The following is a 56783-nucleotide window of genomic DNA, read 5'->3' as shown; positions in this document are numbered from 1 at the left end:
CGGACGTTCGCGCACGGGCCGCCTGCTTCCGCCGAAGGGCGGCATGGTCGCGATGACGGTGCGTGCCTTCGTGCGCCAGCCCACGCGCCCGGTGCTGTTCCAGCCGATCTACATCGGCTACGAGAAGCTGATGGAAGGCAACAGCTACCTCGACGAGCTGTCCGGCAAGCCGAAGGAAAAGGAATCGATCTGGCAGCTGCTGATGGGCATCCCGAAGGTGCTGCGCAGCAACTACGGCCAGGTGGTGGTGAATTTCGGCGAACCGATCCGCCTGGGCGACGTGCTGGCCGAGCACGCGCCGGACTGGGACGGCCAGCCGGTCGGCGACGAGGAAAAGCCCGCGTGGCTGTCCAACACCGTCGACGCGCTCGCGCAGCGCATCCAGGTGAACGTCAACCGCGCCGCCGACGTCAACCCGATCAACCTGCTCGCGCTGGCGCTGCTGTCCACGCCCAAGCACGCGATGGGCGAAGGCGACCTGCGCGCGCAGATCCAGCTCAGCAAGACGCTGCTGGCCGAGCTGCCCTACTCCGACCGCGTCACCGTGACGCCGCATCCGGTCGAGGAAATCATCGCGCACGGCGAGGAAATCAACGTCCTGTCGCGCATCAAGCATCCGCTGGGCGACGTGCTGGGCGTCAGCGGCGACAACGCCGTGCTGCTGAGCTATTTCCGCAACAACGTGCTGCACCTGTTCACGGCGGCGTCGTGGATCGCATGCTGTTTCCAGAACAACCGCCGCATGAGCATCAACGGCGTGCAGCGCCTGGGCCGCAGCGTGTACCCGTTCCTGCAGGCCGAGCTGTTCCTGCCGTGGACGGAGGAGGAATTCGCCGACCGCCTGAACCGCACGATCGACGTGTTCGTGCGCGAAGGCCTGCTGGAGAAGATCAGCGACGATGAAGGCGGCATCCTCGCGCGCAACGCGGGCCAGACCGACGAGGTCTTCCGCCTGCGTGCGATCGGCCACTCGCTGCAGCAGGCGTTCGAGCGCTACTACATCGCCATTTCGGTGCTGGTGAAGAACGGCCCGGGCACGCTGACCGCCGCGGAACTGGAAAGCCTGTGCCAGCTCGCTGCACAGCGCCTGTCGCTGCTCTACGCGCCGGCCGCGCCGGAGTTCTTCGACAAAACGCTGTTCCGCGGCTTCATCCAGAAGCTGCGCGAGATGCGCCTGGTGTGGCCGGACGAGAACAGCAAGCTCGCCTTCGACAGCCGCCTGGACACGTGGGCGAAGGACGCCAAGTTCATCCTCGGCCGCGAACTGCGCCACACGATCGAGAAGATCAGCCCGGAGAGCGCGAAGCCGGCTGCGGTGCCTGCCGATCCGGCGTAGAGGCAGCTGCAGTTGCCGTTGCAGCCCGGGTAAGCGAAGCGCACCCGGGACGGAAGGGCCACGGCGCTTACCCGGGCTACAAAAGCGGCGTGTTACGCCGGCTCGTCCGGAATCAGCGCGCTTTCCAGCCGCGCGATGCAATCCTTCAGCCACAGCTTGCGCTTCTTCAGGCGCTTGACCGTCAGTTCGTCGGCGTCGGGCGTCCGCGCGAGCCGTTCGATCGCCGCGTCGAGGTCGCGGTGTTCCAGGCGCAATTCGGCCAGCTGGTGCGCGAGCACGGCGGGATCGTCGCTGTCGGTCATGCCCGAAGCTTAACGCGCCCCCGCGCCGGACGTCACCGCGCCCGCGCCGGTAGAATGGACGGTCCATGAGTACCGTCCTGCCCCTGCTGGAACCCCAGCCGCTTGCTCAGCGCGCGCAGCGTCGCGCGCACGAGAACAACAAACTCGCCAAACGCCTGCGACACCAGGTCGGCCGCGCGATCGCCGACTTCGGCATGATCGAGGACGGCGACAAGGTGATGGTGTGCCTGTCCGGCGGCAAGGACAGCTACACCATGCTCGACATCCTGCTGCAGCTGAAGCAGAAGGCGCCGGTGAAGTTCGACCTGGTCGCGGTGAACCTGGACCAGAAACAACCGGATTTCCCCGAGCACGTGCTGCCGCAGTACCTGGAATCCATCGGCGTTGCGTACCACATCATCGAGCAGGACACGTACTCGGTGGTCACGCGCGTGGTGCCCGAAGGCAAGACGATGTGCTCGCTGTGTTCGCGCCTGCGACGCGGCGCGCTGTATACGTACGCGGAAGAAAACGGCTTCACCAAGATCGCGCTGGGCCATCATCGCGACGACCTGGTCGCCACCTTCTTCCTGAACCTGTTCTTCCACGCCAAGCTCGCCGGCATGCCGCCCAAGCTGCTCAGCGACGACGGCAAGCACGTGGTGATCCGCCCGCTCGCCTACGTGCGCGAGGACGACATCAGCCAATACGCGCAGGCGAAGGGCTTCCCGATCATCCCGTGCAACCTGTGCGGCTCGCAGGAGAACCTGCAGCGCAAGCAGGTATCGAGGATGATGGACGCGTGGGAGCGCGAAACGCCCGGCCGCATCGAAACCATCGCGCGTGCGCTGGGCGACATCCGCCCCTCGCAGCTGAGCGATCCGAAGCTGTTCGATTTCCTCGCGCTCGGTCGCCACGGCGACGCGCCGATGCCCGATGCGCATGCGTGGCTGGCGGGCGAGCCGCAAGAACGTGATTCGTGATTGGTGATTCGTGATTCGCGACGGCCACCGCACCCTGGCCGCCGCGCTTCGCGTCCGCTCATCCAAACACGAATCACCAATCACGAATCACTAATCACGGCCTCCTGAATGTTCTTCCGCAACCTGACGCTGTTCCGCTTCCCCACCACCACCAAGCTCGACGAACTCGAAAGCGGCCTGGGCGAATGCCAGCTCAAGCCGGTCGGCCCGCTGGAACTGTCCAGCCGCGGCTTCATCTCGCCGTTCGGGCGCGATTCCGAGGAGATGCTCCACAACCGCAGCGATGCGACGTGGCTGGCCGTTGGCGGCGAGGACAAGATCCTGCCGGGTTCGGTCGTCAACGACATGCTCAACAAGAAGCTGTCGGAGATCGAGCAGAAGGAAGGCCGCAAGCCCGGCGGCAAGACGCGCAAGCGCATCAAGGACGAACTCATCACCGACCTGCTGCCGCGCGCGTTCGTGAAGCCCAGCCGCACCGACGCCCTCATCGACGCGGGCCTGGGCGTGGTCGCGGTGGACACCTCCAGCCGTAAGTCCGGCGAGAACGTGGTCAGCGAGATCCGCCGCGCGCTGGGCAGTTTCCCGGCGCTGCCGCTGAACGCCGAAGTCGCGCCGCGCTCGGTCCTCACCGGTTGGGTCGCGGGCGAGCCGCTGCCCGAGGGGCTGTCGCTGGGCGATGAATGCGAACTGCGCGATCCGATCGAACAGGGCGCGGTGGTGAAGGTGCAGCGCATGGAGCTGCAGAGCGACGAGATCACCAAGCACCTGGAATCGGGCAAGCAGGTCACGCGCCTGGCGTTGACGCTCGACGACCACGTGTCGTTCGTGCTCGGCGAAGACCTCATCGTGCGCAAGTTCAAGCTGCTGGACGGCGCGGTGGACGAGCTGGAATCGACCGAGCGCGACGATCTTCGCGCCGAACTCGATGCGCGCTTCGTGTTGATGGCCGGCGAGTTCCGCCGCCTGTTCACGGTGCTGGAAGGCGCGCTGAAGCTCTCCAAGGCCGACGCCTGAGTCGCTTCCGCGCGCTTTTCCTGACGGGAAAGTGTTGCGGATTTCGATAGTCGCTTGCGCGAGCTGCGCGATGTGTGCGCCATCGTGGCGCACATCGTCACGCGGCATCGCTAAGATGGTCCCATGCCGTCGCCGATGCGCCCCCTCGCCCGCCTGTTCGCGCCCACGCCGCGCACGGTGGAGCGCGAGACGCTCGACATCGAACTGCCCGACGGCCGCACCGTTCCGCTCCAGCGCGTGCGCGATCCCCGCGCGCGCCGGATGAAGCTGTCGGTCGACGAACGCGGCGCGCGCCTCACCATCCCGATGCGCGCGAGCCTCGCCACCGCGGACCGCTTCGTCACGCAGCACCGCGACTGGCTCGCCGCGCAGCTGGAGCGTTTCACGGTCGACGGCATGCCGACGCTGGAACCCGGCGTTCCGCTGCAATTGCCGCTGCGCGGCGCGTTGCACGACGTGCGCTGGCAGGCGGGACGCTTCACGCGGCTGGACCACGCGGGCGATGGCACGGGCGAGCTGCTGTTCACGCATCCCGCGCGCGCCGGCGACACCGCGGTGCGCCGCGCCGTTCGCGATTTCCTCGAAGCACAGGGTCGCGCCGACATCGGGCGCTGGATGCCGCGCTACCTGCCCGCGCTGCCGCGTGCGCCGCGCCGCGTGACGTTCAAGATCATGTCGTCGCAATGGGGATCGCTCGCGCCGGACGGCTCGATGGCGCTGGATCTCTCGCTCGTGCTCGCGCGACCGAGCGCGTTCGAGTACGTGCTGGTGCACGAGCTCTGCCACCTGATCCACGCCGATCACTCGCGCAGCTTCTGGCGCGAAGTCGAGGCGCGCTGCCCGCTATGGCGCGAGGAACGCGATTACTTCCACGCCGAAGGTCGGCGGTTGAAGGCGACGCTGCGCGCGTTGTGCGGGAAGACGTAACGCCGTTGCCGACGCACGCCGGCTTCACCCGCGAATAAAGAAATCCCCGATCACGCCCGCGATCCGCTCGGGCTGCTCCATGTGCAGGTGATGGCCGCCGTCGATGACGATCAGCTCGCCCGCCGGCAGCAGCGCGGCGCGCTCGCGGCGCAGCGGGTCGGGCAGGTAGGGCTGCGCGGGGTCGGCGAACACCACGCGCGTGGGGCATTCGATGCCGGCGACGAGGTCGCGGATCTGCGGCTCGGTCATGCGCTGCATCGTCGGCAGCGTCAGGCGCGGATCGCTCGACCACTTGAAGCCGCCTTCGACCGGGACGACGCCGCGTTCGACGAGCAACCGCGCGGCGCGCTCCTCGAGCCGGCTGCCGACCTGCGCGCCGGCCGCCATGCGCGCTCGCACCGCGATGGCGACGTCCGGAAACACGCGCAGCGATTTGCCGCGCAGCGCGCGATAGGCGGCGATCGCCTCGCGCAGGCGCGACACGGTGCGCTCGGGCACTTCGGCCAGCGCGCCGAGCGCTTCGATCGCGACGAGACGCTCCACGCGTTGCGGGCATGCGGCGGCGACCAGGCTGGAAATGCCGGCGCCCATCGAATGGCCGAGCAGCGAAAAGCGGTCCCAGCCCAGTGCGTCGGCGATGTCGAGCACGGCGTTCACCGCCGCGGCGAACGAATAGTCGGCGCCTGGCGCGAGATGCGCGCTGGCGCCGTGGCCCGGCAGGTCGGGGGCGACCAGTTCGATGCCGTGGAGGTGTTCGGCCAGCGGCACGAAACTGGCGGCATTGTCGAGCCAGCCGTGCAGCGCGATCACGCGCGGCCCGCCGGGCTGGCCGCGCAGGCCGGCGATGCGGCCGGTGGGCGTGTCGAGGGTGAATTCGTGCAGACCGCGCGCGGGCATCGGCTCTCAGATCCAGTTGTGCAGTTCGTGGCGCGCGATGCCGGCCAGCGCGCGCGCGTGCGGGCGCGAGTCGTTGAGGCACGGGATGTAGCGCAGCGTGCCGCCGAGCGTCGCGAATTCCTCGGCAAGCATCATCGCCACTTCTTCCAAAGTTTCGATGCAGTCCACCGCGAAGCCCGGCGCGACGACGTCGACATTGCGGACACCGCGCGCGGCAAGCGCGTGCAGCGTCTGTTGCGTGCTCGGTTCCAGCCATTTGTCGCGGCCGAAACGCGACTGGTAGCTCAGGCTCCATTCCTCTTCGGCCAGATCCAGGCGCCGTGCGATCGCACGCGCCCCGGCTTCGCAGTGGCGCTGGTACGGATCGCCTTCGTCGATCAGCCGCTGCGGCAGGCCGTGGAAGGAGAACAACAGATGCTCGCCGGCACCGACCTGCGCGCGGTGCGCGCGGATCGAATCGGCCACGGCGTCCAGCCAGCCGTCGTCGAGGTGGTAGTTCTCGACCAGGCGCGTGGGCAGCGCGCGCTCGCGCGCAAGCACGTCGTCGACCGATGCGGTGGTCGTCGTCGAATACTGCGGGTACAGCGGCAACACGAGCGCGCGGCGCACGCCGGCCTGGTGCAGCTGGCGCAGGCGCGAGGCGAGCGAGGGCGAGCCGTATCGCATCGCATCGATCACGCGCAGCTGCGGCAACTCGTTCTGCACGGCCCACGCGAGCCGGCGCGTGTACACGGCCAGCGGCGAACCGCCGTCCTCGCCGCCCATCCAGATGCTGGCGTATTTCTTCGCCACGACCTTCGAGCGCAGCGGCAGCACGACCAGATGGAGCAGCGGCAACCACAACCAGCGCGGCAGCGAAACGACGCGACGGTCGCCGAGGAATTCGGCGAGGTAGCGCCGCACGCCGGCGGGCGTCGGCGCGTCGGGCGTGCCGAGGTTCACCAGGACGAGGGCGGTGTCCGGCGGCAGGCCTGACGGGGAGGACGTGGCGCCGTCGGATGCGGCGTCGATGCTGGCGGATGCGGGCATGCGCATAGGATGACAGCTGCGCCGTCGTGCGCGAATCCACGCGACCCCGGACCGGGCTGCCGCTGCTGCGGTCGCGTCCGGTTCGATCGCTCGTTTGCGGGATCGGGCGGAAGAACCCGGCGACACGATTGGCACACCGGATTGGTCAGGATAGGCGAGCGCATCGCACTTTCGGCGCTTGACGTGCGCGCCGATTCGGTAAGGATTCATTGCCGGATCACTAGCCTGAACCGACTGCCGCGCCGGCGGTCGAATGCTCGAATTCCGCTCGAACCTCCCCTGCTGCGCATCGTCGAGTTTTCACTGGAGTCCGCCATGTCCCGCCTGCCGCGCCCTGCCCTGCTGCGTATCGCCGTCCTCTCCCTCGCCCTTGGCGTCACCACCTCGGCGGTCGCCGGCCAACAGGAGGACGATCGCGCGCGCCAGGCCGTGCGCGTGCTCACCGACATCCAGCAGATTCCCGAATCCGGCATTCCCGACAAGCTGCTCGACGAGGCACGCGGGATCGTGGTCGTCCCCGATGCGTTGAAGGTCGGCCTGGTGCTGGGCGGCCGTCGCGGCCACGGTCTGTTGTCGGTGAAGAACCCCGACGGCACGTGGTCCAGCCCCAGCTTCGTGAAGCTCACCGGCGGCAGCATCGGCTTCCAGGCCGGCGTGCAGTCGGCGGACATCGTGCTGGTGTTCCGCAGCGACCGCGGCCTGGACAACATCGTCAACGGCAAGGTCACGCTCGGCGCCGATGCGGGCGTCGCCGCCGGCCCGGTCGGCCGCAACGCCGGTACCGCGACCGACGGCCAGCTCAAGGCCGAGATCTGGTCGTGGTCGCGTGCGCGCGGCCTGTTCGCGGGCATCGCCCTGGACGGCGCCGTGCTGTCCATCGACGACGAAGCCAACGAAGCGGTCTACGGCCGCGACACCACGCCGCGCATGATTTTCGAAGGCCGCGCGAACGGCCAGCCGTCGACGGCGGTGGTGGATTTCCGCGACCGCCTGGAGGAAGCCAGCAACATCGCGCGAACCGCCCGTTCCAACGCGAGCGCGGACGCGAACGCCCGCGCCTCGGCGCCGCGACCGGCGACGACCTCGTCCACCGCACCGGCTCCTTCGCCGGCGCCGGCCACGGGTTCGGCCACCACGGCCCCCCTCCACGCCCCGCAGCAGGCGCAGCAGCCGTCGGCCTTCGAGACCGTCGAAAGCCCGGTTCAGGCCGAGCCGCTGCCCTGACGGCGTGCGGCCGTCACGTTCTTAACCCTCCGCACGCGCCGACATGACAGCGTCCGTCATGGTGCTGCGGTATCCTGAACCTCCATTTTCCCGCGGACATTCCTCATGGGCGGTTTGAGTCTTTGGCACTGGCTGATCGTGCTGGTGATCGTGGTGCTGGTGTTCGGCACCAAGCGCCTGGGCAACGTCGGCAAGGACCTCGGCGAAGCCGTGAAGGGCTTCAAGAAGGGCGTGCGCGACGGCGATGACGATGCCGACAAGCCGTCGGCGCAGCTGCGCGACGAGCGTCGCGACGAGACCCGCACGGGCGAAAGCACCAAGCACGACGACCGCACGCCGCGCTGACGCGGCGCGGCGCACTGGCGGTCGGCGGCCATGTTCGACATCGGGTTCTCCGAGATCTTCGTCATCGCGGTCGTGGCCCTGCTCGTGCTGGGGCCCGAGCGCCTGCCCAAGGCGGCGCGCTTCGCCGGCCTGTGGGTGCGGCGTGCGCGCGCGCAGTGGCATTCGGTGAAGTCAGAGCTCGAGAACGAGCTGGCCGCCGAAGAGCTCAAGCGCAGCCTGCGCGAAACGCAGAACTCGTTGCGCGAGGCGCAGCAGGACTTCAACGAAGGCCTCGACGAGGCCCGCAACCGCATCAAGCGCGAGCAGGAATCCCTGCAGCGCGAGCTCGACGCGCTCGATCGCGACGTGCGCGGTTCGGCCGCCCAGGCGGGCACGGCGGCGGCCGTCGCACCGGAGAACGCCCCCGATGCCGGGACGCCGGCTCCGGTCGAGTTCGAGGAGCGCTCGCTCGCCTCGTCCTCCGATCCGGACGTGTCCTCGACGGAGGAGTCGGTGGAGCCGGGCATCAGCCGCGACGACGTGTACGCGCGCGGCCTTCCGGTGGAAACCGATTCGGAAGCCGAGCCCGTGCCGGTCACCCGCCCCAATCCGTTCGCCCCCGATGACGGGGCGCAGCGTCGATGAATCGCGATCACGACACGTACGACTCCCACGCCGATGCCGGCAGCGACGCCGAGCCGCGGCTCATCGACCACCTGATCGAACTGCGCGCGCGGCTGTTGCGCGCGGTCGCCGGGCTGATCCTCGTCTTCGTCTGCCTGCTGCCGTTCGCCGCCGACATCTACGCGATACTCGCGCAGCCGCTGCTGAGTTCGCTGCCTGAAAGCGGCCGGCTGGTGGCGGTCGATCCGGCCGGCGGCTTCTTCGTGCCGGTGAAGCTCGCCTTCTTCGCCGCGCTGCTGGTCACCATGCCGTGGCTGCTCTACCAGGCATGGGCGTTCGTCGCGCCGGGCCTGTACCACCGCGAAAAGCGCCTGGCGATGCCGCTGCTGGTCTCGGCGGTGGCGCTGTTCTACACCGGCTGCGCGTTCGCGTTCTTCCTGGTGCTGCCGTCAGTGTTCGGCTTCCTGGCGCGCTTCACGCCCGAGGTCGTGGCGATGACGCCCGACATCGGCAAGTACCTCGACTTCGTGCTGGTGATCTTCCTCGCCTTCGGCGCGAGCTTCGAGCTTCCCGTCGCGCTGGTGATCCTGGTGCTGCTCGGCTGGGTGACGCCGCAGCAGCTGCGCGAGTCGCGCGGCTACGCGATCGTCGGCGTGTTCGTCGTCGCGGCGGTGATCACGCCGCCCGACGTGGTGTCGCAGCTCATGCTCGCGATCCCGATGTGCATCCTGTACGAACTGGGCATCGTCGCCTCGCGCTGGCTCAAGCCGCGCGAGGACGCCGGCACCGCCGGACCGTCGCCCACCGCGTGAGCGCACCGGCGCGCCTGTTGCCGCGCTACGCGGCGTGGTCGCTGGATGCGGCGCTGGTCGCCGCGTTGATCGCGCCGTTCCTGTGGGGCCGCATGACGCGTGAGCTGCACGCGCTCGAGCAGACCTTCGTCGCCTGCCTCGACCGCATCTACGGCGCGCTCGCCGCCCAAATGGACGCCGGCGGCGCGCCGGACGCGTTCGCGATGGTGTCGGATCCGTCGATCCGGCAGGCCATCGGCGCACTCCAGGCCGGGGTGCTGCACGCGGTGCTCGTGCCGACGACGGCCTTCGCGGTCGCGATGTTCGCGTGGCAGGTCGCCGGCGAGCAGTCGCGCTGGCAGGCCAGCCCGGGCAAGCGGTTGCTACGGTTGCGGGTGGTGGACGCGGACGGTCGCGCGCCCACGCTGGCACGCTCGATCGGGCGGGAATTCGCCGGACTGCTGTCGTGGGCGACGCTCAACCTCGGCCACGCGATGGCGGCCGTCCCGCCGGAGCATGTGGCGCTGCATGACCGCCTAAGCGGCACGCGCGTCGTCCGCGAGAACGCGCCGCTTCCGGCATGGGTCCGCGGCTGGGTCGTGCTCCAGGCGGGCATCGCCGCGGCGCTGACGATGGCGCTGATGGGCCACCTGGCGTCGCTGGCGCAGGCGGCAGTGGAGCGGGCGCTGGGCTAGGCGACGCTTACAGCTCGATCTGGTGATGGTTCGAGCTGGCCGGCGGCGGCGGGCCGTTGCCCTGCGTGTCGGCCGGGCCGCACACGTCGCGCCACAGGTAGTACATGACGCCGAACATCACCACGTACATCACCACCATCAGCGCGAGGTAGAGCGGCAGCACCAGCGCCGCGGCGACCACCGGGTGGATGGCGCCACCGACCACCGCGACGATGCTGAGCACCACCAGCAGCACCAGGCCGATCGGGATGGAGGCCAGCACGACCAGGATCGCGAGCAGCAGGATCGGCAACAGGTTCTTCGCCGTGCCGACCACGCCGTCGGCCATCGCCAGGCGCACCGGACGACCGCCCAGCGCGACCTGGCCGAAGCCGATCGCGTACACGCCGGAGAGGAACAGGAACAGGATCGAGCCCAGGCCCAGCAGGCTGCCCAGGCCTTCCGGCGCGGCGGGCAACTGCGAGCGGTCGATCGGCGTGTCGCCGGCCGCCTGCTGCAGCGTCATCACCTTGGTCATCCACTCCAGCAGGCCGTCGCCGAACACGGTGATCAGCGCCACGCCGATGATCACGTAATACAGCGTCATCAGCAGGCCGAAGCCGATCAGGCGCCCGGCGTCGCCGCCGTGGCGCAGCGGCTGGAAGATGTCCGACGCCGAAGCCGGACGCGCGTGCTCGGTCGCGTCGATCAGCCGCAGGAAGCCGCCCATGAACGGCGACAGGATCACGATCGACAGCAGGTTCGCGCCGGCCGCGATGGCCATCGCGCCGTTCGCGTCGGGCTGGACGATCGCCGACACGATCAGCTGCAGCACGCTCGGCAGCAGCGCGACGAACATCATGATCGCCGCCGCGCCGAACACCGCGCGCGCGTTGTGGCGACCGAGGTTGATGCCGCGCTTGAGCCAGTTGAGGCCGGCGAGCGGGCCGGTTGCGTGAGTCGTCATGGAGGAGGGTTTCGATGGATGGCGCGTGGGGGACTGCGGCGAGGTCGTCGCGCGCAGGAATCGTGACGCTGGAAAACTTCAGTGCCCGTGCAGGCCGCGTGCGTGGCGCACGAACCGGCGCAGCACGCGGCGCGCATGCGGCGTGGCGCTGACCGCGCGCGCCAGCGATTTCGCGCAGCGGCCTTCGCCGTGCAGCGCGTCGCGTCGCGCGTGGACGTAACCGCGCATGTGCGTGGCGCTGAATTCGGGATGGAACTGCACGCCCCACGCACGCTCGCCCCAGCGGAAGGCGTGGCAGTCGTCCTGGTTCGAACGCGCCAGCACTGTCGCGCCCTCCGGCGCGCGCAGCACGGTCTGCAGGTGCGTGGCCTGCGCGGCGAACTGCGACGGCAGCCCCTTGAACAGCGGGTCCTCGTCCGCATGCGGATGCAGCTCCAGGTCGATGGTGCCCATCTCGCGGCCGGTCGGATTGACGCCGACCTCGCCGCCCAGCGCGTGCGCCAGCAGCTGGTGGCCGTAGCAGATGCCGAACAGCGGCATGCCTTCCTGCGCCGCGTCGCGCAGCCACTGCGCGCTGCGTTCGCTCCAGTCGCGCCGCTCGGTGACCATCGCGGCGCTGCCGGTGATGATCGTGCCGGCGAAGCCTTCGCGCGCGGGCAATGCATCGCCGCCTTCGACGTTCACCACCACCGCCTCGTCGGCGGCCAGGCCGGCGGCGACGCGGATCCAGTGCGGGAAGCCGCGATGGCGGCGCATCGAAGCGACCGGTTGTCCGGTCTCGAGGATGAGGAAGGGCCGGGTATGTCGGTGATTCACGGCGAGTCGGACGTTGGCGTGCGGAAGACGTTGCGGGCCGCGCCACCGACCCCGCGGAAGTGCGAAAAAACCAGCGGCATCAAGGCCCGCGGCTATACTAACCCGCTTTGCGGGACCCCCACCGAGACCATGGCCGCACCTACCATCCAGGGACCGACTTTCCAGGAACTGATCCAGCGGCTGAACGCCTACTGGGCGCAGCAGGGCTGCACGCTGATCCAGCCGCTCGACCTGGAGGTCGGCGCCGGCACGTTCCATCCGGCCACGTTCCTGCGCGCGCTCGGCCCGGAGCCGTGGAACGCCGCCTACGTCCAGCCCTGCCGCCGTCCCACCGACGGCCGCTACGGCGAGAATCCCAACCGCCTGCAGCGCTACTACCAGTACCAGGTGGCGATGAAGCCCAGCCCCGACAACATCGTCGAGCTGTACTTCGATTCGCTCAAGGCGCTCGGCGTGGACCCGCTGGTGCACGACCTGCGCCTGGTCGAGGACAACTGGGAATCGCCGACGCTCGGCGCCTGGGGCCTGGGCTGGGAAGTCTGGCTCAACGGTATGGAAGTCACGCAGTTCACCTACTTCCAGCAGGCCGGCGGCATGGAGTGCAAGCCGGTGCTGGGCGAGATCACCTACGGTCTCGAACGCCTGTGCATGTACCTGCAGAACGTGGACAACGTCTACGACCTGATCTGGACGTTCGGCCCCGGTGGCACGCCGGTCACCTACGGCGACGTCTACCACCAGAACGAAGTCGAGCAGAGCGCGTACAACTTCGAGCATGCGGATGTGGCCGAACTCTTCCACCGTTTCGACGCGTGCGAGGCCGAAGCGCTGAAGCTGATCGAGCTCGGCCTGCCGCTGCCGGCGTACGACCAGGTCTGCAAGGCCAGCCACAGCTTCAACCTGCTCGATGCCCGCCGCGCGATCAGCGTGACCGAGCGCCAGCGCTACATCCTGCGCGTGCGCCGCATCGCGCAGGGCGTGGCCGAGGCGTACTACGCGCAGCGCGAGAAGCTGGGTTTCCCGGTGTTGAAGAAGGCGAAGGCCGCGGCGTGACGCGCTTGAGCCCCTCTCCCGACGGGCGAGGGGTTGGGGTGAGGGTTGGCGAAGTGTCGCCGGCTGTACCGGCGCTGCAATGAAACGCTTAGCGTTGTTCTTCGATCCCCGTCCCACCGCCATCACTTCGCCGACCCTCATCCGCCCTCCGGGGCACCTTCTCCCGGAGGGAGAAGGGAAGAGAAAAAACAAGGCAACCGCATGACCACGATGTCCCCCCTCCTGATCGAACTCGGCACCGAAGAGCTCCCCGTCAAGGCGCTGCCCGCGCTGGCGCAGGCGTTCTTCGACGGCATCCTCGATGGCCTGGCCAAGCGCGGCGTCGCCTTCGATCGCGAGGGCGCCAAGCCGCTGTACACGCCGCGCCGCCTCGCCGTGCGCCTGCCGGCCGTCGCGCTGGAGCAGCCGGAGCAGAAGTCCGAAGTCCTGGGCCCGTACCTCAACATCGCGCTCGATGCCGACGGCCAGCCGACCAAGGCGCTGCAGGGTTTCGCGGCGAAGGCCGGCATCGACTGGACGACGCTGGAAAAGACCAGCGACAACAAGGGCGAGCGCTTCGTGCACCGTTCGGTGAAGCCGGGCGCGAGCACCGCCGCGCTGCTGCCGGAGATCCTGCGCGAGGCCATCGCCGCGATGCCGATCCCCAAGCCGATGCGCTGGGGCGATCACGATTACGGCTTCGCGCGCCCGGTGCACTGGCTGGTCATCCTGCTCGGCAAAGACGTGGTGGACGCCGAACTGTTCGGCGCGCGCGCCGACCGCATGAGCCGCGGCCATCGCTTCATGCACGACAAGCCGGTGTGGTTCTCCACGCCGGAGGACTACGTCGAATCGCTGCGCGGCGCGAAGGTGCTGGTCGATCCGGACGAACGCCGCGAGCGCATCGTGCTGGAAGTGACCGACGCCGCGCGCACCGCCGGCGGTGTCGCGCGCATCGACGACGGCATCCTGGAGGAGGTCAACGGCCTCACCGAATGGCCAAAGGCCGTGGCGTGCAGCTTCGAGCGCGAGTTCCTCGCCGTGCCGCAGGAAGCGCTCATCGCGACGATGGAAGCGAACCAGAAGTTTTTCCCGGTGCTCGATGGCGACGGCAAGCTGGGCGAGCACTTCATCGGCATCGCCAACATCGAATCCAAGGACGAGTCCGAGGTCCGCAAGGGCTACGAGCGCGTGATCCGCCCGCGCTTCTCGGATGCCAAGTTCTTTTTCGTCGAGGACATGAAGCAGGGCCTGGCGTCGATGAACGACGGCCTGGCCACCGTGAAGTACCAGGACAAGCTCGGCACCATCGCCGACAAGGTCGCGCGCGTCGCCGCGCTGGCCGAGGCGGTCGCCGCACAGGTCGGCGTCGATCCCGCCACCGCGCGCCGCGCCGCCGAACTGTCCAAGGCCGATCTGCAGTCGCGCCTGGTCGGCGAGTTCCCGGAACTGCAGGGCATCGCCGGCCGCTACTACGCCGCGGTGGAGAACGAACCGCTCGACGTCGCGCATGCGATCGACGAAGCCTACATGCCGCGTTTCGCCGGCGATGCCATCGCCCCGTCGAAGCTCGGCCAGGTGCTCGCCATCGCCGAACGCCTGGACACGCTGGCCGGCGGTTTCGCCGCGGGCCTGAAGCCGACCGGCAACAAGGATCCGTTCGCACTGCGCCGCAATGCGCTGGGCCTGGCGCGCACGCAGATTGAGGGAGGACTGGACGTTCCCCTCGCGCACTTCGTTTCGAAGGCTCTGGAGCTTCAGCCGATCCGCTCCACCGGCAGCCAGAATCAAGCCTTTGGCATGTTTGAAGTGTGTGAGTTCATATTCGATCGCCTCGAAGGCTATTACACTGAACGCGGCGTTCCGCCGCAGCAGTTCGCGTCAGTCCGGCTGGGTTCTCATTCTCGCGAGGACGAATCGCTCGCTAACTTCGATCGGCGAATCAAAGCTATCGCGCAGTTCGCGAATTTGCCGGAAGCTCAGGCACTAGCAGCAGCCAACAAGCGAATCCGCAACATCTTGAAGAAAGTTGAAGGTGAGATCCCTTCAAACGTCGACACGTCAAAGTTCACCGAAGATGCCGAGCGTGAACTCTTCCAAGTGGTAGACGCGGCTATCGCCGATACCGATCCGCTGCTTCGGTCACGCGACTACGTCGCAGTTCTTGGCCGCCTAGCACGTTTGCGTCCGCAGGTAGATGCCTTCTTCGACGGCGTGATGGTCAATGTCGACGACGCGGCGGTGCGCAATAACCGCTTGGCCCTGCTCGACCGTTTGTCCGATCGACTGGGCAGCGTCGCCGCGATCGAGCACCTGTCGATCTGACGATGCACGGCGCCGCCGGCCCGTGGGAGCGCGCACAGGCCGCCCTCAACCGGCGCGATCTGCGCGAGGCACGCGCGGCACTGGAAGCCGTCCTGCAGCACGAGCCCGCGCATGTGCCGGCGCGCGTGCTGCTCGCCGGCGTGCATCTGGGCGAACGGCGCCTGCGCGATGCGTCGTCCCAACTGCTGCAGGCCGCGCGTGCGCTGCCCGACGACGCCGCCACCGTGTGCCGCGTCGCGCAGGCGTTGATGCGCGTGGGCGAATCCGCCGCGACGCACGACGTCCTGCAACATCCCTCCATCGGCAGCTGCCGCGACGGCGTCATCCTCGCGTCGCTGGCGCACGTGCACCAGAGCCTGGGACAGCACGAACACGCACTCGCGCTGATGGACCGCGCACGCACGCTGCGCTTCGACAATCCCGATTTCCGCTACTTCCGCAGCATCCAGCTGCAGTTCAATGGCCGGCTCGATGAAGCGCGAGAGGAGCTCGAAAGCTGCCTGCGGCTCGGACCGACCTACGGCCGCGCCAGCCTGACGCTCGCGCGCCTGCGCAAGGCCACGGCGGCATCGAACCAGCTCGCGTACATCGACGAACAGCTGCGGCGCGTGGCTCCGGGCACCGAGGACCATGCCGCGTTCGAGTTCGCGCGCTACAAGGAACTCGAAGACCTCGGCGATTACGCTGCCGCGTTCGAAGCACTCGCGCGCGGCAACGCGATCATGCATGCGCGCGTGCAGCACGATCCCGCGCGCGACGCCCGCCACATCGACGCGCTGATCGCACGCTGCACGCCATCGTTCTTCGCGCAGCCCGCGGAGGAGGCCGATGACGACGGCCCGCAGCCCATCTTCATCGTCGGCCTGCCGCGCTCGGGTACGACGGTGCTCGATCGCATCCTGGGCAACCACTCGCAGGCGATGTCGGCCGGCGAGCTCGGCGATTTCGCCCATCAATTGCGCTGGGCCGCGGACCTGCCGGGCCGCACGCTGCTCGACGACGCGCTGATCGAACGCCTGCCGTCGCTCGACTTCGCGGACATCGGCCGGCGCTATCTCGCGCAGACGCGATGGCGCGCCGGCGATCGCCGCTTCTACGTCGACAAGCTGCCGCCGAACTTCCTCGTCGCCGGCCTCATCGCACGGGCGCTGCCTCGCGCCCGCATCCTGCACCTGCATCGCGATGCGATGGACGTGTGTTTCTCGAACTGGCGCGCGCTGTTCGGCGATGCGTACGGCTACAGCTACGACCTGCAGGCGCTGGCGATGCACCACCGCCATTACCGCCGCCTGATGGCGCACTGGCATGCCGTGCTGCCCGGCCGCATCCTCGATGTCGATTACGGCGAACTCGTGTCGCATCCCGATGCCGTAGCCGAGCGCGTCTTCGCGTTCTGCGGGTTGCCGATGGAAGCCGGCGTGACCGATCTGTCGCGCAACGCCGCGCCCGTCGCCACGCTCAGCAGTGCGCAGGTGCGCGAGGGCATCCACGGGCGCGGCATCGCCGAGTGGATGCGTTACGAGTCGCAGCTGCAACCGTTGCACGACGCGCTGTAGGAATGAAGGCTTCCTTGCGGAAGCCCTCGCGGTTTGGCCGGGTTACTGGAAGCGCCAGTTCACTTCGAGCATGTAGGACCGGCCGTACATGTTGTAGTTGAAGTTGTTGTAGTACGGGTAGACGTCCCAGGTGTTGTCTTCCGGCGGATCCTCGTCGAGCAGGTTGTTCACGGTGAACGTCAGCGCGACGTCCTCGGTAAATTCATAACCCAGCGTGCCGTTGAAGCGGTACATCGCGTCCACGCGCTCGGCGCCTTCCACGGCATAGCCCGCCTCGTTGATCTGCGCGCGGTAGTTGGGCGTGCGGCTGTAGCGCACGCCGTAGAGGTTGGCATTCCACGGGCCGCGATTCCACGACAGCGACGCACTGCCGATGTTGCGGAACTCGGAGGAATAGAACGGCTCGCTGAGCAGGTCGAGCACCGGGTCTTCGGGATACTGCTGGCTCTCGTGATCGAGCGTCACGTTGTACGACAGCCGCAGGTTGAAATCGCCCCAGCTGCCGGCCTGCCAGCCGTACGTGAGGTCGGCGAGGATGCCGGAGACCTCTTCCTTCGAGATGTTGATCGGATTGGTCAGCACCGTCTCGACCTGGTTCGGCACCGGCGCCGTCGGCGCGGAACGGCCGATGCGCGCCAGCGCGTTCACGCAGGTCGGCGAACCCGGATCGAGTTGGCCAAGCCGGCAGGCCGATTCCTCCTGCATCAGCTGGTCCAGATTGAGGTCGCTGACCTTGTTGTCGATCTTGATGTGGTAGTAGTCGGCATTGACGCTGAAGTTCGGCGTCGGCGACCACACCACGCCACCGCCCCACGACTCGGCGGTGATCGATTCCAGGTCCGGCGCGCCGCGTCGCGTGCCGAACACCTGCTCCGCATCGAAGCTGCAATCGGACACGGGCACGCCCGGCTCCTCGACCGCGCACCGGTAGTAATCGCGCACGGTGGTGAAGAAGCCGCTGTCGCCGGCGAACACGTACGCCATGTCGGGCGCCTTGAACGCGGTCGCGTAGTTGGCGCGCAGCAGCAGCGATTCGATCGGGCGGAATTCCAGGCCGATCTTGTAGGTCGTGTCGTTGTCCTCGTTGAGGCCTTCGTTCTTGTACTGGTCGTAACGGCCGGAGAGGTTCGCCGTCAGCATGCTGAAGATCGGCACGCGGAACTCGACGGCGACGGCCTGGTTGGTGCGCTTGCCCTCGCCCTGCGTGCCGGTGAGGCCCCAGAACTCGCCATTCACCACGCGCGGATCGGTCGGGTTTTCCCACTTCTGTTCGCCCGCCTGCAACACGGCGGCGAAGCCGACGGGACCGGCCGGCAGCTCGAACAGCTCGGTGTTGGTGAGCTGCAGGTTGAGGTTGTGCGTCCAGGTTTCCGAGTCGGTGCGGATCTCGCTGTTGAAGCTGCGGTATTCGTCGGGCGTCACCGGACGGTAGAACGCCGCGACGTCCGGCGAATAGATCGGATAGCCGTAGTACTCGCCCAGCTGCGGGCCGAGGAAGGATTCGCGGAAGAAGTCCTCCACGTTCTGCGCGAGCAGCCAGTTCTGCCGGCTCTTGATCTTGAACTGCGAACGCGCGTAGTACGCGTCGTAGCCCCACGCGGACGCGCCGAAGTTGCCGCGGATGCCGGCGGCGAAGTTGTACGAGTCGCTGGTCAGGCGTTCGTTGTTGTAGTCGAGGTCGCCGGTTTCCTCCGGCGCGAAGATATGCTGGAAGCTCTCGAATTCGCCGCTGTCGGCGTTGACGATGAAGCCGCCGGTGTCGGTGGACGGCTGCCAGAAGCGCGACCCGGAGTTCGACTCGGACTTGTCGCGGTTCACCAGCAACGTGCCGTACAGCTCGGCGTTGTCGTTGAGCGTGTAGACCGCGTTGAGGTAGCCGGCGATCGACTGCTCCTTGTTCATGATCGTCGTGTAGCCCACTTCCTCGCGGCTGCCGCAGTAGAACCCGCGCCCCGGGCGTTCGTCGTAGATCGTGCTGCCGCCGAACAGGCGCGACAGCGGCGCGCAGGTGGATGGGTCGGGGCTCACGTAGGTGCCGTCGGCGAGGCTGCGCAGGAAGGTGCGCGAGCCGTAGCGCAGGTCTGGATCGGGATTGTCGTTGGTCGAATCGATCTGGTCGCGGTCGAAACCGTAGATCGGATCCTGTTCGCTGTATTGCAGGCCGAAGACGAGGCTGAGGTCGCCGAACTCACGGCCCGTGGTGAACTGGAAGCGCGTGTTCGCGCCGCCGCCCTGGTCGTACGCGCCGATACGCAGGTTCAGCTGGCTGCCGTCCATGCGCTTTTTCAGGATGATGTTGACCACGCCGGCGATCGCGCTGGAGCCGTACACCGCCGACTGGTTGCCCGGCGCGATGTCGATGCGCTCGACCATCGCGGTGGGAATGCTCGACAGGTCGACGAAGTTGCTCTGTCCGTTGTAGAGCAGCGGATAGTCGGCCATCGGGCGCCCGTCGATCAGCACCAGCGTGAAGCCCGGGTCGAGTCCGAGCAGGCTGATCGGCTCCGCGCCCGGCGTGAAGCCGCCGCTGAACTGGGCGTCCTGCACGGCGCCGGTCGCGAGCGGCTGGGAGCGCAGCACGTCGTAGACGTCGCGAAAACCCTGACGCTGCATGTCTTCGGCGGTGATCGACTGGATCGGTGTCGCCGTCTCGATCTGCACCTGCGGAATCAGCGAACCGGTGACGACCACCTTGTCGATGTCGGTGGCGCTCTGCGCGTCCTGGGCGAGCGCGGCGAATGGAACGGCGAGGACACCGCACACGGCGGTGGTAAGCAGCTTGCGATTCACGGTGGATCTCCGGTGGGGATGGAAGCCCGCCGGCAAACCGTCCTTGTCCACGGCAGCCGCGCTGGTTCAACGAGTTCTTAACGACACTAGAAGGCACGCGGTCGAAAACCGGTGAAGGGTCGCGACCGCACGGAATGCGTGTTTTCGCCGCGGCGTGGCGCGCGAGGCTCGTGCGATCCGCATGGGCCCGGTATCCTTCCGCGATGCACTGGACGCACCGCTTCGCATTCGCCGCCGCACTGACCCTCTTCGCAGCTGGCGTGCAGGCGGCGACGGTGAAGGCCGTCAACATCCACGGCCTGGACGAGACGAAGACGGCGAACGTGCGCGGCGCGCTGTCGGTGGTCGACGCGATCGGCGAGGACCTTCCGGGCCGCCGGCTCGCCTATCTGGTACGCGAGGCCGAGGACGAAACGCGCGAAGCGCTCGAACCGTTCGGCTTCTACTCGCCGAAAATCGAGATCACGCGCGAAGGCAACGGCGACACCGGCGTGACGGTCACCGTCAACGTGACGCTGGACGAACCCGTGCGCGTGCGTCGCGCGGACATCGCGATCATCGGCGACGGCAGCGACGATCGTTACCTCAACCAGGACCTCGCCGCGTTCCGCCCGCAGACCGGCGACGTGTTCGATCACCAGCTCTACGAGGCGAGCAAGACGCGCATCACGCGACGGCTCGCCGAGCGCGGTTACTTCGATGCGGACTTCAGCTCGCGCCGCGTGGAGATCACGCGCGCCGAGCGCGCCGCCGACATCGACCTGGTGTGGAGCAGCGGCGGCCGCTACGACATGGGCCCGATCGAGATCGAGCAGACGCCCAACGCAATCATCCGCGACAGCCTGCTCGACAAGCTCATCTACTGGGAACAGGGCAGCTACTACCACCAGGGCAAGCTCGACCGCTTCCGCGAATCGCTCGCGCGACTGGATTATTTTTCCAGCATCGAGATCGAACCGCGCCCCGAGGACGCCGTCGACAACCAGGTGCCGGTGAGCGTCACGCTGACGCCCGCCAAGCGCACGATCTACACCGCGGGCCTGAGCTACGGCACCGACAGCGGCCCCGGTATCCGCCTGGGCATGGAGCGGCGCTACGTCAACGATCGCGGGCACAAGGCGCTGGGACAGATCGACTGGGCGTCCAAGCGCAAGACCGCGACCGCGCAGTACCGCATTCCCGCCTTCGCGTGGCTGGACGGCTGGTACACCTTCAGCGCGCAGTATTACGACGAACAGACCGACTACATGGACACGCGCAAGGTCGAGCTCGTCGCCAGCCGCAGCGGCCAGGTCAGCCGTCGCCTCACGCTGATCGCCGCGTTGCACGCGTTGCGCGAACGCTGGGCGTACGCCGCGTTCGAAGGCGGCGCCGACGGGCCGGATCCCGGCACGGACGAAGACAACAACGCGAACGAGGACGACGAACTCGTCACCACCGCCTACAACTACGCGACGTTCCTGTATCCGTCACTGCGCGCCGAGTACATCGACACCGACGACCGCATCTTCCCGCGGCACGGCATCGGCGTGACGCTCGAGGTGCGCGGCGGGCTGGAGAACGTGGGCTCGGACGCGAACTTCGCGCAGGCGTGGGGCCAGGCGCGCTGGTACCAAGGGCTCGGCGCGGCCAATCGCCTGATCCTGCGCGCCGAAGCCGGCGGCACGTTCACCAACGCACTGGTCAACATGCCGCCGTCGTTGCGGTTCTTCGCCGGCGGCGACAACAGCATCCGCGGTTACGGCTTCCGCGAAGTCGGCCCGAACACCATCGGCATGGACGGCAAGAAGTACGCGATCGGCGGCAAGTACGTCATCACCGGTTCGGCGGAATTCGAGCACTACTTCAACGATGGCCCGTGGGGCGCGGCGGTGTTCGTCGATGCGGGCGACGCGTTCAACAAGTTCGGCGGCGAAGTGTCCGATCCGAACGACCGCGACCAGAACTTCGACCTGCACACCGGCGTCGGCGTGGGCGTACGCTGGCGCTCGCCGGTGGGCCCGGTGCGCGTGGACATCGCGCGCGGCCTGAACGATCCGGACTCGGACTACGAGATCTACCTGAACATCGGTGCGACCTGGTGAGGCATCCATGAGCGAGCCCACGCCCGCCAACGAAACCCCGAAGGATCCGCGCGAGGCCCGCATCGCCGAGCTGCGCGCGCGCCGCCACGCGCGCATGCGTTGGCTGGCGATCCGCGCCGGCATCCTCTCGGTCGCGATCGCGCTGATCGCGGGCGTATTCCTGTACTGGCTGCTCACCAGCATCGGCGGGCGCGACCTGCTGCTGTCGCAGATCGTCTCGCGCCTGCCGGAAAACGCGACGCTCTCGTGGCGCACCGTCGAAGGCCCGCTGTCCGGCCCGCTGACGCTGAACGGCGTGCGCTTCACCTACGACCGCCTGGTCTTCACCGCCGACCGCGTGCACCTGGATCCCGCGTTGCGCCCGCTGTTCCGCAAGCGCCTGCGGCTGGATGCCTTGCAGGTCGCCAACGCGAAACTCGAGATCCCGAAGTCGGACGAGCCGTTCGAACTGCCGCGCTGGCCGGACGTGTTGCCGGAGATCGCGCCGCCGCTGGAACTGCAGGCCGACGACGTGCGCGTCGACGGTTTCGTGCTGACGCAGGCCGGCGAGGAGCTGATCGACATCCGCACGCTGCGTGGCGGACTGGACGCGCGGCAGGGCGAGCTGCACGTCGAGCATCTGTTCGTCGACAGCGATCGCGGCCGCTTCAACGTGCACGGCGATTACGTGCCGCGCGAGGACTACCGCACCGACCTCACCGCCAGCGCCGTGTTGCCTGCGGCGGACGGCCGCACGCCGGCGCGCGTCGGGCTGGTCGCGCGTGGCGATCTGTCGCGCATGAACGTCGCGATCGCTGGCCACGTCCCGCAGCCGCTGCGCGCGAGCCTCACGCTGCACGGTCGCGACGAGCCCAAATGGCGGCTCGACGCGGACGCCGAAGGCCTCGACATCGGACTGGTCACCGGCGCCGAAGCCAGCGACGAGGATCGCCCGCTGGTCTTCAGTTTCAGCGCCGACGGCATGGGAGGCGCGGCCGATCTTCGCGGCGAGTTCCGCCAGGGCGATCTCGTCGCCACGGTGCTGCCGTCGAAGGTGCGCGTGGAGAACCAGGTGCTCGACGTGCAGCCGCTCGCGCTGCGCATCTTCGATGGCACCGCGACCTTGCGCGGCACCGCCGATTTCACCGATGCGGAGAATGCGAAGTTCCGCTTCGCCGCGAACGCGCGCGGGCTGGCCTTCGGCGGCGAAACCACGGTGCCGCCGGCTGCCGCACCTGCCGCCACAAATCCGCCGGCCAGCGTCAGCGCGCGCAAGCTGCAGCAGGTCACCGCGCCGGCACCGGCGGCACAGACCGAAGCGGTCGCGATCCACGTCGACGCGGACCTGGGCTTCGCCGGCACGATGAAGGCGTGGGCGGCGATCGGCAACGCGACGCTGCGGCGCGACGACACCGAAGCGAAGGTGACTTTCGACGGCCGCGGCAACGACGAGCGCATGACGCTCAAGACGCTGCAGGCGCGCATGCCGACCGGCACGCTCGACGGCCACGGCGAGATCGCGTGGGCACCGTCGCTAGGCTGGAACATCGACGCGACGCTGGCCGGTTTCGATCCAGGGTACTTCGCGCCGGACTTCAAGGGTTCGATCAACGGCAAGCTCGTCACGCGGGGCAGCACGCGCGCCGACGGCGGGCTCGACATCACCGCGAACGCGAGCGACCTCGGCGGCCGGCTGCGCAATCGCCCGCTCGGCGGCAACGCGAATTTCGCGATGCGCGGCGCGGGCACGGCCGGTGGCGAGACGACGTACCAGGGCGACGTCGCACTCACGCTCGGCGGCAGCCGCATCGATGCGAAGGGCAGCGTCGGCAACGCGCTGGACATCGACGCGAGGCTGACGCCGCTGGTGCTGTCGGACCTGCTGCCCGGCGGCGCGGGCACGCTGCGCGGCACGGCGCAGGTGCGCGGTCCGCGCAACGCGCCGGACATCACGGTGGACCTCACCGGCAGCGGCCTGAAGTACGGCGACATGCAGGCGCAATCGCTCACCGCGAAGGGTCGCCTGCCGTGGCAGCGCGGCAGCGGCGACATCGCGGTGCGTGCGACCGGGCTGGAGGTGGGCCTGCCGATGTCGTCCGTCGCACTGAACGCACGCGGCTCGGTGGAAAACCTGCAGGTGCAGGGCGAAGCGCGGGGGGACATCGGCGCGCTGACGCTCGCCGGCAATGTCGCCAGGCGCGGCAACGCGTGGCAGGGCGCGCTGTCGGCGTTCGAACTGACGCCCACGCGCGGCGCATCGTGGCGCCTGCGCGAAGCGGCGCATTTCAGCTGGGACGGTCGCAACGGTTCGCTCAGCAACAGCTGCTTCGTGAGCAACGGCGGCGGTTCGCTGTGCGCGAATGCCGACTGGCCGCGTCGCGGGCTCGCCGTGAAGGGCGATGCGCTGCCGCTGAGCCTCGTCGTGCCGTACCTGCCCGAACGCGAGGACGACCGTCCGTGGCTGCTGCGCGGCGAGATCGCGCTCGATGGCCAGCTGCGCCCCGTCGGCAATGCGTGGAGCGGCAGCCTCAACGTGCGGTCGAGCGGCGGCGGCATGAAGAACAGCGAGCGCTCGCGTCGCGAAGTGCTCAGCTACGAGAACCTCGTGCTGAAGGCGACGTTCGACCCGCGCCGCATCAACGCCGAACTGGCCACCGCGTTCAACAGCGGCGGCCGCATCGATGCGCGCATCGCGACCGGCTGGGACGATTACGCGCCGCTGGCCGGGCAGATCTCGGTGAACACCTCCGAGCTGGTGTGGATGGAGCTGTTCTCGCCCGACATCATGGAACCCAAGGGCAACCTGGATGCGCGCATCACGCTCGGCGGCACACGCGCGCGGCCGCAGCTCGGCGGGCAGGCGCGGCTGACACGGTTCAGCACCGAAATCCCGTCGCTCGCGATCGTGATGGAAGACGGCGACGTGCGCCTGGACGCGCTGCCCGACGGCACCGCGCGCATCGCGGGGCAGATCCGTTCGGGCGAAGGCATCCTGCGCGTGGACGGCTCGCTCAACTGGCAGAACACGAGCGCGCCGCTGCTGCTCACCGCGACGGGCCAGAACGTGCTCGTGTCCGACACGCGCGACCTGCATGCCGTCGCCAGTCCCGACGTGCAGGTGCGCTACGCCGCCGGCCAGCCGATCACCGTGACCGGCACCGTGACCGTGCCGTCCGCGCGCATCGACCTGGAGCGCCTGGACCAGGGCGTATCGGCCTCGCCCGACGTGGTGGTGCTCGATCCGGTGAATCCGGAAGCCAGCGCCGCATCGCCGCTCGACCTCGACCTGACGCTGGTGCTGGGCGATGACGTGCAGCTCAACGGCTTCGGCCTGGAAGGCGGCCTCGGTGGCCGCATGCGCGTGCGCTCGCACCCCGGTCGCGAGATGACCGCCGCCGGCCAGCTGCAGGTGCGCGGCCGCTACAAGGCGTACGGACAGAAGCTGGACATCACGCGCGGCGAGCTGTCGTGGTCCGGCGGCCCGGTGTCGGACCCGATCCTCAACATCCGCGCCGAGCGCGTGATCGGCGACGTCACCGCCGGCGTCGACATCCGCGGCCGCGCGAGCGCGCCGACCGCGACGGCGTGGACTGATCCGCCGAGCTCGCAGTCCGAGGCGCTCGCGTACCTGACGCTCGGCCGCCCGCTCGCCAGCGCCAGCAGCGACGAGAGCCGACAGGTGAACGCCGCCAGCGCCGCGCTGTCGGCCGGCGGCAGCCTCATCGCCTCGCAGCTGGGCGCGCGCCTCGGCCTGGACGATGCCGGCGTCAGCGACAGCCGCACCCTCGGCGGCAGCGTGCTCGGTTTCGGCAAGCACATCTCGCCGCGCCTGTACGTCGGCTACGGCGTGTCGCTGCTCGGCACGGGCCAGGTGCTGATGCTCAAGTACCTGCTGCGCAAGGGCTTCGACGTGCAGGTGGAATCGAGCACGGTGGAAAGCCGCGCGTCGCTCAACTGGCGCAAGGAAAAGTAGAGGCACTCGACTTGCGCCGGCGGATGCGGGATCGTCGCCGTTTCGACACGAACCGTCGCAAGGGACACGCTGATGCAGGTGCTTGAAACGCAACGCCTCGTACTGCGCGAGATCGAAGCGGCGGATGCGCCGTTCATCCTGGAACTGCTGACCGATCCGTCGTTCCTCGCCAACATCGGCGACCGCGGCGTGAGCGACCTGCCCTCGGCGCTGGACTACATCGAAGCCACCCCGCGCGCGAGCTACGCGCGCAACGGCTATGGCCTGTGGCTGGTGGAATCGAAGGACACCGGCGAGTCGCTCGGCATGGCCGGCCTGGTGCGCCGCGACACGCTGCCCGATGCCGACATCGGTTACGCATTCCTGCCGCGCCACTGGTCGAAGGGGTACGCCGTGGAAGCCTGCGCCGCGGTGCGCGACCACGCGATGCGCACGCTCGCGATGCCGCGATTGCTGGCGATCGTGTCGCCCGGGAACGCGGCCTCGGTAAAGGTCCTCGAACGCATCGGCCTGACCTTCCGCGACACGGTGCGGCTGGGCGAGAACGATCTGCAGCTGTTTGCGTTGGAGGCTTGAACGTAAGCCGGATGAGCTTCACGCAGTGCCGCGCTAGTGTTCTCAGATGTCGCGGTGCTTCAAGCCCCTCTCCCACCGGGAGAGGGGTTGGGGTGAGGGGTAACGAAGTCAGATCGGCGAACAAGCATTGCGCTGCAGCGCTGCGCTGTTGCTCAGTGCGCCTGTCGGAGCCGTTCTGAAGAGCAAAGGCTTCAAGCCCCTCTCCCACCGGGAGAGGGGTTGGGGTGAGGGGTAACGAAGTCAGATCGGCGAACAAGCATTGCGCTGCAGCGCTGCGCTGTTGCTCATGCGCACCTGTCGGGCGCCATACGCCGTGACGGCCTGGATCCCGGCCTTCGCCGGGATGACGGCTTCCTACGCTGGAATGACCGTCAGGATGCCGTACGCCGTGACCGCCTGGATCCCGGCCTTCGCCGGGATGGCGGTTTCTCGCCGGGATGACGACGATCGCGTTCGTCGCTCATCAGTCGTCCGCATCCACCACGCGCACGTCGGCGAACCACACCTGCGTCCATCGCTCGCGCTTCTGGTCCGGCGCCAGCGTCTGCGGCGACGCGGGCTGTTCCGCTGCGAAGGCGACCGGCCCGTCCAGCGCGCGCACGTTCACGGCGGCATGCACGCGGCCAGCGTGTTCATGGCGCACGAACACCAGCACCGCGCAGTGCGCGCAGGCGATGAACTCCGCCTGCGCCGAGCCCTGCCGGTAGACGAGCGGATCGCCGCGCAGCCGCACGCGCAATGCGCCGCGGGCATCCGATAACCACGCCGCACCGTGCTTCCGGCAGAAGTCGCAATCGCACGCGCGCGGCGTGTAGTCCGACGGGGGCTTCGACAACGTCATCTCGAACGCAACGCGCCCGCAGTGGCATCCGCCGTGCAGCGGCGCGTTCATGGCGCGGCCGTGTACCGCGCGCCGTGCAGGCTCGGCTTGCCGTCGACGACATCGGTCCAGACGACGAATGCCGTGCCGTCCACCAACGCGAGTTTCGGCATCCCGGTCCCGCGGCCCTTGCCTTGCAGTTGCGCGACGTCGCCGCGCTGCAGTTCCTGCGACAGGTCCGGTGCGTAGCGCGCGAATCGCAGCGACTGGCCGTTCGCGTCCTCGACCATCCACAGCGCCCACGCCGCACGTTCGTCGAGCGCCGTATCGACGCGGCCCTGCACCGTAGCGCCGCGTTCGAGCACCACGGGCGCGGCGAACGAAGCCCCTTCGTCCGTGCTGCGCGCGAATTTCACCGTCGGCGTATCGCCGGCCGCGGTGTACCAGGCGACGGCGGCGTTCGACCCGTTGGCCGCGACCGCGGGGCCATTCACGGGGCACGCGGGCATCGTCCAGTTGTCGGCGTGCACGTGGGTCGCGCCCTGCCACTGCGCGCCGTCGTGGCGTGCGGCGAGGATGTCGCGCACTTCCATCGGCGTGCGCCCGCGATAGACGAGCAACGGACCGCGCGCGGTGAGCGCCGCGTCGGTCTGGCAGCAGTCGCAGGTCATCGCATCGAGTTCGCGCTCGTCGCTGCGCGCGAGCGACGCATCGAATACCGCCGTGCGCAGTGTCATCGCACCGGGCGCGTGCTTCGCGTCGGCGGACGCGTGGCCGCCGTGCGCGGAATGTTCGCCGCCGCCGGTGTTCCGGCCATCGAGCCACGCGAGCCCGATGCGGTTCTCACCCACCGGCCACAGCGAGACGAAGCCGTGTTCGGTCCGCGTCGCATCGGTGTTGACGGCTACCGGTTCGGACCACGTCGCGCCGCCATCGCCCGAACGGACCAGCACGACGTCGTAGGCGTACTTCGCCTGCGCGCCCTTGCGCAGCCAGTGCGCCCACAGCGCGCCGTCCGGTGTCGCCGCGATGTGCGGGGTGTCGGCCCAGTTCACGAACCAGTCGCCGCCGCGGGCGATCTCGCGCGGCTCGCTCCACGCACCGTTCGCGAAGCGCGCGAACTTCAGCGTGTGCGCGACGTCGCCCCGCGCCGTGTCGCCGTGTTCGACCCAGGAGAGCAGCAGGCTTCCGTCGGGCGCGCGGACGAGGTCGGGCTGCGCGGCGGGTCGGGTGATGGCGGGGAGCGGCCACGCGTCGCGACGCGCCTGCGTTGGCGTGGTTGGCGCGGTGGCTGCGGTGGGTTTCGATGGCGCGGGTTGGTCCGCCGGTTGGCGATCGCATGCGACCAGGAACCACAACGCGAGCGGGAGCAGCGCGACGGGGCGCCATGGCATGGAGGGCTTCATGCGTGAAGAGTACGCCCGTGGCGCGTGGGGCGTGATGGCCCGGTCCCGCACTCCGTCATCCCGGCGAGTGATGGCCGTGCTCGTGCTTCGTCCCCTGCTTCGTCCCGTGCTCGTCACGTGCTCGCCCCGTGTCCCTCCCCTGCTTCGTCATCCCGCCGAAGGCCGGGACCCAGGCCGTCACGTCGTCCGACAGCAGATGGGTTCCAGCTTTCGCTGGAATGACGGAGATGTGGTTTGCCTTGGGGGAGTGCCCGTGACATACGGGCCTGGGTCCCGGCCTTCGCCGGGATGACGGAGATGTGGTTTGCCGTTGCGGGAGAGCCCGCGACGTGCGGGCCTGGGTCCCGGCCTTCGCCGGGATGACGGTGATGTGGGTTGCCGTTGCGGGAGTGCCCGTGACGTGCGGGCCTGGGTCCCGGCTTTCGCTGGAATGACGGTGACGTGGGTTGCCGTTGCGGGAGTGCCCGTGAGGTGCAGGCCTGGGTCCCGGCCTTCGCCGGGATGACGGGGAATCAGGTTTGGACAGTGGATGCGTGACGTCTCGGCACCCGCATCCAGAGATTCACGCCACCCGCGTACGTCGCGCGCGCGTGAGGTGCACCAGCAGCAGCGAAATCGCCGCCGGCGTCATGCCGGGGATGCGCTGCGCCTGGCCGACGGTCTGCGGGCGGACGCGTTCCAGCTTCTGCTGCACTTCCGCCGACAGCCCGCGCACCGCCGCGTAGTCGAAGCCGTCCGGGATCGGCGTCGTTTCGTGCCGCTGCTGGCGCGCGATTTCCTCGCGCTGGCGATCCAGGTAGCCGGCGTACTTCACGCCGATCTCGACCTGCTCGGCCACATCCGCGTCCTCGACCGACGGCCCCAGCGACGGCACCGCCATCAGCTTCGCGTAGTCGAGTTCCGGACGCTTGAGCAGGTCCAGCGCGCTGGTTTCGCGGCTGATCTCGATGCCCAGTACGTCCATCGCCTCGCGGCCGAGCGCGTTGGTCGGCGCGGTCCAGATGCCGGCCAGGCGCGCGTTCTCGCGGGCGATCGCCTCGCGCTTGGCGTCGAAGCGCGACCAGCGCGCGTCGTCGACCAGTCCGAGTTCGCGGCCCACCGGCGTCAGGCGCAGGTCGGCATTGTCCTCGCGCAGCTGCAGGCGGTATTCGGCGCGTGAGGTGAACATGCGGTACGGCTCGCTGGTGCCGTGCGTGGTCAGGTCGTCGACCAGCACGCCGAGGTACGCCTCGTCACGGCGCGGGCTCCAGCCGTCCAGCCCCCGCACGAACCGCGCCGCGTTGACGCCGGCCAGCAGGCCCTGCGCGGCGGCTTCCTCGTAACCGGTGGTGCCGTTGATCTGGCCGGCGAAGAACAGGCCGCCGACCGACTTGGTCTCCAGCGTGGTCTTCAACCCGCGCGGATCGAAGAAGTCGTATTCGATCGCGTAACCCGGACGCGTGATGTGCGCGTGCTCGAAGCCGCGGATCGAACGCACCAGCGCCAGCTGCACGTCGAAGGGCAGCGAGGTCGAGATGCCGTTCGGGTAGATCTCGACGACCTCCAGCCCTTCGGGCTCGACGAAGATCTGGTGGCTCGCCTTCTCGGCGAACCGCACGACCTTGTCCTCGATCGACGGGCAATAGCGCGGGCCGATGCCCTCGATCTGGCCGGTGTACAGCGGCGAACGGTCGAGCGCGCCGCGGATGATCTCGTGCGTGCGCTCGCTGGTGTGGGTGATCCAGCACGACACCTGGCGCGGGTGGTCGGCGGTGGAACCCATGAAGGACATCACCGGGCGCGGATCGTCGCCGGGCTGTTCGTCCATCACCGAGTAGTCGAGCGTGCGGCCGTCGATGCGCGGCGGCGTGCCGGTCTTCAGGCGATCGACCACGAACGGGCCTTCGCGCAGCTTGTGCGCGAGCGCGACGGCCGGCGGATCGCCCGCGCGGCCCGCGGCGTACGTGGTCTGGCCGACGTGCACCTTGCCGGCGAGGAAGGTGCCGGCCGTCAGCACGACGGCGGGCGCGTCGAAGCGCAGGCCGGTCTGCGTGACGACGCCGGTGACCTTGCCGTGGTCGAACGCGATGTCGTCCACCGCGGCCTGGAACAGCGTGAGGTTCGCCTGGCTTTCGACCGCGCGGCGGATGAAGCCGCGGTACAGCGCGCGATCGGCCTGGCAGCGCGTGGCGCGCACGGCCGGGCCCTTGCTCGCGTTGAGGCGACGCCACTGGATGCCGGCTGCGTCGGCGGCCTTCGCCATGACGCCGCCGAGGGCGTCGATTTCCTTGACCAGATGGCCCTTGCCGATGCCGCCGATGGCCGGGTTGCAGCTCATCGCGCCAACGGTCTCCACCGAATGCGTCAGCAGCAGCGTGCGTGCGCCGGCGCGAGCCGAGGCGAGCGCGGCCTCGGTGCCGGCATGGCCGCCGCCGACCACGATCACGTCGTACTGGTAGAAGTTCTGGCTCATCGGGGGTCGTCGGAATAACGGAACCGGACGCGCGGTCCGGGGGCGGAATTCTAGGTCAGCCCGGCCTCGCACGCCGTGGAGAATGAACGGCAGGTGAAACTTGGCACGGTTCGTGCGACGTATTCCATGCACCCAGCGGGGCAGGCGCTAGGCGCCGGCCGGAATTGGAACAGGGGCTGGTCAAGCGCTCGCAGGGGAAGCACGGGGGCCGAATGTCGGGGGACGTTCGGCCCCCTTTTTATTTGCTCGCCGGGAAGACCCCGGACACACAAAAGGCGCCGCGAGGGCGCCTTTTGCGTCTCCGACGGGTCGTGACACCCGCCTGGATGGGCGCCGACGCCCGATGGGGACGGAACAGGGGGGATCCGTGGTTCCTCATCGGGCGCCGACATGGAGCGTTCGGCGCTGGGCCGACTTTCCCGAATTACGTCCAAAAGCGACGCAATCGGTCAGTGACCGCAGATTGCCGTCACTCGGCGCCGAGCGCAAGCAAAAAAATGTGACTGCGCGCGAGAGCCGGCAACGTGGGTCAACGCTCCTGCTGTTTGATCCCCCGAACCGCGTTGGTCGGGCGCGGCGGCGGGGTGGGCCGCTGCGGACGCGGCTGGGCATCGGCGCGCGGCGGCTGCGACGGGCGCGGGCCGGCATCCGGACGCGGACCGCCCGGACGCACGCCGGTCGGCGGCTGCGGACGCGGACCATTGCCCGACCAGCCCTGGCCCGGCGGACGGTTGTCGTTGCCGTTCCAGTGATGGCCCGGACGGTTCCCGTTCCCGTTCCCGTTCCAGTGCTGGCCCGGGTGGCGGTCGTAGCGGTACGGATAGCGGTACACCGGATAGCGCGGGTACGCATACGGATAGCCGTAATACCCGTAGCGATACGGGTAGCCGTAGTAGCCGGCGCCGCCGTACCCGTAGGGATAGCCGTAGTAGCCGCCGTAATAGCCGCCGCCGTAACCGCCGTAGTAGCGGTATTCGACCGAAGGCTGGCCGTGGTAGTAGTCGCCACCCGCGGCGGCGCCGCGGTAGGTGTAGCCGGTGACGCAGCCGGCCAGCATCGTGGCGGCCAGCGCAGGCAGTAGCAGTTTGCGGATCATGTGTTCGGACCCCCCGGGGTATGTCGCCAGCTTCCGGCCGGCGCTTTGAACTCGGCCTTAATTTTTCCGGCGCTGACGCGGCCGCGACGGCGATGTTCAGCGTAGCGCCGGGACTCGGCCTCATCCGTGCATTGCCGGGCGTTTCGCGCGATGACAGCATGTCACGCCCTTCGCGACGAACGCGCCAATGACCCTGCATCGCGCTTCCGGCCAATGGCGGCTGGGGCTGACGCTCACCCTCATCACCGCCGCCTGCTGGGCGACGCTGCCGATCGCGCTGAAGCTGGTGCTGCAGTCGCTGGATCCCATCACCCTGACCTGGTTCCGCTTCCTCGTCGCGGCGATCTTCACCGGCGCGTGGCTGGGGCTGCGCGGAAAGCTCGGCGGCTATCGCGCACTGACCGGGCGCGGCTGGACGATGCTCCTGGTCGCGGCGCTGATGCTGGTGGGCAACTACGTCTTCTATCTGCTGGGCGTGCAGCACACGAGCCCGGCGAACGCGCAGCTGCTGATCCAGCTGGCGCCGCTGCTGATGGCGCTGGGCGGCATCTGGGTGTTCGGCGAACGCTTCCGCGCGGCGCAATGGCTGGGACTGGCGCTGCTGGTGGTCGGCATGGCGCTGTTCTTCGCCGACCAGCTCGCCGCCAGCGCGAAGGCGCCTGGCTACGTGCTGGGCTCGGCGCTGGTGATCGTCGGCGCCATCGTCTGGGCGATCTACGCCCTGCTGCAGAAGCAGCTGCTGGTACGCCTGGGCTCGATGCAGATCCTGCTTTTCATCTACGTCGTCGCGAGCCTCGCCCTGCTGCCGTTCGCGCACCCGGCGCAGCTGCTGCGGCTCGACGGCCTGCACTGGGCGCTGCTGGCCTACTGTGCGTTCAACACGATCGGCGCCTACGGCGCCTTCGCCGAGGCGCTCGCACACTGGGAAGCCTCGCGCGTGTCGGCGATCCTGGCGACCACGCCGCTGCTGTGCATCGCCGCGGCCACCGTCGTGCACGCGCTGTGGCCGCAGTGGCTCGCGCCCGAACGCATCACGCCGCTGGGCTGGCTGGGCGCCGGACTGGTGGTCGCCGGCTCGGCCGCCGTCAGCCTGCTCAACGCCCGCGCCACGGCGAACACGCCGGCGAACACACCGACGAAGGCCGCCTGAAGGACTCCCATCGCCCATGAACGACATCGCCGCTTCCACGCCCGTCTTCGATGACGTCCTCGCCGCGGCCGCGCGGATCGCGCCGCACGCGCACGTCACCCCGGTCCTGCGCTCGCGCACGCTCGATGCGCTGGCCGGCTGCGAACTGCACTTCAAGGCCGAACACCTGCAGCGCGCGGGCGCCTTCAAGTTCCGCGGCGCGTGCAACGCGATCTGGTCGTTGGACGAGGCAACCGCGGCACGCGGCGTGGTCACGCATTCCTCCGGCAACCACGGTGCCGCGCTCGCGCTGGCGGCACGCACGCGCGGCGTCGCCTGCCACGTCGTCGTGCCCGAAGGCGCGGTGACGGCGAAGCTCGCCGCGATCGAAGCCTACGGCGCCACCCTGCACCGCTGCGCGCCGACCATCGCCGCACGCGAAGCCCGTTGCGCCGAACTCCAGGCCGACCTCGGCGCCGAACTCGTGCACCCCTACACCGACGCCCGCGTGATCGCCGGCCAAGGCACCGCGGCACTGGAGCTGCTGTGTTGGCGGGAGCGATTCGACGCGGTGATCGTGCCCGTCGGCGGCGGCGGTCTCGCGGCCGGTACGGCGCTGAGCGTCGCCGCGCGATCGCCCGGCACCCGGCTCTACCTGGCCGAACCCGCCGGCGCCGCGGAGACCTTCGCCTCGCTCCAGCGCGGCGAGCGCGTCACCGACTTCACCCCGAACACCGTTTGCGACGGCCTGCGCGGCACGCTGGGCGACATCAACTTCCGCATGCTCCGCGACCACGACGCGCGCGTGCTGACGGTGGACGACGCCGAGACCGTCGCGGCGATGCGCCTGTTCTGGCAGCGGACGAAGCAGATCGTCGAGCCGTCGTCGGCGGTCACGCTGGCCGCCGTCCTGAAGCACGCCGGGCTGTTCGCGGGGCAACGCGTCGGCGTGGTGCTGTCGGGGGGCAACGTCGACCCGGATGCGCTGCCGGGGCTGTTCGCGGCCTGAGCTTCTCGGAAGGCACCGCCCGGGCGCCTCGCCTGCCCGGGCGACCAGAGCCGCGCCGCCATTGCTTTTCGTGACGAATTGACCAGAATCACTTTGCCGTTTCTGGCGTAAGCCGGCGACGACCGTGTCGCCGACGAGCGCCGCCGGATGGGGATCCGGCGTCGTCACCCGCCCGCGCCACGCCGCAGTGATCGGGCCACGGGGGGTGGCGGATGGTGGATGTCGAGTTCCGCGTGGTCTCCGACCGGCGCGAAGGCCTGCTGCTCACGCTCGGCCAGCTGGTGATCGCCCATGGCTTCGCCCTGCTGCGGCAACGCATGGCCGGCGGCGAGGACGGCGTCGTGCTGACCATGCTGGTGCGCGGCCCGCAGCAGAACCTGGCGACATTGGAAGAATGCGTCGCGACGCACCCGCTGGTGTCGAGCTTCGAAGCCACGCGGCCGCATGAGGCGATGCCCGACCCGGCAACGCCGTCGCCGACGCCGCCCCATCGCTGCGCCGCGACGCCGCCGTGCGCGGCCGATTCGCGCCGGATCGACGCGCTCGTGCCGCATCTCACGCGCGAGTACCCGAACATCTTCGTGCCGCTGCTCGAACTGGAACGCGAGCTGCCCGACGAACATCGCGAACTGGCGTTGCTCGACCTCGGCCAGCGCATCGGCGCGTGGGTGCAGGCGCGCGATTTCGCCGCGGTCCAGACGCCGACGACGTGCGATGCCGTGCGTCGCGTCGCGTTGCCGGCAATGCGGCAGATCGTGCAGGCGCAGCTGCAGGGCGAGGCGCTGCACGTCAGCGACAGCCCGTTCTGCCATCGCGGCGATCGCGGCGCGTGCTGCCATTTCCTGCGCGGCATGCTCGGCGGGCTGCTCGGTGGCGCGCACGGACCGGACGCACCGCGCGCGGTGGAAACGCGCTGTCGCAACGAAGGCGCGCAGACCTGCGTGTTCGAATTCCAGCGGAGCGTGCAGGCGACGTGAAGGCCGCGCGGTGCGCGCGGTTTATGGCGAACGTCACGGTCGGCCCCGCGGAGGCGCCGGCTATCATGACGGTCCCGCCGCCCCCGCCGGCGCCTGTGGTACCGCAAGGACTCGCGATGAAGATCGACGGCACCCGCACCAACGACCGCGCCACGGAACTGATCCTGGCCTACTACGCCGCATTCAATCGCGGCGACTGGGACGGCATGCTCGCGCTGCTCGGCGACCAGGTGGTGCACGATCTCAACCAGGGCCCGCGCGAAACCGGCCGCGAGGCGTTTTCGGCGTTCCTGCAGCGCATGCATCGCAGCTATCGCGAGCAGCTGCACGACATCGTGGTGATGGTGTCGCCCGATGGTGCGCGCGCGGCGGCCGAGTACATCGTGCATGGCGAATACCTCGCCGACGACACCGGGCTTCCCGCCGCGCGCGGGCAGAAGTACGTGCTGCCGGGCGGCGCATTCTTCGAGCTGCGCGACGGCCGCATCCATCGCGTGACCAATTACTACAACCTCGAGGACTGGATCGCGCAGGTCCGGTAAGGCGGGAAACGCGGAAGCCCCCCTTTCCGACACCCCGCCGACAGCTGCGCCGCTAGCATGGCGCCGGTCCACTTCGGGGCGGGTCATGCGCCAACTCCTTCGATCGCCCGCGCTGTGGACCGCCGCCTTCGCGGTGGCGCTGGCGCTCGCGTTCCTGGGTTCGCGCGGCATCTGGGACCCGGATGAGGGCCGCTACACCAACGTCGCGCTCAACATGCTCGACAGCGGCGACTGGCTCAATCCGCGCCGCAACGACGAAGTCGGCCACTGGACCAAGCCGCCGCTGACGTATTGGGCCATCGCCTCCAGCATCCTGGTCTTCGGTACCAACACCTGGGCCGCGCGGCTGCCGATCGCGCTGTCGTACCTGCTGTGCGTGTGGCTGTCGTGGCGTATCGCGGCGCGGCTGTCGCCCGGTTCGCAGCAGGCCGCGGCCATCGCCTACGCGACGATGCTGCTTCCCTTCGGCGCCTCGCAGCTGATCACCACCGACTTCCTGCTCAGCGCATGCATCGCGTTGGCGATGTGGGCGTTCGTCGAAGCGCGCTTCTCGACGACGCGGCATCCGCGAAAGTGGATCGCGCTGATGTGGATCGCGCTGGCGGCGGCGTTCGTGACGAAAGGACCGGCCGGGTTGTTCCCGCTGCCGGTCGTGCTGTTGTTCGATTACCTGATGCCCGGGCGACGCGAACATCGCGTGCTGCAGTGGTCGGGGCTGGTGTTGTTCGCCCTGCTCGCGTTGCCGTGGTATTTGGCAGTATTCCACGGCAATCCCGGGCTGTTCTCGTATTTCGTCGGCGACGAGATGGTCAACCGCGTGACCACGAACGAGTTCGGCCGGCACGCCGAGTGGTACGGCTGGATCGAGATCTACGTGCCCACACTGATCGTCGGGACGTTGCCGTGGACGCCGGCGCTGTGGCGCTGGGCGCGCGGGCTGCCTGCGATGGTGCGGCCGTGGTGGCGCGATCCGCAGCGTCGCCAGCGCGACGCGCACTGGGTGTTCCTCGCGCTATGGCTGCTGTTGCCGCTGGTGGTGTTCTGCATCGCGCGTTCGCGCATGCCGTTGTACCTGCTGCCGGTGTTCGTGCCGATCGCGGTGATCGTCGCCTTGCAGCGCTCGCGCGAAGGGCGCGCCCTGCCCGCGTGGCCGAAGCTGCTCGCGTGGGCGGTGTTGCTTGTGATCGCGAAAGCGGCAACGGCCTACTGGCCGACGCACAAGAACGCCGAAGCGTGGGCGCACGCGATCTTCGAACGCGCGCCCGGACCGGTACACGAGATCGTCTTCGTCGAGGACATGGCGCGTTACGGACTGCACCTGGAACTCGGCCGGGGCACAGAGATCGAGAAGATCTCGCTCGATACGCTGCAGGGATCGCGTTTCAACCCCGAATACGACGAACCGCTCGCCGTCGAACTGGGCGAGCACGAACACGGCGTGGTGTGGGTTGCGAAGCTCAGCGACTGGCCCGTCGTGCGCGCGCGCATCGAGGGCTATGGCTACCGCGCGATCGTGCTGGGAACGCCGTTCGAACGGCGCGTGCTGTTCCGGGTCGAACCGGAGTCCTGACCCCGCCTCAGCGCGGGGCGCGCGCGCCGGGCGCGAGGTAATCGATGCCCTGGCTCAGCAGCAGCCGCATCACCGATGCGCGCTCGGCGACGGGTCGCGACGCCATCGCATCGATCAGCCAACCGACCGACCGGCAACGCGCGTCGTGGTCGTTGCCGTTGAGGCCGGCGAGGAATCCGTCGTTGAGCAGCGCCGCGCGAACGCCGGCGGCCTTCAGCGCCTGCGTCGCCACATTAGCGTCATAAGGTTGACGCGGGCTTTGCGCGGCGGCGAGGAAGAAACCGGTCGCGGCGTCGGCGAAGCGGACGCGGCTTTGTTGCGTGAGTTGCGAGGCGATGCGGTTGTAGCCGTCGAGACTGCGCGGAGCGTCGGGATCGAACAGCGCACACAGCGCGCGGGCGTCCTGCGGCGTCCGTGCGCTTTCGTGCACCGCCTGGAAGAGCCCGTCGACGCTCGCATCGGGAGCGCGCATCAGCAGCTCCCGACCGTCGGCGACGAGCGCACCCGGATCGAATGCATCGGGATCGAAACTCCACCCGCCGGTCTCCTGCGCGGCCGCGGGCGCGACGCTGCCGGCCAGCATCAGGGAAGCGGCGAGAGCGAGCGAAGTCCTGGTCATGTCGTGCGACGCCGTGTGCGATTGGCCGATCGTAGGGCGCGGCGGCTGAATGAGATTTCGCTGTGTAGGCGGCTTTCGGCGCCTTGTGTACGACGACTTCTAACTGTCGCTGACGTATCGGCGTTGCGATTGTTGTGGCGTACGCGATCGCACACCCGCGTGGCTCTCCTCCTGGAGGGCTGGCGTGAAAGCGTGGAACGTCCCGCCTTCGCGAGGATGATGATCAAGAGCGGGAGCGGCGGCTCTTGTAGCCCGGGTAAGCGAAGCGCACCCGGGTTGGGGCGGCGATCGCGTCCCCGGGTGCGCTGCGCTTACCCGGGCTACAAAAGCGACGCTTTGCTGTTGCGTTGCCATTGCCGTTGCTGTTGTTGCTGCTGTTGCTGTTGCTGTTGAACAGCACTTCAGGTCCCTAGCCCCAACGGGCGCCGCACATGGATGTGCGGCGGTGAGCGCTGAGCCATGGATGGCGAATCGCGAACGCGCCCTTGCTCTGTCCGGTCGTGGGATTGATTTGTCGGGGGGCTGCCCTTTCTTTTGGTTACTTTTCTTTGGGCAAGCAAAGAAAAGTGACCCGAGCGCCGCAGGCGCTCGGAAGCTTGGCGGGTGATTCTTCTTTTGATCCGCTTGCGTGAAAGCGTGAAAAGTCCCTGGATCCCCGCCTTCGCGGGGATGCCGATCAAGGGCGGGAGCGAAGCGGCAAAGCAGGAGCACGAGCAGGCAACAGCAACCATCAACATCAAGAGCAACATCAAAATGGGTTCCAGCTTTCGCTGGAATGACGGTGGGGTGGTTTGCCGCCATGAGAGTGCCCGAGCGTTACGGGCCTGGGTCCCGGCCTTCGCCGGGATGACGCGTGAGCGCGCGCCTCAACCGCGATCAGACGTCATGCTTCAGCGCGTGACACGCGACACGCGGCGCGTGAGACGGGACGCATCCCGCATCCCGCATCCCGCATACCCGCATACCCGCATACCCGATTCCCGATTCCCGATTCCCGATTCACGAATGGCGAATGGCGAATGGCGAATGTCACCTGACGTCCAACGCGTGCCCCGAACCCATCACGCCCCCCGATCCCCCGACACCTCATCCACCGCCCGCGCATCCCCCGCACTTGCCCGCGCCGCGACCACGCTGAACACCACGATCCCGATCACCACCAGCACCGCGCCTGCCAGCGCGCGGCCCTGCGGCCACGCTTCGCCGAGCCACAGCACGCCGATCAGTGTCGCGAACAGGATTTCCGCCGCCTGCATCGCCTCGGTGGCGGCGAGCGCGGTCGGGTTGTTACGCACCATGCCGGTGGCCTGGAAGAACAGCACCGTCGCGATCACGCCCGCGCCCAGCGCCACGCCGGCCGCGAAGGTCACCTGCCCCATCGGCGGCGGGCCGACCTGCGCCAGCGTGACCGCCGCGACCGCCCACCACATCGGCTGGCTGGCCAGGGTCATGCCGAACACGCGCTGCGTCGCGTTGAGTTCGACGCCGCTGCGCTCCAGGTGCAGCAGCAGGCCGCGATTGCCCAGCGGATAGGCGAACGCCGAGATCGCCACCAGCACCAGCGCGATCCAGCCGTCGCGATCGAGCGAGCCGCCGCCGTGTCCGAACTGCAGCAGCAACACGCCGGCGACCACCAGCAGGCCCGTCGCGAGCGCCGGCAACGGCACGCGGCGGCGTTCGTCGCGATAGAGGAACGGCGCGCACAGCATGCCGGCGATGACGGTGAGCTGGAACGTGCCGGCGATCAGCCACGACGGGCCGCTCGACGCGGCATAGCTCAGGCACAGATAGAACAGCACGAAGCCGATGCCGCTCCACAGCAGCCACGGGCCGGGACGCGCGCGGATCGCCCGCCACACGGGCGCGACGCCGCCCTGCCACGGCATCACCGGCAGCAACAGCGGCAGGGTGATGAGGTAACGCAGGCACGCCGTCCACGCCCAGTAGCCGCCTTCCGTCGCGGCCGCGCGATTGAGCACGTAGGTGCAGGTGAAGAAGAACGCCGACGCCAGCGCGATGGCGACCGCTGCCAGCGCCGTGCTGCGCGCCTTCACGAGCGCTTCCGCACCGGGATGCCGCTCGCCGGCACGCGCACTTCGTCGACACCGCCAACGCGGATCGGCGTGCCCGGCTGCGGACCCCATGCGTGCGCGTAGATCACTTCCCACGTCGCCGGCAGGCGACCGTCGCGACGCCAGGGCTCGTACGCCTGCGCGGCGCGCGCGAAACGCGAACGCCCGGTGAGGCTGCGTCGACGATCGTGCATGGCATTGGTCGCGCCGAGCGTGCGCAGCTCGCGCATCAGGCTTGTCAGATCGTCGTGGCCGAGCACGAACTCGTCGCGATCCAGCACGGGATTCTTGAAGCCCGCCGCGATGAGCGCATCGCCGAACTGCGCGATCGACGCGAACGGGCTCACGTGCGGCGCGTTGTCGGCCTGCGCGAACGCATCGCGCAGTTCGTGCAGCGTGTCCGGGCCGAAGGTCGACACCAGCAGCAGGCCATCGGGCTTGAGCACGCGACGGAAGCCGGCGAACACCGCCGGCAGGTCCTCGATCCATTGCAGGCACAGGTTCGAGAACAGGATGTCGACGCTCGCATCGCGCAGCGGCAGCGCGCGCGCGTCGGCGCACAGCCAGTCCGGCCGGCGCGCGACGCCGGGCAGGAACGAAGGCAGCCAGCCGCCGGCGTGTCCGCGCGCTTCGCGCAGCATCGGCTGGGCGAGGTCGATGCCGACCACGTGCGCCTTCGGCCAGCGCTTCTGCATCGCGGCGGCCGCGTGCCCGGGTCCGCAGCCGACATCGACGACGAGCTGCGGCGGCGCGCGGTTCAGCGCCGGATCGTCGAGGTAATCGAGCTGTTCCATCAGGCGCGAGGCCACTTCGCGCTGCAGCGCGGAGGCATCGTCGTAGTGGTGTGCGGCGCGCGAGAACGCGCGGCGGACCTGGCGGTGGTCGAAGGTGTCGGTCATGTCTGCATGTCTGCCTCCCCTTCACGGGAGGGCGGGTGGGGATGGTGTCGCGTCGGGCGGCGCGTGGCGAGAGCGGCGGAGGAACACACCATCCGCAGCCTCCCGAAAGCGCCTCACGCCGGCGCGGTCACCGCACGCATGAACGCGTCGATCTCGCCCGCCACTTCATCGGCCGCGCCCAGGAAGGGCGCGTGGCCCGCGTTGCCGATCACGACGCTGCGCGCGTTCGGCGTCATCGCCGCAGCCGCGGGCATCGCGCCGGCGGGAATCAGGCGGTCGCGACGCCCCGAGATCCACAGGCTCGGCACGCGCAGTTGCGGCAATTCGTCGCGCAGGTCGAGCCGGTCGAGCAGCACCAGGCCGTCCTGCAAGGCCCGCGGCGCCGGTTCGCCGCGTTCGAACGCCTGCGCCTTCAGGCTGCGCAGCTCGTCCTGCGCGTAACTGGAACCCAGGGCTTCCAGCGCGAGGAAGCCTTCCAGCGTCCCGCGGAAATCGCGTCCGAGCGCCTCGCCGAAATCGCGGAACAGGCTCGGCTTCACGCCGTGCGGCCAGCCCTCGTCGGTCACGAAGCGCGGCGAGGAGGCGATCATCACCAGGCCGCGCACTTCCTCTGGGAAATCCAGCGCGGCACGCAGCGCGAACTGTCCGCCGAGCGACCAGCCGAGCCACACGGCGTCCGGCACGCGGGCGACCAGCTGCGGCGCGAGCGCTTCGGGCGACAGCGGCGTGGCGTCGTCGCGCGCGCGGCCGTGGCCGGGCAGGTCGACGAGGTGGAGCGTGTAGCGATCCTGCAGGCGTTCGACCAGTGGCGCGAACAACCCGCCGTGCATGGCCCAGCCGTGGATCAGTGCCAGCGCGGGACCCTGCCCGCGCGTTTCGATGTACATGGGTGCAGCCGATGGGGGATGAAGGTGGAACGTGGTGCTACGCGGCGCCGTCCCGGGCGAGGTCGGCCAGCACCGCCAGTGCGTCGTCGCGGCGGTCGGCCGGCACCAGCAGGTGGTCGTGGTGGAAACCGGCGAGCACGTTGCAGGCGATGCCGCGCCGCGCCAGCGCGGAGGCGAAGGCGGCGGTCAGGCCGACCGCATCCAGCGCCGAATGCACGCCCAGCGTGAGCCAGGCGGCCCGGAAATCGTAAGGCAGGCCGCGCGCGTCGGCGACCTCGCACGGCAGCACGTAGGTGATGCCCTCGTCCTCGTTGACCATGGCGAGCGCGTGCGCGGCGAGCGCCGGATCGGGCGCCGGACGCGCGACGAAGGCGAACTCGCCCGCGCGCGCCGTGACGTTCAGCGTGGCGAGCAGGCGCGCGAGGTCGCGCTCGCCGCTCATCGCGCCAGCACGGCCTCGCGCCGCGCGGTTTCGACCAGGCCCAGGCGGATGCGTTCGCGCGCCTTGGCCATCGCATCGACGAGGCCGTCGACGTCGGCCACGCCGTGCAGCGCCGAGAGCGTCACGCGCAGGCGCGCGCGGCCCTCGGGCACGGTCGGCGGGCGGATCGCGGCGACCCAGTAGCCGGCCTGTTCCAGCCCGGCGGCCATCGACAGCGCGGTGTCGTCGTCGCCGCAGATCACCGGCTGGATCGCCGTCTGCGAATCCATCAGCTCCAGCCCGGCGCGATTGGCGCGGTCGCGGAAGCGGCCGACGAGTTCGTCGAGCTTGCTGCGGCGCCAGTGTTCCGAACGCGCGAGCTTCACGGCCGCCAGCGACGCCGCGGCCTGGGCCGGCGGCAGCGCGGTGGTGTAGATGTAGGAGCGCGCGGTTTCGGACAGGTGCTGGATGAGGTCGGCATCGCCGGCGACGACCGCACCGTATCCGCCGAGCGCCTTGCCGAGCGTTGCCAACTGCAGCGGCACATCGGCGACGCCGAGCTTGTTCGCCGCGACGCTGCCGCGTCCGTCTGGCCCGACCACGCCGATGCCGTGCGCGTCGTCCACGTAGAGCAGCGCCTTCTGCACGCGCGCGACCAGCGCCAGTTCGCGCAGCGGCGCGATGTCGCCGTCCATGCTGAACACGCCGTCGGTGGCGAGCATCGCCGCACCCTCCGGCATGCTGCGCAGCTGGCGGATCGCGCCTTCGGCGTCGGCATGCGGATAGCGGCGCAGGCGGCAGCCCGCCAGTCGCGCGGCGTCGATGAGGCTGGCGTGGTTGAGGCGGTCCTGGACGCAGACGTCCTCGTCGCCGAGCAGCGCCTGCACGACGGCGAGGTTCGCCAGGTACCCGCTGCCGAACAGCAGCGCGCGCGGCGCGCCGAGCCAGTCGGCGACCTCGCGCTCCAGCGCGTCGTGGATCTGGTGATGCCCGCAGACCAGGTGCGAGCCGACGCCGCCGGCGCCTTCGCGCGACGCGGCGTCCTGCAGCGCGCCGACGACGGCGAAATGCTGCGACAGGCCGAGGTAGTCGTTGCCGCAGAAATTCAGCAGGGAGCGGCCGTCGACCAGGCAGCGGGCGCCGTCGCGATGGGCGACGGTGCGGCGCACGCGTACCCGCGAAGTCGCCTCGCGCTGCACGCGCGCGGCGTCGACGCGATCACGCCAGCCCGGGCGGCTCATGGCTGCACCGGCAGGCCATCACGCAGCGCAGTGGTGCGCCGCTTCGACGATGTCGGCATGGACGGTCTCCCCTTGTTCGACCACGGGCATCGGACGCAAGCCCAGTCGGTCGAACAATGCCATATCGCGCTCGGTGTCGGGATTACCGGTCGTCAGCAATTTCTCGCCGTAGAAGATGGAATTCGCACCCGCGAGGAAGCACAGCGCCTGCAACTCGTCGCTCATCGATTCGCGACCGGCCGAAAGGCGCACCATCGACCGCGGCATCAGGATCCGCGCAACTGCGACGGTGCGCACAAATTCGAAGGGGTCCAGCAGCTCGGTGCCGGCCAGCGGCGTGCCTTCGACCTGCACCAGCCGGTTGATCGGCACCGAATCCGGATGCGCCGGCAGGTTCGCCAGCGTCTGCAGCAGGCCGGCGCGCTGGTCGCGGCGCTCGCCCATGCCGACGATGCCGCCGCAGCAGGTCTTCATGCCGGCATCGCGCACGTGCGACAGCGTGTCCAGGCGGTCCTGCATCTCGCGCGTGTGGATGATCTCGTTGTAGAACTCCGGCGCGGTGTCCAGGTTGTGGTTGTAGTAGTCCAGGCCGGCGTCCTTCAGCGCGCGCGCCTGGTCCGCCGAGAGCATGCCGAGGGTGGCGCAGGTCTCCAGGCCCAGCGATTTCACCTCGGAAATCATGGCGGCGACCTTCGGAATATCCCGATCCTTCGGCGAGCGCCACGCCGCGCCCATGCAGAAGCGGCTGGCGCCAGCGGCCTTCGCCTGGCGGGCCTTCTCGAGCACCGCTTCGGTGTTCATCAGCTTGGTCGCCTCCACGCCCGTGTGGTAGCGCGCGGCCTGCGGGCAGTAGCCGCAGTCTTCCGGGCAGCCGCCGGTCTTGATCGACAGCAGCGTGCTGACCTGCACCTCGGCCGGGTCGAAGTGGGCGCGATGCACGGTGGCCGCGCGATGCAGCAGTTCCGGGAACGGCAGGTCGAACAGCGCGCGGACCTCGGTGCGGGACCAGTCGTGGCGCGGTTCGGCCGACTCGACGACCGGCAACGGGCTGATGGCAGGCATGGGGGAATTCCGATGTTTTCGGCAAGACAGGCCGGGCAGTCTGGAAACCATGCCCCACCCTGTCAACCAAACTGCGGCGCACGGAGTTTACGAGTGGTCGTCGCGGCTACTCGATCGCCTCCTGCCGTCGCGGTGCCTCGTCTGCGACGAACGTGGGAGCAACGGTCGCGTTCTGTGTGCCTACTGCCACGAGTCGCTGCCGTGGCTCGCGGCGGCGTGCTCGCGATGCGCCCTGCCGCTGGGCACGGGCAGCGGCCCCTGCGGCGATTGCCTGCGTCGCCCACCACCGCAGCACGCCACGCGATCGCCATTCCTCTACCGGACGCCGCTGGACCGCCTGCTTCCGCGCGCCAAGTTCCATGGCGACCTGGCCGGGCTGCGCCTGCTTTCCGGGCTGATGGGCGACGGCCTCGTCGACGCGGACCGCCCGCTGGCCCTGGTTCCCATCCCGCTGCATCGCGACCGTCTGCGGCGGCGCGGCTATGATCAGGCGCTGGAACTGGCCCGGCCGCTGGCGCGGCGGCTCGGCGTCCCGCTTCGGGACGATTTGCTGCGGCGCGTGCGCGCGACGGCCGCGCAGTCGCGACTCGACGCAGGCGCACGCCGCCGCAACCTGCGCGGCGCCTTCGAAGTGTGCGCGGGCCCCCCGCTGCCAGCCCACGTCGCGCTCGTGGACGACGTGATGACGACCGGGGCGACCGCGCGATCGGCCGCAACCGCCCTGCTCCGCGCCGGCGTCGCGCGCGTGGACGTGTGGGTCTGCGCGCGCGTGCCATGACGGTGCGTTCGCCGATACGCCTTCAGCCCGTCACCCCCCCTTCACCCGGTGACGACTTTTGCGCGCTCACGCTGCGGCGGAACAGGACCCCGGTAGCCGACCTCAATGGTCAAGGAGCTCGTCATGAACGCAGGCGTGTTGCGGACGGTAGGGCGCAGTTGGTGGGTGCTGGTGCTGTACGGCGTGATCGGCGTGCTGTTCGGGATCGCCGCGTTCCTCTGGCCGGCGAAGACAGCGGTGGCGATCGCCTGGGCGTTCGGCGTCATGGCCATCGCCGAGGGCGTGCTCAGCCTGCTGGCGCTGTTCGACAGGAACGTCTCGGTATCGAAAGGCTGGCTTGCGCTGTATGCGCTGGCGTCGCTGGTGTTCGGCGTGCTGGCGGTGAGCAACCCCGTCGCCACGGCCGGCGTGCTGCTGCTGATCCTCGCCGCGTGGCTGCTGGTCGCCGGCATCTACCGCATCGTGCTGGCGATCCGCATCCGCAAGGCGATCACCGGCGAATGGATGATCGCGCTGAGCGGCGTGCTCGCCATCGTGCTGGCGGTGATGTTCCTGATGCGTCCTGCCGCGGGGCTGGTGACGGTGGCGCTGTGGATCGGCGTGGCCGCGCTGTTCTATGGCGTGTTGCAGATCATCGCCGGCATGCGCCTGCGCAAGCTCGCCGACACCCTCTGACCCTACGCCGCCGGCCCGCGCAGCGCCAAGTCGGCGGCGATGCCGGCGAAGATCGCCAGCCCCACCCAGTGGTTGTGCAGGAACGCACGGAAGCATGCCGCGCGCTCGCGCGTGCGAGCGATGGCGAACTCGTAGACCACCAGCGCGGCGGCGATGGCCACGCCGAGCCAGTAGTACATGCCCATCGTCGCGCGCTGGCCGACGAACACCAGCGCCAGGAAGAACAGCGCGTACAGCACGCCCTGTGCGATCAGGTCCATGTCGCCGAACAGGATCGCCGTCGACTTGCTGCCCATGCGCACGTCGTCCTCGCGATCGACCATCGCGTACCAGGTGTCGTACGCGGTCGACCAGACGATGTTGGCCGCATACAGCAGCCAGGCCACCGCCGGCACTTCGCCCTGCACGGCCGCGAATCCCATCGGGATGCCCCAGCCGAACGCAAGGCCCAGATATACCTGCGGCAGGTGCGTGTAACGCTTGAGGTACGGGTAGCTCGCCGCCAGCGCGACACCGACGAAGCTCATCAGCACCGTGAGGCGGTTCAACGTGAGCACCAGCCCGAAGGCCACCAGCATCAGCACCGCGAACAGCGCCAGCGCCTCGCGGCCGCGCACGGCACCGGTGGCGAGCGGGCGGTCCTTGGTGCGCTCGACGTGCGGGTCGAGCCAGCGGTCGGCGTAGTCGTTGATCACGCAGCCGGCCGAGCGGGTGAGCCACACGCCGGCACTGAACACGAACAGCGTCCACAGCGGCGGCACGCCGCCGGCCGCGATCCACAACCCCCACCACGTCGGCCACAGCAGCAGCAGCCAGCCGATCGGGCGGTCGCCGCGCACCAGTTGCCAGTACAGCGCCAGTCGCGTTTTCCACGGCGAGGCCGCGGGGGTTTGGAAGCGTTCGTAGCTCATTTCGGGGGAAATCGGGAAGAAGTTGGACGCGATGCGGTGCGATCGGCGACATCGCCGCACGCGCCGGGAAGCCGCTTCGCAGCACGCCGCCGCGCTTTGCCGCTAGAATGCCAGCCCCGCACGGTGCGACGTGATCGCTCGATCAGGCCGTATCGCGGGACATCCAGGCGCCCGTAGCTCAGCCGGATAGAGTAGTGGCTTCCGAAGCCATTGGTCGGGGGTTCGAATCCCTCCGGGCGCGCCATCTTACGCACCGCGCCGTCGTGTATGCATTCTCATAAGGTTTGTCGCCAACGACAGACTTAGAAGGAATTCGCCCGATCGCTGTCGTCGGCTTCGGCTGAGACATGGGCCACGAGCGACCAGTTCTATCGGCACCCGCGCTCAATCGACCCTACGGAAGGTGCGGCAGCTAGCGTCAATGACTCGCCCGATCCAGTCCGACTGGCGCCGCAATGCGCGGTCCCTGAAGACCGCGAAGCGACGCATACCGCTCGAACTGCTGGTATCGCTGGGGACATAGGATGCGCGGAACCGGCGCCCTCAAAAGTCAACCTGAATGCACCAAAAACAGCTAATAATCGTTGGCGGCGACGAAGGTCGACTGCGGTGTGCGGGGCTAACCCGGTTGGCACGTGGGCGAAACCTGTCGCCGACCGTGCCGATGCTGGGGTTGCTTGGGCAGAAACGGCTTGACCGTTGCGCGGAGCAACCGCGCGATTACGCGCTATCGTCTGTCGCCGCCGGGCTTGCCTAGGCACGCACCTGCGAGGCGATTCTGTCCCTATACTCGTAGGTCGCATCCTCAAGGCGGTGCCCCTTGGGCACGCCGGCGCCGTATCGGTGTTCGAAGACATAGCGCGCGTCGTCATCGTGTCCGGGCTCGCCTTCCAGGTGATAGATGGGGGCGGGCGCCACGGACGCGGCAGACGCCGTGGCAGCGGGCTCAGGTGCCAGGGGCGCGGGAGCCTGGCTGACTGGGGCGGATCCGGCCGCCGCTGCAAGGACGGCGGGCGTGGGGCCGTCGCTGGCAGGCGCGGCGGCATCGCGTCCGCCGCAGCCCCGCAATCAGGAGAACCAAAAGAAGCGACAGTCGGGGTTTCATCAGGCACCCTCCAGGGCTTTGGTATCTGCGTTGCTGGTGCGCCAAATCACCGGCCAGTCATCGGGCAGCACACCGCCGCACCGGTCCAGGCGAGCGCTCCAACCAAGCCGGAACCGCTGGCCGTCATAGCGCCACTGGCTCAGCTCGCCGCAATCGCCCAAGTCACGTCCCTTGGCAAGACTGGTCAGTGTTCCGCTGGCGAAAATAGGATCGACGAGCAGCGCCGTGGCGGCGCCCGCCTCGCCATCGATGCCGGGCGGGCCGGGAAATTCGACCAGCGCTGGCGCCGACTGCATGGCGCGGTCCACGCTGAGCATTAGGAAGCTGCTCTGATAGGCGCCGCCCAGACAGCGCAGCGCTACCAGTGCGCGGGTGGCGTCCAGCGCGAATACCTGATCGCCGACGGACTCCGGATCGGGTGGATCGCAATCGTCGGTGCCGGCCCCCGTCGCCGCCTGCGCCAGCAGCTTGTCGCCTTGCCGCCTTGTGTACGCCGCCAGGGCCGCCCCTGTGCGGCATCGATCGGCGGTCCGGTGAGTGCGGCCGGCGGCAGCTTGGACGCAACGGCCGCGGCGGGCAGTGGCCTTGTGTCCGTGCCCTTCGCGACCCAGGCATCGGGTGTAGCTGCGGCGGATTCTGCTCACGTGGCGTATACCTCAACGGTTAGCTCGAGCGAAAGCTGTGCCCTCCTTGGGGCAGCATGTTTCGCGCGGCACGCGGCGCATTGATCTTGATGTTTTGGCTGATGGCCGGTGGCATGCTGCTGGCCGGCGGGGAGCCGCCGCTAGGCGTTCTGCTCGCACTCGCCGGAATAACGTTGCCGCTCGTCACGGCCAATCGTGCACTGGACAATGCGCGTAAGCGCCAAGGAAAGGCGAACGACTTCACCACCACTTGGGAAGACGTGGACAACTTGAGCTCGCGCGACGTTGTTGTGCACGTTGTCTCGCTGCTGATCGGTGTCGGCATGATTGTGGCTGCCGTTACGCTTTCAAGCGCGGGCACTTAGAACTCTTTTGCCGAGCAGTTTTCGACGGAGTCCCGGGAGCAGCTTGAGCGCGGCGCTGGGGTGGTCGCCAGTCTTTAACCGAACGTCCGCTTTTGGCCGATAGCGGACGCTCGGCGGGGACGCCCGGCGTTCGGGCTGCTAATGTCCGCTTTCGACCCAACGCGGTCATTGCGTCAACGCAATGGAGCGCGAAGTGCGGAACCGTACGCGTGGCGATGTACTCTTCGGTCGATCTCTGAAGGAGGCGTGCCATGCCAACTTGGTCAAGTTGGGTACCCTGGGCGCTATTGTCCGCTTGCTTTGCTGCACTGACGGCAGTCCTAGCAAAACTAGGGGTTCGGGACGTGGACTCCAACCTGGCTACGGCAATTCGCACGATCATCGTAGTTCTTCTGCTGGTGCCCGCCGTCGTGGCCACAGGTCGATGGTCCAATCCGTTCTCATTGCCGCCACGCACACTTGCATTCCTCGCACTGTCGGCTGCGGCGACGGGCGCGTCATGGCTGTGCTACTTCCGCGCCTTGCAACTCGGCGACGTGACCAAGGTCGCGCTCGTGGATAAAACCAGTGTGGTACTCGTGATCTTGTTCGCATTCGTATTTCTCGGCGAGCGCCCATCGGTAAGGGACTGGATCGCGATTGCACTAGTGCTTCTGGGGATTGGAATGCTGGTGCTCAAGAGATGAGCGCTTCGCTTCGCACACATACGGATGAACTCTATGCGCGTGCTTGTCATTGAAGACAACCTAAGTGTTGTCACAAATCTGTTCGAGTACTTCGAAGCGCGTGGCTACACCATGGATGCGGCACCGGATGGCATTACGGGCCTGCACTTGGCCACAAACCAAGAGTTCGACGTTGTTCTGTTGGACTGGATGCTGCCCCGTATGGATGGCCCTGAGGTGCTTGGCCGCCTCCGAGAGGTGGGGCGCGATACGCCTGTGATAATGCTGACCGCCAAAGACGAGCTGCCCGACAAGATCGCCGGCTTTCGAGCAGGGGCCGACGATTACGTGACTAAGCCGTTTCAGCTGCCAGAGCTTGAGGTCCGCATCGAGGCGCTGGTCGCGCGGGCGAAGGGTCGCGGCAGATTGACTCTCTTACGGGTGGCAGACCTAACGTACGACGTAAGTAAGCTTGAAGCTGAGCGCGGGGGGCGCATCCTCGCGCTGTATCCGGCTTCGCGAAAGCTGCTGGAGGTTCTCATGCGTGCCAGTCCCGCAACTGTTCCCCGTGAACGTCTTGAACACGCGGTATGGGGCGATGAGCCGCCCGATGGCAATATGCTGCGCTCCCACATCTACGAATTGCGGCAAAGCGTTGATGGTCCGTTTCCGACGAAGCTGATTCAGACAGTTTCGCGTGTCGGCTACCGAATCGCAGAGCCGCATTCGGAGGATTTGGAACGCGGCCTGGAGAACTGACCGTATCGGCCTTGTGGGACATCACTGGCTTGGCGCCTAACGTCTGCTTGTGGCCGATAGCAGACGTTCGGCCGGGATGGCGGGCAGCCGTGCTGCTAATGTCCGCTTTCGACCCGAAGCGGACATTAGGCGGGATGAGTGATGGCGGCGTATCGAGAAGGACATATGCAAGAGCACGGGGCATGGCCGCTAATCAACTACGGGGACATCTTCTGGGTTGCCGCAGACGAGTCGATTGGTTTGATCTCAGGATCCCCGCATCCGCACGTCGTGATCCAGAACGACGTCCTCAACCACTCCAGGATTGCTACCGTGGTGGTTTGCTCGCTTAGCTCCAACCTCAAGCGGGCGTCCGAGCCTGGGGTTGTTCTGTTGGATGCAGGAGAAGGTGGGCTCGAACGGCAGAGCGTCGTGATCGCGTCCCAGGTCTCAAGCATCGACAAGGGTCGTCTTGGCGAACGTATAGGCTCACTTGCCAGCCACCGAGTGGACCAAGTAGTTGCTGCACTACGGTTTCTGCAGGCGTCTCATTTCCGTGGTCGGTGAACAACGACGCGCTTCTGGCCGATAGCGACGTTCGGCCGGGACGTCCGACAGCCGGGCTGCTAATGTCCGCTTTCGACCCATAGCGGACGTTCGGTGGGCCATGCCCGAGAAGACGGCGACCAGCATTGAGCGGCTGCATTGGGCATTCGCTGGAGGCATCGCCTTTCTTGTAGTTGCTCTCATCGGATACTGGCTTGGATTTCGAGGCAAGGGGCGTGCCTTTGACTCGACGACGACTTGGGCCGATCTCCTGGAAGCCGCGCCAAGTTTCTTCGTGCTCTCAGTCCTTGTTGGTGGCTGCGTCTACTTCTGGCTCGGCCGTCGTCGCTAACTGGAGCCCCGAATGTCTCCTCTTGGCCGATAGTGGACATTGGACTAGGAAGGTTTAACCGAGCGGCGGCGTCCCAGCGCCATTGTCCGGCCCGGGCCTGTCCGGCCTGAACGGCGGGTCGCGTTCAGGTAGGACGCCCAGCAAAGGAGGCTGCCATGTCTGCGTTCCGCGCGTTGCCCGTCGTGTTCGCCTTCGCCATTGCGACAGGCGGTTGCACTTGGAACACGAAAGAGAAGCCCGTCGATGTCGCCGCCGACCTTCCGTCCGTCACATTCGTTATCGCCGCCGTCCAGCGCGCCATTGACCAGACAGCGGTGGATCCGAACTGGCAGGGCGATTCGACCTTCAAGCAGGTGAAGGACAACTGCGACAAGGATGAAGCACTGGCAAAGAACACCTGCGTAGCTCTCAAGACCAATGCGGTCAAAGAATGCCGCCGGGACAAAAGCGGCGCCGCCGACGCGATCTGTACCGATCGTCTGGTTACGGCGGCCGCGAAGTGCGAGAAGGCGTCGCAGACTGAGAACTGCAAGTACGTCGAGCAGATGAAACCACCCGCGATCAACAATGCAATGCTGCAGTTCACGGCCGCACGATCGGCGGAAGTCTCAGGCGGCGCTTCCTTGAAGCTGATCTCGGCGGAGCTGTCGCGCAAGCTTGGCCGCGGATCGTCCTACGAGATCGTCCTAGCGCCGATGCCGAAGCCTCCCGGCATGCGGCTCATGGATACCGCTGAGCAGCCTTACGACCTTCAGGAGCTGACCAACGCCATCTTATCGGCGCTGTCGACCGCCTACCCCACCTGCGATCCTTCGACGCCGTGTGCGTCGCTGCTAGGCCTCAAGAGCGCCAAGTACACCTTCGAGATCACCTACGAGAAGAAGACGTCCGGTGGCTTCGAGTGGTCGATCTCGCCAATCAAGATCACCGAGGGCAAGTTCGGCGTCAGCAAGGAATCGAAGCTTGGGAACATCATCACCCTTGAGCTCGGCCGTTGACGCGCCCTCAGCCGGCTCCGCGGCTCCCTGGCTGACCGTTGGCTGATGTCCCGTCTCGGTGCTACACGGGTTGCTCTAGCCGCCGTGTGTGCGTTCAACCATAGATTGGCCTCCATCTGAGACATAGTTTGGCCGCTCGCGGTGGCGCCGCCCCCCGATATGCGATTGAAAATTCCCGTGTCGGGGGGGTCGATTGTCTCCCCGGGCCACCATTTTCGGCGGAACAAAGCCGCTTGAAAGGTAGGCTCTGCAAGGCGTTGCCCTGCGAGGCCTTACGCTTTATGGGCTATCGCCCGGCCCCGGTGTTGCGCCAGCACGACCCGCCCGGGTGCGCATTAGGTGCGGCCTAGCTGACCGCTACCCTGCCGCGTCGTCGTCGCTGGCGGGCGCTGCATCGTCGCCGCGCAGGGCTTCGAATTCGGCCACAAGTGCATCGTACCCCTCGATGCGTCTCTGCAAGGCAGGGCGCGGGCCTGTTTCGCTGTCGCCGCGATTGTGCAGCGCATTGGGCTCCGCAAACAGGCTGGCGGTTCGGTCGCAGAGCGTTTGCAGCTTCTCCGGGGTCAGTGCTTCGCCACGCTCTAGCTTTGTGCGGGCAATCTAATGTACCCCGAGGCTAGGGCTTGAAGACGAACGTCGGGCGAGCGTGCGCCCTTAGCAATTCGTAGATCGTCACGGTCTTAACCTTGCCGATCTTTAGTGCCGCGTCGGGAATCGGCACTTCCTTTTTCTTTTCGGGCTGCGACAACTCCTGCGTCACAACGATATGCCCATAGGCGCGTGCGTATGCGAGCAGGAAGGCGTCAGCCCTCTTGCCTTCGGCGAAGCGCGCGAGCGCAGCGGGCTGATAGTGCTTGTCGGCGGCGGCCCAAGTCATGCAGTGGGAGTACTCCCTCATAACGGCCGCGTCGCCCACGTCGTCGAGAAAGAACCCATTGGGCATTTCCTCGGCCCAAGTGCGCGCCTCGTCGCCCTTCTTGCCTTCGAGGAGCTCCGCGCGGACCTTGCCGATGCTGTAGATCACGCCCTTGTCGAAGCCCTCATGCACCCAATCCCAAAACCCCTCGCAGAAGGCGAAGTGATAGTGGAAGTTCTTGCCCTGAATGAAGACATTGGAATCGATGATGTACTTGTTAGTCATGTTCGGCACGCCCCTTTGCCAACGCCACGACCGTATCAGGCTTGACGTTCAATAGACTCGCGGCGTCACGGAGCAACGTCTGCCCACTCATCGCGCTCGCCACAATCGTCCTCGTGAACTTCTTGCTGTTTCTAATCGGAATAGTCACGAGGGCGGTCGGCTTGCCGCTGGACTTAACCCGCTGCGTGTTGGCCGCGATCTCGTCATAAAAGGCTTGATCCACAAGCTTGCTGTCGAACGCGCGGCGCGCGATGACGAGCTTGCTTACTCGGAAATACTTGGCGAGCTTCTCGACGTCTTGCGGCCCCGCCCATCGCTCCAAGAAGGCATTCACAGGAACTAGCACGTTCGCCGCAACGCGGTTGCATAGCCGCTCTGTCGGATTGCCGAATCGGCTTGGCGTCACGTCGGAAACACCGGTTACGCCGAGCCAGATGTGAGCTAACTCGTGCATGAGCGTAAAGACGGCTGCCACTTCGGCATCGCGACCATTGATGAATACCAACGGCACCAGCTTGTGCGCGACTGCAAAGCCTCGAAACTCCTTTTCGGATATCGGTCGGCGGGTATTGGATTTGACGTAGCTGGTCTTAAACACCAGCACGCCCTTGGCCTCGGCCTTCGCGCTCAGCGCGGAGAAATAGGTGGCTGCATCGGGACTCTTACGGCGATCGTCGTCGGTAATGCCAAGCTCGCGGCGCATATCCGCAGCAATGTCGTCAGCGTTTCGCTTCGCATCGGCGGCAAAGCGACCAACGAACGGAAGCTCGCCGGCTCCCGCTTCTGTCAGGTGCTCGATCAACCAACTCTGCTTCGCAAACACGTCTTCGAGCGTTTCATAGAAATCTTCGCTCAGCGGCTGCGCGTCTTGGACTTGGCGCAGATCGGGAATGCTCGGGCGCGTGATTTCGGGCGGCTCGGCAAGGAACAGGTAGCCGAAAGGAATGCGCGCCTTCTTCGCAAGCTTCTCAGCCTGCGGCACGGTCAGCCGACCTTCGGCGATGCGCTCGCGGTCCTTCTCGCGCTTGGCCACGCTCTCGGCGAACGAATGGAGGGTCTGGCCAGCCCTTTCGGCAGCCCAATCAAGCACGTCGCGGGAGAGTTCCAGCGCCTCCACGTTTGCCCGTCTATCGCCCCTTATGAAACGGCTCATTAGACCATACCCTCCCTGTCTTACGGACTGAGAAGATGGTGGGCTAGTGCCGCCGCGCCCATTTGACGTTCACGCTGCCGGGCTGGGCGGGCTACGGTGACTTCTGGAACGTCCGCTTCTGGCCGATAGCGGCATAGGAGCAGAGGCGAAACGTGCGACATGACGCGCAGGGGGGGCGGTATGGAAGATCGAACAAAGCGTCTGATCAGGTGCTTGGCCACCGGCTTCCTCGGCGCGCTTTGCGGCCTGTTTGTCGGGTGCGTCCTGGGGTGGCGAGTGTACGCCTGCCTGGGCCTCATCGTGGCGAATATTGAAGCCGGGCAGGCACTGGGAATGGGCATGTTCGTCGCTTCGTTGGCGCTGGTAATCGGAGCCATCCCAGCACTTACGTATGGTGCGGTGGCGTATGCCTTCCTCCTGTATTTTCGTCGCGCGAGCTACGTGGCCGTGATGATCGTGGGAGCGCTGCCCGGGTTTGTGTTCGCGATCGCAGACCAGGTTTCGTACGAAATGCTGATCTTCGGACCGCTCATAGCCATTTCCACGCACTTCGTGGTCAAGCACGCTCTGCGCAAGCGCGAGCAGGCGCCGAACGACATGCCGGCCGTGCCTGCTTCCCGTCGCGAGTGACCGCTTCGGGTAGGTATCGGGCGTTGCGACACAGTCACTACGCGGTGCTAATGTCCGCTTTCGACCCAAAGCCGACATGAGGGGAAGGCGAATGCGGGTAAAAGGATTTGTGATCCTGCTGGCGGCTTGTCTGCCGATGATCGGCACGGCAGCCACGATTGAAAAGCCGATCTACGGGAAGTTCGGCGGGATCCCGCTCGACGAAAGCCCAATCATTTCCCACATGCTGTTCGGCACGCTGCCAGACGGCAGTCCGACACCTGCCAGGATCGACGAGCACACGGTTCGCGTCGTTCTGTCGAATGTTCTGGGGACTGGCCTGTTCGGCGTGGAGGATGTTGATTGCAGCAAGGGGACGAAGCTGACCGTTGGCATTGGAGAGTGGGGAAACATCGGGCCCTCTCCGGTGGTGGAGAAACCATTCAAGCTGCGGAAGATGCACCCGAAAGCCGTTGAAACGTATCGCGAAGCTTGCTCGGTAGCGGGCGTCTCGCCCGACTGGTGATGATGGGAGCCCGCTGATTTCGGCCGTGCTAATGCCCGCTTTCGCCCGAAGCGAACGTGATCAACTCACAGCTGGCTCACCGAGGCATGCGCGCCTTCATCTTTTGCAGCATGTCTACCCGGTTTTCCTCATCCGATACGGCCCATTGCTGCTGCGGGATCGTGATGTCCCCCCGCTCACGCGACCGGCCTTCCTTGGCGGCCAGACCGCTCCGGATCGCCTGCATCCCGTGCAGGGCCATCCAACGTCGATCGTAGGCGGGCGGGTTGGCGCGGTCCCAATTCACGGCGCGATTCATCTGTGTCCACACGACGTCCATATGCTGGGGCGCATAGTCTGAGAAGCCCTTGTTGAATGCCTGCACCAGCTCCAGCAGACCAGTCTTTGCTGTTTCATCCAGCAGGATGGAACTGTCGTTAACCGCGCGAACCCGTGCAAGGACATACCAGTAGGTAGCTTCTTCCGGCTGGTCGTCCGCGTAGAGAGCCTTGGAGATCTCGAAGAGAACCGGGGGGGCATAGTGGTTGGGACGCGCGATGGCCTGTTGCAGGGCCTTGTCGCGAACGCCTTCATCCGAGGACCTTAACAGTTGCAGCATGCCCTTCGTGGCCTGCGTGTTGATCTCCGCGAACTCGTCCTGCGATTCCACATACACGATCTTTCCAAGCGGTTGTCGCGATGGAGGCTCCTCCCCATACGCGTTGATGCTTATTGCCAGCAGCAGCGCGATTCCGACGACACAACCTCGATCCATTCCCATGCCCCGTCCCTGCCGTGTGTTCCCGCGGATCAGGCCGCATGCTGGGCAAAATTTCAAGTGGTCGAGAGGAAGGAGGCCGCGTCGCATGAGCTTTCAGAATGACAGCAGAATCCGCTTCTGGCCGTTAGCGGACATTGGGCCGGGCAAGCCCTCCTCGGCGGTGCTAATGTCCGCTTCCGACTTATATGGGCCACTCAAGGCATCCGCGAATGTCAGACATGCCTTTCCTCACGCCTCACTTCTGGCTGCTTCTAGTTCTCTATCCCGGCGTGGCCGGGGCACTCTACTTCCATATCAAACTGAAGAGGCTTGCGTTCGCTGCGAGACTTGGGGAGCTGTTAGCAGCGTTTACCGGCGAGCATGTCGGGAGCCGAGGCTTCTGATCTGCCTGTACGGCCCAACGCTGGTGCACG

The 56783-nt window shown here is 67.8% G+C and carries 52 protein-coding genes and 1 tRNA gene (1 of these 53 running past the window's edge); 31 read left to right on the top strand and 22 right to left on the bottom strand.

From position 1 onward, the window contains the following. Positions 1–1336, top strand: partial view of a glycerol-3-phosphate 1-O-acyltransferase PlsB gene (gene plsB, locus LA521A_RS00785; protein WP_281780502.1) — the 3' portion only. 1460 nt of this gene lie to the left of the window's left edge; 1336 of the gene's 2796 nt are visible here — the last part of the coding sequence; the start codon falls outside the window, past its left edge; the stop codon is at positions 1334–1336. A 92-nt stretch (positions 1337–1428) separates the two neighbouring features. Here plsB and LA521A_RS00780 read toward each other — a convergent pair whose 3' ends face one another. Continuing rightward, entirely contained in the window at positions 1429–1638 is a 210-nt protein-coding gene (locus LA521A_RS00780; protein WP_281780501.1) for a YdcH family protein, read from the bottom strand. 65 nt (positions 1639–1703) lie between these two features. On the opposite strand from LA521A_RS00780, the gene ttcA reads away from it, so the two are divergent. The 3 genes from ttcA to LA521A_RS00765 all read left to right on the top strand — a co-directional run bounded on the left by ttcA (position 1704) and on the right by LA521A_RS00765 (position 4541). Further along, positions 1704–2600: a tRNA 2-thiocytidine(32) synthetase TtcA gene (gene ttcA / locus LA521A_RS00775; RefSeq protein ID WP_281780500.1), complete on the top strand. Its 897-nt coding sequence runs from the start codon at positions 1704–1706 to the stop codon at positions 2598–2600. Between the two features lie 108 nt (positions 2601–2708). Next, positions 2709–3614, top strand: coding sequence for a recombination-associated protein RdgC (locus LA521A_RS00770; protein ID WP_281780499.1), 906 nt, complete (start codon positions 2709–2711; stop codon positions 3612–3614). Between the two features lie 123 nt (positions 3615–3737). Beyond that, entirely contained in the window at positions 3738–4541 is an 804-nt protein-coding gene (locus LA521A_RS00765) for a M48 family metallopeptidase (protein WP_425494546.1), read from the top strand. A gap of 24 nt (positions 4542–4565) precedes the next feature. Here the strand turns inward: LA521A_RS00765 and LA521A_RS00760 are convergent, their stop codons facing one another. Next, entirely contained in the window at positions 4566–5438 is an 873-nt protein-coding gene (locus LA521A_RS00760) for an alpha/beta fold hydrolase (protein ID WP_281780498.1), read from the bottom strand. Positions 5439–5444: 6 nt separating this feature from the next. Continuing rightward, on the bottom strand, positions 5445–6467 hold the full coding sequence (hemH, locus tag LA521A_RS00755; protein WP_281780497.1) for a ferrochelatase: 1023 nt from the start codon (positions 6465–6467) through the stop codon (positions 5445–5447). Between the two features lie 315 nt (positions 6468–6782). Between hemH and LA521A_RS00750 the strand changes: the two genes are divergently transcribed. The 5 genes from LA521A_RS00750 (at position 6783) to LA521A_RS00730 (ending at position 10125) form a co-directional block, all read left to right on the top strand. After that, positions 6783–7691 carry a lipid-binding SYLF domain-containing protein gene (locus LA521A_RS00750; RefSeq protein ID WP_281780496.1) on the top strand — a complete coding sequence of 303 codons (909 nt, stop codon included), beginning with the start codon at positions 6783–6785 and terminating at the stop codon, positions 7689–7691. 105 nt (positions 7692–7796) lie between these two features. Further along, positions 7797–8036, top strand: coding sequence for a Sec-independent protein translocase subunit TatA (gene tatA / locus LA521A_RS00745; RefSeq protein WP_281780495.1), 240 nt, complete (start codon positions 7797–7799; stop codon positions 8034–8036). Positions 8037–8066: 30 nt separating this feature from the next. Continuing rightward, positions 8067–8660, top strand: coding sequence for a Sec-independent protein translocase protein TatB (gene tatB / locus LA521A_RS18970; RefSeq protein WP_425494545.1), 594 nt, complete (start codon positions 8067–8069; stop codon positions 8658–8660). Next, complete coding sequence (gene tatC / locus LA521A_RS00735; protein ID WP_281780494.1) at positions 8657–9451, top strand: twin-arginine translocase subunit TatC; 795 nt, start codon at positions 8657–8659, stop codon at positions 9449–9451. Before tatB ends, tatC begins: the two co-directional genes overlap by 4 nt. Beyond that, a complete protein-coding gene (locus LA521A_RS00730) occupies positions 9448–10125 on the top strand; it encodes an RDD family protein (protein ID WP_281780493.1) in 678 nt (225 codons plus the stop codon). Before tatC ends, LA521A_RS00730 begins: the two co-directional genes overlap by 4 nt. Before the next feature lie 7 nt (positions 10126–10132). On the opposite strand, the gene LA521A_RS00725 is transcribed toward LA521A_RS00730, so the two are convergent. Together LA521A_RS00725 and LA521A_RS00720 are read right to left on the bottom strand one after the other, a co-directional pair. Continuing rightward, positions 10133–11071: a hypothetical protein gene (locus LA521A_RS00725; RefSeq protein WP_281780492.1), complete on the bottom strand. Its 939-nt coding sequence runs from the start codon at positions 11069–11071 to the stop codon at positions 10133–10135. A gap of 78 nt (positions 11072–11149) precedes the next feature. Continuing rightward, positions 11150–11827, bottom strand: a complete 678-nt coding sequence (locus LA521A_RS00720) for a glutamine amidotransferase (protein ID WP_281780491.1) — start codon at positions 11825–11827, stop codon at positions 11150–11152. A gap of 189 nt (positions 11828–12016) precedes the next feature. Here LA521A_RS00720 and glyQ point away from each other — a divergent pair, with 189 nt between their 5' ends. The 3 genes from glyQ (at position 12017) to LA521A_RS00705 (ending at position 16800) form a co-directional block, all read left to right on the top strand. After that, the gene (gene glyQ, locus LA521A_RS00715; protein ID WP_281780490.1) at positions 12017–12940 is read left to right on the top strand and encodes a glycine--tRNA ligase subunit alpha; all 924 of its coding nucleotides are present in this window, start codon (positions 12017–12019) and stop codon (positions 12938–12940) included. A 201-nt stretch (positions 12941–13141) separates the two neighbouring features. Beyond that, complete coding sequence (gene glyS / locus LA521A_RS00710) at positions 13142–15244, top strand: glycine--tRNA ligase subunit beta (RefSeq protein WP_281780489.1); 2103 nt, start codon at positions 13142–13144, stop codon at positions 15242–15244. Continuing rightward, positions 15241–16800 (top strand): tetratricopeptide repeat-containing sulfotransferase family protein, encoded by a 1560-nt coding sequence (locus LA521A_RS00705; RefSeq protein ID WP_425494616.1) that lies wholly within the window; start codon positions 15241–15243, stop codon positions 16798–16800. The genes glyS and LA521A_RS00705 overlap by 4 nt, the downstream gene beginning before the upstream one ends. A gap of 42 nt (positions 16801–16842) precedes the next feature. Here LA521A_RS00705 and LA521A_RS00700 read toward each other — a convergent pair whose 3' ends face one another. Further along, complete coding sequence (locus tag LA521A_RS00700; protein ID WP_281780487.1) at positions 16843–19590, bottom strand: TonB-dependent receptor plug domain-containing protein; 2748 nt, start codon at positions 19588–19590, stop codon at positions 16843–16845. 203 nt (positions 19591–19793) lie between these two features. Between LA521A_RS00700 and LA521A_RS00695 the strand changes: the two genes are divergently transcribed. From LA521A_RS00695 to LA521A_RS00685, 3 genes are all read left to right on the top strand, one after another. Continuing rightward, complete coding sequence (locus LA521A_RS00695) at positions 19794–21674, top strand: autotransporter assembly complex protein TamA (protein WP_281780486.1); 1881 nt, start codon at positions 19794–19796, stop codon at positions 21672–21674. A 7-nt stretch (positions 21675–21681) separates the two neighbouring features. Then, positions 21682–25626 carry a translocation/assembly module TamB domain-containing protein gene (locus LA521A_RS00690; RefSeq protein WP_281780485.1) on the top strand — a complete coding sequence of 1315 codons (3945 nt, stop codon included), beginning with the start codon at positions 21682–21684 and terminating at the stop codon, positions 25624–25626. Between the two features lie 72 nt (positions 25627–25698). Further along, positions 25699–26202 (top strand): GNAT family N-acetyltransferase, encoded by a 504-nt coding sequence (locus LA521A_RS00685; RefSeq protein ID WP_281780484.1) that lies wholly within the window; start codon positions 25699–25701, stop codon positions 26200–26202. 463 nt (positions 26203–26665) lie between these two features. On the opposite strand, the gene LA521A_RS00680 is transcribed toward LA521A_RS00685, so the two are convergent. From LA521A_RS00680 to LA521A_RS00665, 4 genes are all read right to left on the bottom strand, one after another. After that, positions 26666–27094: a GFA family protein gene (locus tag LA521A_RS00680; protein WP_281780483.1), complete on the bottom strand. Its 429-nt coding sequence runs from the start codon at positions 27092–27094 to the stop codon at positions 26666–26668. Further along, complete coding sequence (locus LA521A_RS00675; RefSeq protein ID WP_281780482.1) at positions 27091–28416, bottom strand: sialidase family protein; 1326 nt, start codon at positions 28414–28416, stop codon at positions 27091–27093. Before LA521A_RS00675 ends, LA521A_RS00680 begins: the two co-directional genes overlap by 4 nt. A gap of 574 nt (positions 28417–28990) precedes the next feature. Next, positions 28991–30880, bottom strand: a complete 1890-nt coding sequence (gene mnmG, locus LA521A_RS00670) for a tRNA uridine-5-carboxymethylaminomethyl(34) synthesis enzyme MnmG (RefSeq protein WP_281780481.1) — start codon at positions 30878–30880, stop codon at positions 28991–28993. 529 nt (positions 30881–31409) lie between these two features. Further along, positions 31410–31976, bottom strand: a complete 567-nt coding sequence (locus tag LA521A_RS00665) for a hypothetical protein (protein WP_281780480.1) — start codon at positions 31974–31976, stop codon at positions 31410–31412. A 187-nt stretch (positions 31977–32163) separates the two neighbouring features. Between LA521A_RS00665 and LA521A_RS00660 the strand changes: the two genes are divergently transcribed. The 5 genes from LA521A_RS00660 to LA521A_RS00640 all read left to right on the top strand — a co-directional run bounded on the left by LA521A_RS00660 (position 32164) and on the right by LA521A_RS00640 (position 37203). After that, the gene (locus tag LA521A_RS00660) at positions 32164–33126 is read left to right on the top strand and encodes a DMT family transporter (protein ID WP_281780479.1); all 963 of its coding nucleotides are present in this window, start codon (positions 32164–32166) and stop codon (positions 33124–33126) included. 16 nt (positions 33127–33142) lie between these two features. Then, entirely contained in the window at positions 33143–34114 is a 972-nt protein-coding gene (locus tag LA521A_RS00655) for a pyridoxal-phosphate dependent enzyme (RefSeq protein WP_281780478.1), read from the top strand. A 212-nt stretch (positions 34115–34326) separates the two neighbouring features. After that, on the top strand, positions 34327–35091 hold the full coding sequence (locus tag LA521A_RS00650; protein WP_281780477.1) for a hypothetical protein: 765 nt from the start codon (positions 34327–34329) through the stop codon (positions 35089–35091). Positions 35092–35207: 116 nt separating this feature from the next. Further along, on the top strand, positions 35208–35633 hold the full coding sequence (locus LA521A_RS00645; protein WP_281780476.1) for a ketosteroid isomerase-related protein: 426 nt from the start codon (positions 35208–35210) through the stop codon (positions 35631–35633). 85 nt (positions 35634–35718) lie between these two features. Next, positions 35719–37203 carry an ArnT family glycosyltransferase gene (locus tag LA521A_RS00640; RefSeq protein WP_281780475.1) on the top strand — a complete coding sequence of 495 codons (1485 nt, stop codon included), beginning with the start codon at positions 35719–35721 and terminating at the stop codon, positions 37201–37203. Between the two features lie 7 nt (positions 37204–37210). Here the strand turns inward: LA521A_RS00640 and LA521A_RS00635 are convergent, their stop codons facing one another. The 7 genes from LA521A_RS00635 to bioB all read right to left on the bottom strand — a co-directional run bounded on the left by LA521A_RS00635 (position 37211) and on the right by bioB (position 44404). After that, complete coding sequence (locus LA521A_RS00635) at positions 37211–37822, bottom strand: hypothetical protein (protein WP_281780474.1); 612 nt, start codon at positions 37820–37822, stop codon at positions 37211–37213. A gap of 1061 nt (positions 37823–38883) precedes the next feature. Next, entirely contained in the window at positions 38884–39876 is a 993-nt protein-coding gene (locus tag LA521A_RS00630) for a multidrug resistance efflux transporter family protein (protein ID WP_281780473.1), read from the bottom strand. Next, complete coding sequence (gene bioC / locus LA521A_RS00625; RefSeq protein ID WP_281780472.1) at positions 39873–40793, bottom strand: malonyl-ACP O-methyltransferase BioC; 921 nt, start codon at positions 40791–40793, stop codon at positions 39873–39875. The genes LA521A_RS00630 and bioC overlap by 4 nt, the downstream gene beginning before the upstream one ends. 113 nt (positions 40794–40906) lie before the next feature. Beyond that, a complete protein-coding gene (gene bioH / locus LA521A_RS00620; protein WP_281780471.1) occupies positions 40907–41680 on the bottom strand; it encodes a pimeloyl-ACP methyl ester esterase BioH in 774 nt (257 codons plus the stop codon). Between the two features lie 37 nt (positions 41681–41717). Then, the gene (locus tag LA521A_RS00615; protein ID WP_281780470.1) at positions 41718–42122 is read right to left on the bottom strand and encodes an ACT domain-containing protein; all 405 of its coding nucleotides are present in this window, start codon (positions 42120–42122) and stop codon (positions 41718–41720) included. Continuing rightward, the gene (bioF, locus tag LA521A_RS00610; protein WP_281780469.1) at positions 42119–43342 is read right to left on the bottom strand and encodes an 8-amino-7-oxononanoate synthase; all 1224 of its coding nucleotides are present in this window, start codon (positions 43340–43342) and stop codon (positions 42119–42121) included. Before bioF ends, LA521A_RS00615 begins: the two co-directional genes overlap by 4 nt. Positions 43343–43360: 18 nt before the next feature. Next, a complete protein-coding gene (gene bioB / locus LA521A_RS00605; protein ID WP_281780468.1) occupies positions 43361–44404 on the bottom strand; it encodes a biotin synthase BioB in 1044 nt (347 codons plus the stop codon). A gap of 49 nt (positions 44405–44453) precedes the next feature. On the opposite strand from bioB, the gene LA521A_RS00600 reads away from it, so the two are divergent. Next, positions 44454–45182, top strand: coding sequence for a ComF family protein (locus LA521A_RS00600; RefSeq protein ID WP_281780467.1), 729 nt, complete (start codon positions 44454–44456; stop codon positions 45180–45182). 123 nt (positions 45183–45305) lie between these two features. Further along, a complete protein-coding gene (locus LA521A_RS00595) occupies positions 45306–45857 on the top strand; it encodes an HdeD family acid-resistance protein (protein ID WP_281780466.1) in 552 nt (183 codons plus the stop codon). Between the two features lie 2 nt (positions 45858–45859). Here LA521A_RS00595 and ubiA read toward each other — a convergent pair whose 3' ends face one another. Continuing rightward, a complete protein-coding gene (gene ubiA / locus LA521A_RS00590; RefSeq protein ID WP_281780465.1) occupies positions 45860–46768 on the bottom strand; it encodes a 4-hydroxybenzoate octaprenyltransferase in 909 nt (302 codons plus the stop codon). 167 nt (positions 46769–46935) lie between these two features. On the opposite strand from ubiA, the gene LA521A_RS00585 reads away from it, so the two are divergent. Beyond that, positions 46936–47012 (top strand) — tRNA-Arg (locus tag LA521A_RS00585). Between the two features lie 860 nt (positions 47013–47872). Here LA521A_RS00585 and LA521A_RS00580 read toward each other — a convergent pair. After that, positions 47873–48517 carry a DUF1176 domain-containing protein gene (locus LA521A_RS00580; protein ID WP_281780464.1) on the bottom strand — a complete coding sequence of 215 codons (645 nt, stop codon included), beginning with the start codon at positions 48515–48517 and terminating at the stop codon, positions 47873–47875. Between the two features lie 56 nt (positions 48518–48573). On the opposite strand from LA521A_RS00580, the gene LA521A_RS00575 reads away from it, so the two are divergent. The 6 genes from LA521A_RS00575 (at position 48574) to LA521A_RS00555 (ending at position 52181) form a co-directional block, all read left to right on the top strand. Continuing rightward, entirely contained in the window at positions 48574–48882 is a 309-nt protein-coding gene (locus LA521A_RS00575) for a hypothetical protein (RefSeq protein ID WP_281780463.1), read from the top strand. Positions 48883–49133: 251 nt separating this feature from the next. Beyond that, positions 49134–49568 (top strand): EamA family transporter, encoded by a 435-nt coding sequence (locus LA521A_RS00570; protein WP_281780462.1) that lies wholly within the window; start codon positions 49134–49136, stop codon positions 49566–49568. Between the two features lie 33 nt (positions 49569–49601). Beyond that, on the top strand, positions 49602–50306 hold the full coding sequence (locus LA521A_RS00565; protein ID WP_281780461.1) for a response regulator transcription factor: 705 nt from the start codon (positions 49602–49604) through the stop codon (positions 50304–50306). 141 nt (positions 50307–50447) lie between these two features. Next, the gene (locus tag LA521A_RS18965; RefSeq protein ID WP_425494544.1) at positions 50448–50852 is read left to right on the top strand and encodes a type II toxin-antitoxin system PemK/MazF family toxin; all 405 of its coding nucleotides are present in this window, start codon (positions 50448–50450) and stop codon (positions 50850–50852) included. 100 nt (positions 50853–50952) lie between these two features. Next, positions 50953–51183, top strand: a complete 231-nt coding sequence (locus tag LA521A_RS00560) for a hypothetical protein (protein ID WP_253335840.1) — start codon at positions 50953–50955, stop codon at positions 51181–51183. Between the two features lie 155 nt (positions 51184–51338). Beyond that, positions 51339–52181, top strand: coding sequence for a hypothetical protein (locus LA521A_RS00555; RefSeq protein WP_281780460.1), 843 nt, complete (start codon positions 51339–51341; stop codon positions 52179–52181). Between the two features lie 616 nt (positions 52182–52797). On the opposite strand, the gene LA521A_RS00550 is transcribed toward LA521A_RS00555, so the two are convergent. Continuing rightward, positions 52798–53322, bottom strand: a complete 525-nt coding sequence (locus LA521A_RS00550; RefSeq protein WP_281780459.1) for a DUF4411 family protein — start codon at positions 53320–53322, stop codon at positions 52798–52800. After that, entirely contained in the window at positions 53315–54439 is a 1125-nt protein-coding gene (locus LA521A_RS00545; RefSeq protein ID WP_281780458.1) for an ImmA/IrrE family metallo-endopeptidase, read from the bottom strand. Before LA521A_RS00545 ends, LA521A_RS00550 begins: the two co-directional genes overlap by 8 nt. 249 nt (positions 54440–54688) lie before the next feature. Here LA521A_RS00545 and LA521A_RS00540 point away from each other — a divergent pair, with 249 nt between their 5' ends. Both LA521A_RS00540 and LA521A_RS00535 read left to right on the top strand, forming a co-directional pair. Then, complete coding sequence (locus LA521A_RS00540) at positions 54689–55105, top strand: hypothetical protein (RefSeq protein WP_281780457.1); 417 nt, start codon at positions 54689–54691, stop codon at positions 55103–55105. Positions 55106–55214: 109 nt separating this feature from the next. Continuing rightward, positions 55215–55610, top strand: coding sequence for a hypothetical protein (locus LA521A_RS00535; RefSeq protein WP_281780456.1), 396 nt, complete (start codon positions 55215–55217; stop codon positions 55608–55610). 76 nt (positions 55611–55686) lie between these two features. On the opposite strand, the gene LA521A_RS00530 is transcribed toward LA521A_RS00535, so the two are convergent. Beyond that, a complete protein-coding gene (locus LA521A_RS00530) occupies positions 55687–56370 on the bottom strand; it encodes a hypothetical protein (RefSeq protein WP_147298614.1) in 684 nt (227 codons plus the stop codon). Positions 56371–56783: the final 413 nt, after the last annotated feature.

Source organism: Lysobacter auxotrophicus (assembly GCF_027924565.1).
Lineage (GTDB): Bacteria > Pseudomonadota > Gammaproteobacteria > Xanthomonadales > Xanthomonadaceae > Lysobacter_J > Lysobacter_J auxotrophicus.
This window is presented reverse-complemented; position numbering and strand designations above follow the sequence as displayed.

Bases quoted from the DNA above. Each gene is read 5' to 3' on its own strand.
- LA521A_RS00550 (WP_281780459.1), bottom strand. From the start codon at position 53,322: ATGACTAACAAGTACATCATCGATTCCAATGTCTTCATTCAGGGCAAG.
- LA521A_RS00665 (WP_281780480.1), bottom strand. From the start codon at position 31,976: ATGATCCGCAAACTGCTACTGCCTGCGCTGGCCGCCACGATGCTGGCC.
- bioB (WP_281780468.1), bottom strand. From the start codon at position 44,404: ATGCCTGCCATCAGCCCGTTGCCGGTCGTCGAGTCGGCCGAACCGCGC.
- LA521A_RS00615 (WP_281780470.1), bottom strand. From the start codon at position 42,122: ATGAGCGGCGAGCGCGACCTCGCGCGCCTGCTCGCCACGCTGAACGTC.
- LA521A_RS00765 (WP_425494546.1), top strand. From the start codon at position 3,738: ATGCCGTCGCCGATGCGCCCCCTCGCCCGCCTGTTCGCGCCCACGCCG.
- LA521A_RS00760 (WP_281780498.1), bottom strand. From the start codon at position 5,438: ATGCCCGCGCGCGGTCTGCACGAATTCACCCTCGACACGCCCACCGGC.
- LA521A_RS00695 (WP_281780486.1), top strand. From the start codon at position 19,794: ATGCACTGGACGCACCGCTTCGCATTCGCCGCCGCACTGACCCTCTTC.
- glyQ (WP_281780490.1), top strand. From the start codon at position 12,017: ATGGCCGCACCTACCATCCAGGGACCGACTTTCCAGGAACTGATCCAG.
- LA521A_RS00685 (WP_281780484.1), top strand. From the start codon at position 25,699: ATGCAGGTGCTTGAAACGCAACGCCTCGTACTGCGCGAGATCGAAGCG.
- LA521A_RS00660 (WP_281780479.1), top strand. From the start codon at position 32,164: ATGACCCTGCATCGCGCTTCCGGCCAATGGCGGCTGGGGCTGACGCTC.
- LA521A_RS00770 (WP_281780499.1), top strand. From the start codon at position 2,709: ATGTTCTTCCGCAACCTGACGCTGTTCCGCTTCCCCACCACCACCAAG.
- LA521A_RS00750 (WP_281780496.1), top strand. From the start codon at position 6,783: ATGTCCCGCCTGCCGCGCCCTGCCCTGCTGCGTATCGCCGTCCTCTCC.
- LA521A_RS00725 (WP_281780492.1), bottom strand. From the start codon at position 11,071: ATGACGACTCACGCAACCGGCCCGCTCGCCGGCCTCAACTGGCTCAAG.
- mnmG (WP_281780481.1), bottom strand. From the start codon at position 30,880: ATGAGCCAGAACTTCTACCAGTACGACGTGATCGTGGTCGGCGGCGGC.
- LA521A_RS00640 (WP_281780475.1), top strand. From the start codon at position 35,719: ATGCGCCAACTCCTTCGATCGCCCGCGCTGTGGACCGCCGCCTTCGCG.
- LA521A_RS00655 (WP_281780478.1), top strand. From the start codon at position 33,143: ATGAACGACATCGCCGCTTCCACGCCCGTCTTCGATGACGTCCTCGCC.
- LA521A_RS00530 (WP_147298614.1), bottom strand. From the start codon at position 56,370: ATGGGAATGGATCGAGGTTGTGTCGTCGGAATCGCGCTGCTGCTGGCA.
- LA521A_RS00635 (WP_281780474.1), bottom strand. From the start codon at position 37,822: ATGACCAGGACTTCGCTCGCTCTCGCCGCTTCCCTGATGCTGGCCGGC.
- LA521A_RS00555 (WP_281780460.1), top strand. From the start codon at position 51,339: ATGTCTGCGTTCCGCGCGTTGCCCGTCGTGTTCGCCTTCGCCATTGCG.
- LA521A_RS00565 (WP_281780461.1), top strand. From the start codon at position 49,602: ATGCGCGTGCTTGTCATTGAAGACAACCTAAGTGTTGTCACAAATCTG.
- tatB (WP_425494545.1), top strand. From the start codon at position 8,067: ATGTTCGACATCGGGTTCTCCGAGATCTTCGTCATCGCGGTCGTGGCC.
- LA521A_RS00645 (WP_281780476.1), top strand. From the start codon at position 35,208: ATGAAGATCGACGGCACCCGCACCAACGACCGCGCCACGGAACTGATC.
- LA521A_RS00560 (WP_253335840.1), top strand. From the start codon at position 50,953: ATGCCCGAGAAGACGGCGACCAGCATTGAGCGGCTGCATTGGGCATTC.
- LA521A_RS00780 (WP_281780501.1), bottom strand. From the start codon at position 1,638: ATGACCGACAGCGACGATCCCGCCGTGCTCGCGCACCAGCTGGCCGAA.
- tatA (WP_281780495.1), top strand. From the start codon at position 7,797: ATGGGCGGTTTGAGTCTTTGGCACTGGCTGATCGTGCTGGTGATCGTG.
- ttcA (WP_281780500.1), top strand. From the start codon at position 1,704: ATGAGTACCGTCCTGCCCCTGCTGGAACCCCAGCCGCTTGCTCAGCGC.
- LA521A_RS00570 (WP_281780462.1), top strand. From the start codon at position 49,134: ATGCCAACTTGGTCAAGTTGGGTACCCTGGGCGCTATTGTCCGCTTGC.
- LA521A_RS00595 (WP_281780466.1), top strand. From the start codon at position 45,306: ATGAACGCAGGCGTGTTGCGGACGGTAGGGCGCAGTTGGTGGGTGCTG.
- LA521A_RS18965 (WP_425494544.1), top strand. From the start codon at position 50,448: ATGGCGGCGTATCGAGAAGGACATATGCAAGAGCACGGGGCATGGCCG.
- hemH (WP_281780497.1), bottom strand. From the start codon at position 6,467: ATGCCCGCATCCGCCAGCATCGACGCCGCATCCGACGGCGCCACGTCC.
- bioF (WP_281780469.1), bottom strand. From the start codon at position 43,342: ATGAGCCGCCCGGGCTGGCGTGATCGCGTCGACGCCGCGCGCGTGCAG.
- bioC (WP_281780472.1), bottom strand. From the start codon at position 40,793: ATGACCGACACCTTCGACCACCGCCAGGTCCGCCGCGCGTTCTCGCGC.
- LA521A_RS00720 (WP_281780491.1), bottom strand. From the start codon at position 11,827: ATGCGCCGCCATCGCGGCTTCCCGCACTGGATCCGCGTCGCCGCCGGC.
- glyS (WP_281780489.1), top strand. From the start codon at position 13,142: ATGACCACGATGTCCCCCCTCCTGATCGAACTCGGCACCGAAGAGCTC.
- tatC (WP_281780494.1), top strand. From the start codon at position 8,657: ATGAATCGCGATCACGACACGTACGACTCCCACGCCGATGCCGGCAGC.
- LA521A_RS00675 (WP_281780482.1), bottom strand. From the start codon at position 28,416: ATGCCATGGCGCCCCGTCGCGCTGCTCCCGCTCGCGTTGTGGTTCCTG.
- bioH (WP_281780471.1), bottom strand. From the start codon at position 41,680: ATGTACATCGAAACGCGCGGGCAGGGTCCCGCGCTGGCACTGATCCAC.
- LA521A_RS00600 (WP_281780467.1), top strand. From the start codon at position 44,454: ATGCCCCACCCTGTCAACCAAACTGCGGCGCACGGAGTTTACGAGTGG.
- LA521A_RS00680 (WP_281780483.1), bottom strand. From the start codon at position 27,094: ATGAACGCGCCGCTGCACGGCGGATGCCACTGCGGGCGCGTTGCGTTC.
- LA521A_RS00575 (WP_281780463.1), top strand. From the start codon at position 48,574: ATGTTTCGCGCGGCACGCGGCGCATTGATCTTGATGTTTTGGCTGATG.
- LA521A_RS00690 (WP_281780485.1), top strand. From the start codon at position 21,682: ATGAGCGAGCCCACGCCCGCCAACGAAACCCCGAAGGATCCGCGCGAG.
- ubiA (WP_281780465.1), bottom strand. From the start codon at position 46,768: ATGAGCTACGAACGCTTCCAAACCCCCGCGGCCTCGCCGTGGAAAACG.
- LA521A_RS00650 (WP_281780477.1), top strand. From the start codon at position 34,327: ATGGTGGATGTCGAGTTCCGCGTGGTCTCCGACCGGCGCGAAGGCCTG.